At 41.4% G+C, this 57,671-nt stretch carries 54 protein-coding genes (2 of these 54 cut by a window edge); 32 read left to right on the top strand and 22 right to left on the bottom strand.

The features are described 5' to 3' along the window. Both H6G79_RS17280 and H6G79_RS17275 read left to right on the top strand, forming a co-directional pair. Positions 1-145, top strand: partial view of a hypothetical protein gene (locus H6G79_RS17280; RefSeq protein ID WP_190590311.1) — the 3' portion only. 5 nt of this gene lie to the left of the window's left edge; the window shows 145 of its 150 coding nt (coding positions 6-150); the start codon falls outside the window, past its left edge; the stop codon is at positions 143-145. 82 nt (positions 146-227) lie between these two features. Next, positions 228-2,483, top strand: a complete 2,256-nt coding sequence (locus H6G79_RS17275; protein WP_190590312.1) for a DUF1796 family putative cysteine peptidase — start codon at positions 228-230, stop codon at positions 2,481-2,483. Between the two features lie 337 nt (positions 2,484-2,820). On the opposite strand, the gene H6G79_RS17270 is transcribed toward H6G79_RS17275, so the two are convergent. After that, the gene (locus tag H6G79_RS17270; RefSeq protein ID WP_242048414.1) at positions 2,821-4,938 is read right to left on the bottom strand and encodes a lipopolysaccharide assembly protein LapB; all 2,118 of its coding nucleotides are present in this window, start codon (positions 4,936-4,938) and stop codon (positions 2,821-2,823) included. A gap of 275 nt (positions 4,939-5,213) precedes the next feature. Next, the gene (locus H6G79_RS17265; protein WP_190590313.1) at positions 5,214-6,389 is read right to left on the bottom strand and encodes a hypothetical protein; all 1,176 of its coding nucleotides are present in this window, start codon (positions 6,387-6,389) and stop codon (positions 5,214-5,216) included. Positions 6,390-6,821: 432 nt separating this feature from the next. Between H6G79_RS17265 and H6G79_RS17260 the strand changes: the two genes are divergently transcribed. Continuing rightward, positions 6,822-8,111, top strand: coding sequence for an AAA-like domain-containing protein (locus H6G79_RS17260; protein WP_190590314.1), 1,290 nt, complete (start codon positions 6,822-6,824; stop codon positions 8,109-8,111). After that, complete coding sequence (locus tag H6G79_RS17255; protein WP_190590315.1) at positions 8,108-11,680, top strand: AAA-like domain-containing protein; 3,573 nt, start codon at positions 8,108-8,110, stop codon at positions 11,678-11,680. Before H6G79_RS17260 ends, H6G79_RS17255 begins: the two co-directional genes overlap by 4 nt. Before the next feature lie 130 nt (positions 11,681-11,810). Here H6G79_RS17255 and H6G79_RS17250 read toward each other — a convergent pair whose 3' ends face one another. Further along, entirely contained in the window at positions 11,811-13,301 is a 1,491-nt protein-coding gene (locus H6G79_RS17250) for an AMP-binding protein (protein WP_190590316.1), read from the bottom strand. Between the two features lie 415 nt (positions 13,302-13,716). Between H6G79_RS17250 and H6G79_RS17245 the strand changes: the two genes are divergently transcribed. Further along, positions 13,717-14,715 carry an RNA polymerase sigma factor, RpoD/SigA family gene (locus H6G79_RS17245; RefSeq protein WP_190590317.1) on the top strand — a complete coding sequence of 333 codons (999 nt, stop codon included), beginning with the start codon at positions 13,717-13,719 and terminating at the stop codon, positions 14,713-14,715. A gap of 122 nt (positions 14,716-14,837) precedes the next feature. Here H6G79_RS17245 and H6G79_RS17240 read toward each other — a convergent pair whose 3' ends face one another. Next, a complete protein-coding gene (locus H6G79_RS17240; protein WP_190590318.1) occupies positions 14,838-15,188 on the bottom strand; it encodes a hypothetical protein in 351 nt (116 codons plus the stop codon). An 83-nt stretch (positions 15,189-15,271) separates the two neighbouring features. Here H6G79_RS17240 and H6G79_RS17235 point away from each other — a divergent pair, with 83 nt between their 5' ends. Further along, the gene (locus tag H6G79_RS17235) at positions 15,272-16,021 is read left to right on the top strand and encodes an ATP-grasp domain-containing protein (RefSeq protein WP_190590319.1); all 750 of its coding nucleotides are present in this window, start codon (positions 15,272-15,274) and stop codon (positions 16,019-16,021) included. A 239-nt stretch (positions 16,022-16,260) separates the two neighbouring features. Further along, positions 16,261-17,151, top strand: a complete 891-nt coding sequence (locus tag H6G79_RS17230; RefSeq protein ID WP_190590320.1) for a cation diffusion facilitator family transporter — start codon at positions 16,261-16,263, stop codon at positions 17,149-17,151. Positions 17,152-17,260: 109 nt separating this feature from the next. On the opposite strand, the gene H6G79_RS17225 is transcribed toward H6G79_RS17230, so the two are convergent. Further along, on the bottom strand, positions 17,261-17,668 hold the full coding sequence (locus tag H6G79_RS17225) for a response regulator (RefSeq protein WP_190590321.1): 408 nt from the start codon (positions 17,666-17,668) through the stop codon (positions 17,261-17,263). Positions 17,669-18,570: 902 nt separating this feature from the next. Here H6G79_RS17225 and H6G79_RS17220 point away from each other — a divergent pair. Continuing rightward, the gene (locus tag H6G79_RS17220; RefSeq protein WP_190590322.1) at positions 18,571-20,502 is read left to right on the top strand and encodes an ATP-binding protein; all 1,932 of its coding nucleotides are present in this window, start codon (positions 18,571-18,573) and stop codon (positions 20,500-20,502) included. A gap of 216 nt (positions 20,503-20,718) precedes the next feature. Here H6G79_RS17220 and H6G79_RS17215 read toward each other — a convergent pair whose 3' ends face one another. Then, on the bottom strand, positions 20,719-21,408 hold the full coding sequence (locus tag H6G79_RS17215; protein ID WP_190590323.1) for an urease accessory protein UreF: 690 nt from the start codon (positions 21,406-21,408) through the stop codon (positions 20,719-20,721). After that, complete coding sequence (gene ureE / locus H6G79_RS17210; protein ID WP_190590415.1) at positions 21,386-21,826, bottom strand: urease accessory protein UreE; 441 nt, start codon at positions 21,824-21,826, stop codon at positions 21,386-21,388. Before ureE ends, H6G79_RS17215 begins: the two co-directional genes overlap by 23 nt. 82 nt (positions 21,827-21,908) lie before the next feature. Between ureE and H6G79_RS17205 the strand changes: the two genes are divergently transcribed. From H6G79_RS17205 to H6G79_RS17195, 3 genes are all read left to right on the top strand, one after another. Beyond that, positions 21,909-22,487 (top strand): hypothetical protein, encoded by a 579-nt coding sequence (locus tag H6G79_RS17205; protein WP_190590324.1) that lies wholly within the window; start codon positions 21,909-21,911, stop codon positions 22,485-22,487. Between the two features lie 496 nt (positions 22,488-22,983). Continuing rightward, the gene (locus H6G79_RS17200) at positions 22,984-23,214 is read left to right on the top strand and encodes a NifU family protein (RefSeq protein WP_062293460.1); all 231 of its coding nucleotides are present in this window, start codon (positions 22,984-22,986) and stop codon (positions 23,212-23,214) included. Between the two features lie 136 nt (positions 23,215-23,350). Further along, a complete protein-coding gene (locus H6G79_RS17195; RefSeq protein WP_190590325.1) occupies positions 23,351-25,585 on the top strand; it encodes a glycoside hydrolase in 2,235 nt (744 codons plus the stop codon). A gap of 284 nt (positions 25,586-25,869) precedes the next feature. On the opposite strand, the gene H6G79_RS17190 is transcribed toward H6G79_RS17195, so the two are convergent. Further along, positions 25,870-26,256 carry a type II toxin-antitoxin system VapC family toxin gene (locus H6G79_RS17190; protein ID WP_190590326.1) on the bottom strand — a complete coding sequence of 129 codons (387 nt, stop codon included), beginning with the start codon at positions 26,254-26,256 and terminating at the stop codon, positions 25,870-25,872. Further along, the gene (locus H6G79_RS17185; RefSeq protein ID WP_190590327.1) at positions 26,253-26,468 is read right to left on the bottom strand and encodes a DUF2281 domain-containing protein; all 216 of its coding nucleotides are present in this window, start codon (positions 26,466-26,468) and stop codon (positions 26,253-26,255) included. Before H6G79_RS17185 ends, H6G79_RS17190 begins: the two co-directional genes overlap by 4 nt. Before the next feature lie 244 nt (positions 26,469-26,712). Between H6G79_RS17185 and H6G79_RS17180 the strand changes: the two genes are divergently transcribed. The 6 genes from H6G79_RS17180 to coaBC all read left to right on the top strand — a co-directional run bounded on the left by H6G79_RS17180 (position 26,713) and on the right by coaBC (position 32,208). Beyond that, positions 26,713-27,807, top strand: coding sequence for a serine/threonine-protein kinase (locus H6G79_RS17180; RefSeq protein ID WP_190590416.1), 1,095 nt, complete (start codon positions 26,713-26,715; stop codon positions 27,805-27,807). A 47-nt stretch (positions 27,808-27,854) separates the two neighbouring features. After that, positions 27,855-28,031 (top strand): hypothetical protein, encoded by a 177-nt coding sequence (locus H6G79_RS17175; protein WP_190590328.1) that lies wholly within the window; start codon positions 27,855-27,857, stop codon positions 28,029-28,031. A 30-nt stretch (positions 28,032-28,061) separates the two neighbouring features. After that, a complete protein-coding gene (locus H6G79_RS17170) occupies positions 28,062-29,882 on the top strand; it encodes a helicase-related protein (RefSeq protein WP_199333973.1) in 1,821 nt (606 codons plus the stop codon). Positions 29,883-29,905: 23 nt separating this feature from the next. Continuing rightward, positions 29,906-30,547, top strand: a complete 642-nt coding sequence (locus H6G79_RS17165; protein ID WP_190590329.1) for an alpha/beta hydrolase — start codon at positions 29,906-29,908, stop codon at positions 30,545-30,547. Between the two features lie 153 nt (positions 30,548-30,700). Next, entirely contained in the window at positions 30,701-30,913 is a 213-nt protein-coding gene (locus H6G79_RS17160; RefSeq protein WP_062297109.1) for a DUF2555 domain-containing protein, read from the top strand. 62 nt (positions 30,914-30,975) lie between these two features. Continuing rightward, positions 30,976-32,208: a bifunctional phosphopantothenoylcysteine decarboxylase/phosphopantothenate--cysteine ligase CoaBC gene (coaBC, locus tag H6G79_RS17155; RefSeq protein WP_190590330.1), complete on the top strand. Its 1,233-nt coding sequence runs from the start codon at positions 30,976-30,978 to the stop codon at positions 32,206-32,208. A gap of 151 nt (positions 32,209-32,359) precedes the next feature. Here the strand turns inward: coaBC and H6G79_RS17150 are convergent, their stop codons facing one another. Beyond that, a complete protein-coding gene (locus tag H6G79_RS17150; protein ID WP_190590331.1) occupies positions 32,360-32,983 on the bottom strand; it encodes a class I SAM-dependent methyltransferase in 624 nt (207 codons plus the stop codon). A 93-nt stretch (positions 32,984-33,076) separates the two neighbouring features. On the opposite strand from H6G79_RS17150, the gene hemH reads away from it, so the two are divergent. Beyond that, on the top strand, positions 33,077-34,243 hold the full coding sequence (hemH, locus tag H6G79_RS17145) for a ferrochelatase (RefSeq protein ID WP_190590332.1): 1,167 nt from the start codon (positions 33,077-33,079) through the stop codon (positions 34,241-34,243). Between the two features lie 196 nt (positions 34,244-34,439). Next, positions 34,440-35,018 (top strand): NADPH-dependent FMN reductase, encoded by a 579-nt coding sequence (locus tag H6G79_RS17140; RefSeq protein WP_190590333.1) that lies wholly within the window; start codon positions 34,440-34,442, stop codon positions 35,016-35,018. A 22-nt stretch (positions 35,019-35,040) separates the two neighbouring features. Here H6G79_RS17140 and H6G79_RS17135 read toward each other — a convergent pair whose 3' ends face one another. Next, entirely contained in the window at positions 35,041-35,640 is a 600-nt protein-coding gene (locus tag H6G79_RS17135; RefSeq protein ID WP_190590334.1) for an MBL fold metallo-hydrolase, read from the bottom strand. Between the two features lie 429 nt (positions 35,641-36,069). On the opposite strand from H6G79_RS17135, the gene H6G79_RS17130 reads away from it, so the two are divergent. After that, positions 36,070-36,495, top strand: coding sequence for a thioesterase family protein (locus H6G79_RS17130; protein WP_190590335.1), 426 nt, complete (start codon positions 36,070-36,072; stop codon positions 36,493-36,495). A gap of 16 nt (positions 36,496-36,511) precedes the next feature. Here the strand turns inward: H6G79_RS17130 and H6G79_RS17125 are convergent, their stop codons facing one another. Next, positions 36,512-37,150: a glutathione S-transferase family protein gene (locus tag H6G79_RS17125; RefSeq protein ID WP_190590336.1), complete on the bottom strand. Its 639-nt coding sequence runs from the start codon at positions 37,148-37,150 to the stop codon at positions 36,512-36,514. A 212-nt stretch (positions 37,151-37,362) separates the two neighbouring features. Between H6G79_RS17125 and H6G79_RS17120 the strand changes: the two genes are divergently transcribed. The 3 genes from H6G79_RS17120 (at position 37,363) to gatC (ending at position 39,087) form a co-directional block, all read left to right on the top strand. Next, entirely contained in the window at positions 37,363-38,064 is a 702-nt protein-coding gene (locus H6G79_RS17120) for an SOS response-associated peptidase (protein WP_190590337.1), read from the top strand. Positions 38,065-38,196: 132 nt separating this feature from the next. Then, entirely contained in the window at positions 38,197-38,718 is a 522-nt protein-coding gene (locus H6G79_RS17115; RefSeq protein ID WP_190590338.1) for a photosystem I assembly protein Ycf3, read from the top strand. A 75-nt stretch (positions 38,719-38,793) separates the two neighbouring features. Beyond that, a complete protein-coding gene (gene gatC, locus H6G79_RS17110) occupies positions 38,794-39,087 on the top strand; it encodes an Asp-tRNA(Asn)/Glu-tRNA(Gln) amidotransferase subunit GatC (RefSeq protein ID WP_190590339.1) in 294 nt (97 codons plus the stop codon). Positions 39,088-39,433: 346 nt separating this feature from the next. On the opposite strand, the gene H6G79_RS17105 is transcribed toward gatC, so the two are convergent. Beyond that, complete coding sequence (locus tag H6G79_RS17105) at positions 39,434-40,054, bottom strand: CBS domain-containing protein (RefSeq protein WP_190590340.1); 621 nt, start codon at positions 40,052-40,054, stop codon at positions 39,434-39,436. 404 nt (positions 40,055-40,458) lie between these two features. Between H6G79_RS17105 and H6G79_RS17100 the strand changes: the two genes are divergently transcribed. From H6G79_RS17100 to H6G79_RS17090, 3 genes are all read left to right on the top strand, one after another. Further along, entirely contained in the window at positions 40,459-41,616 is a 1,158-nt protein-coding gene (locus tag H6G79_RS17100; RefSeq protein WP_190590341.1) for a hypothetical protein, read from the top strand. 84 nt (positions 41,617-41,700) lie between these two features. Then, positions 41,701-42,408: a M15 family metallopeptidase gene (locus H6G79_RS17095; protein ID WP_190590342.1), complete on the top strand. Its 708-nt coding sequence runs from the start codon at positions 41,701-41,703 to the stop codon at positions 42,406-42,408. A gap of 178 nt (positions 42,409-42,586) precedes the next feature. Continuing rightward, positions 42,587-43,126, top strand: a complete 540-nt coding sequence (locus H6G79_RS17090) for a DUF3172 domain-containing protein (protein WP_190590343.1) — start codon at positions 42,587-42,589, stop codon at positions 43,124-43,126. A gap of 54 nt (positions 43,127-43,180) precedes the next feature. Here the strand turns inward: H6G79_RS17090 and H6G79_RS17085 are convergent, their stop codons facing one another. From H6G79_RS17085 to nfi, 5 genes are all read right to left on the bottom strand, one after another. Further along, positions 43,181-44,014, bottom strand: a complete 834-nt coding sequence (locus tag H6G79_RS17085) for an AMIN domain-containing protein (protein ID WP_190590344.1) — start codon at positions 44,012-44,014, stop codon at positions 43,181-43,183. Positions 44,015-44,160: 146 nt separating this feature from the next. Continuing rightward, complete coding sequence (locus H6G79_RS17080; RefSeq protein ID WP_190590345.1) at positions 44,161-44,667, bottom strand: hypothetical protein; 507 nt, start codon at positions 44,665-44,667, stop codon at positions 44,161-44,163. Between the two features lie 26 nt (positions 44,668-44,693). Next, positions 44,694-46,886: a cation:proton antiporter gene (locus H6G79_RS17075; RefSeq protein WP_190590346.1), complete on the bottom strand. Its 2,193-nt coding sequence runs from the start codon at positions 46,884-46,886 to the stop codon at positions 44,694-44,696. Between the two features lie 500 nt (positions 46,887-47,386). Next, positions 47,387-48,106, bottom strand: coding sequence for a GDSL-type esterase/lipase family protein (locus H6G79_RS17070; protein ID WP_190590347.1), 720 nt, complete (start codon positions 48,104-48,106; stop codon positions 47,387-47,389). A gap of 115 nt (positions 48,107-48,221) precedes the next feature. Continuing rightward, a complete protein-coding gene (nfi, locus tag H6G79_RS17065; RefSeq protein WP_190590348.1) occupies positions 48,222-48,887 on the bottom strand; it encodes a deoxyribonuclease V in 666 nt (221 codons plus the stop codon). A gap of 535 nt (positions 48,888-49,422) precedes the next feature. Here nfi and H6G79_RS17060 point away from each other — a divergent pair. The 3 genes from H6G79_RS17060 (at position 49,423) to H6G79_RS17050 (ending at position 51,643) form a co-directional block, all read left to right on the top strand. After that, complete coding sequence (locus H6G79_RS17060; RefSeq protein ID WP_190590349.1) at positions 49,423-49,782, top strand: hypothetical protein; 360 nt, start codon at positions 49,423-49,425, stop codon at positions 49,780-49,782. 352 nt (positions 49,783-50,134) lie between these two features. After that, on the top strand, positions 50,135-50,674 hold the full coding sequence (locus H6G79_RS17055) for a Dps family protein (RefSeq protein WP_190590350.1): 540 nt from the start codon (positions 50,135-50,137) through the stop codon (positions 50,672-50,674). Between the two features lie 201 nt (positions 50,675-50,875). Further along, complete coding sequence (locus H6G79_RS17050) at positions 50,876-51,643, top strand: ChaB family protein (RefSeq protein WP_190590351.1); 768 nt, start codon at positions 50,876-50,878, stop codon at positions 51,641-51,643. Between the two features lie 190 nt (positions 51,644-51,833). Here the strand turns inward: H6G79_RS17050 and H6G79_RS17045 are convergent, their stop codons facing one another. Together H6G79_RS17045 and H6G79_RS17040 are read right to left on the bottom strand one after the other, a co-directional pair. Then, on the bottom strand, positions 51,834-52,679 hold the full coding sequence (locus H6G79_RS17045; RefSeq protein WP_190590352.1) for a metal ABC transporter permease: 846 nt from the start codon (positions 52,677-52,679) through the stop codon (positions 51,834-51,836). Between the two features lie 76 nt (positions 52,680-52,755). Continuing rightward, positions 52,756-53,580: a metal ABC transporter ATP-binding protein gene (locus H6G79_RS17040; RefSeq protein WP_190590353.1), complete on the bottom strand. Its 825-nt coding sequence runs from the start codon at positions 53,578-53,580 to the stop codon at positions 52,756-52,758. A 194-nt stretch (positions 53,581-53,774) separates the two neighbouring features. On the opposite strand from H6G79_RS17040, the gene H6G79_RS17035 reads away from it, so the two are divergent. Both H6G79_RS17035 and H6G79_RS17030 read left to right on the top strand, forming a co-directional pair. Continuing rightward, positions 53,775-54,719 carry a metal ABC transporter substrate-binding protein gene (locus tag H6G79_RS17035; protein WP_396019808.1) on the top strand — a complete coding sequence of 315 codons (945 nt, stop codon included), beginning with the start codon at positions 53,775-53,777 and terminating at the stop codon, positions 54,717-54,719. Between the two features lie 141 nt (positions 54,720-54,860). After that, entirely contained in the window at positions 54,861-55,220 is a 360-nt protein-coding gene (locus tag H6G79_RS17030; protein ID WP_190590355.1) for a hypothetical protein, read from the top strand. A 232-nt stretch (positions 55,221-55,452) separates the two neighbouring features. Here the strand turns inward: H6G79_RS17030 and H6G79_RS17025 are convergent, their stop codons facing one another. Continuing rightward, a complete protein-coding gene (locus tag H6G79_RS17025; protein WP_190590356.1) occupies positions 55,453-55,674 on the bottom strand; it encodes a hypothetical protein in 222 nt (73 codons plus the stop codon). Positions 55,675-55,959: 285 nt separating this feature from the next. Here H6G79_RS17025 and H6G79_RS17020 point away from each other — a divergent pair, with 285 nt between their 5' ends. Continuing rightward, positions 55,960-56,706 (top strand): DUF561 domain-containing protein, encoded by a 747-nt coding sequence (locus H6G79_RS17020; protein WP_190590357.1) that lies wholly within the window; start codon positions 55,960-55,962, stop codon positions 56,704-56,706. Positions 56,707-56,776: 70 nt separating this feature from the next. On the opposite strand, the gene H6G79_RS17015 is transcribed toward H6G79_RS17020, so the two are convergent. Next, positions 56,777-57,671, bottom strand: partial view of a DegT/DnrJ/EryC1/StrS aminotransferase family protein gene (locus tag H6G79_RS17015; protein WP_190590358.1) — the 3' portion only. Its footprint extends 254 nt past the window's final position; the window shows 895 of its 1,149 coding nt (coding positions 255-1,149); its start codon lies beyond the right edge, outside the window; it ends in the stop codon at positions 56,777-56,779.

Genomic DNA, 57,671 nt, shown 5'->3' with positions numbered 1-57,671 from the left:
AGACACCTTACAAGTCCGATGGAGTGTGATTTGCGATCGCCTCTATAATAACGCTTTCACCAGACACCAAAGAATATTTATTGTCGGGACTTCCTTCCTGATTGCTATGAATTTTTCTGGAAGGTTCTTGGAATACAGACTTTAGATGTAGTATGTGATACTGTCAAAGCATCTGGAGGATTCAACCTTTCCAGTGGCATTTTATTCTTAAATTCACAAAAAATCTTATGTATCGCTTCCAGGTTAGTGCATATACCCAAACTGGTGAATCTATTGGGCTGCTTGGTTCTACTTCCGAGTTGGGTTCGTGGGATATTACTAAATGTGTTCGCCTCCGCACCAGTGGCGATCGCTATCCTTTATGGTGGACAGATGAAATTGACATTCAGCCATCTTTAGATACTGGTGATGATCAGAAAATTGAATACAAGTATGTGCGTTTCAATACTAGTAATTATGGGGAATGGGAAGCTTTTGGGTGGAATCGTTGGCTACCGATTAACCATGACCATTCCAGTACTATTGTTGTGGATGACGGGGCATTCGGTTATTTACAGCCGTATCCCTTCGGCTATCTTGAGCAGTCAACTACTGCTAAACCAGTATTCACAGCAGATTCTGACAGTTTAAAAATAGTAGTGATTGGTAGTTCTGTGGCCTTGGGTCATAAAGCCTGGTTATTTCACGGTTGGGCTGGACTACTAAAGGAAACTTTACAACAAAAATATGGGCATAGAGTCGTTAATGTATCAGAAGCGGGAGCCAATGTCAGCAGAACGATCGCCCGCTTTGCTTCAGTAGTTACACCAGAACAACCTGATGTAGTAATTATTGCTTTATCTTTGGGTAACGAAGGATTAGCTTATTGTGCGCCCCACGAACGGCGAGCCATACAAAGGCGGTTTGAAAGCGGTTTGCAGCAGTTGGTGAAAATGACGCGCAAACTCGGCGCGTTGCCAATTTTAGGGGGTGTTTATCCCAATAACAATTATTCTCCTGAGCATTACTGGCTGTTAAAAGATACCCACAACAGAATTTTAAATTGGGGTGTGCCGATTTTGAATTGGTTGCCAGCCTTAGATAATGGCCAAGGACGCTGGTGGGAGGGGATATCTTTTGACCCGGCGCATCCCAACACCTTCGGTCATCGCTTGATGTTTGAAGCGATCGACCTACAATTATTTGATATCGACAAAGCCAAATTAGCCAAAGAAAACCCCCATTTCTGGCAACCCAACGAAATTCCGATTTATCTTGATCATGCGGGATTTTATGTTTGTGCCTACATCGAAGAAAAAAGTCTGCGAATTAGTAATCCATCACCCCACAATTACACCATTGCGCCTTATTGGCAAGAACTCCAAACGGTTGTGCAGAGCAAAGCCAAGTTGCTTCCTGGTATTTACGTTGCCAAAAATCCCCAGCCGGGAACACTGCCATTTTTTGCTGTGCAGGAAGATGGCGCGATCGCTACAACCGTAGAAATACCATCAGGATATGATTTAGAATATACTGCCGCTTTTAATTTATTCGCCCCCAATGACTCCCAAGTTTTGTTTTATGATGGGCATTTGGGAATCTTGCAAAAAGATGAACATCACCTCTGGGTAATTAATGAGTCAGACCATGAATATAATATCCATCCCATGTGGAAAGAAGTCCGGCAAGCACTAAAAGCTGTACCAGCAGGTGTTTACGAAGACCCATTACACCCGGAGATTCCCTTCCGCACGATGATGATTGGTAAAGATGGGCTGGAAAGTCGAGTGAAAATTCCATCACAGTCGGCGGTGTTATTTCGATATCAATGTAAATTATCAGACATTAGTCGCGTGGCAATTGTGCCATTGGGCGATCGCTGCGCGGTACGGATGATGTTATACAAAATGGAATATGATGGCCCGGCTTTTCCCTTTGACTTAACCCGCACTACCAAGATTGCAGACATCGCAGATATCATCGAAAATCGTTTTTACGATATGTGGAATCCCAGCTTGCTAGATTACAGTCCAGAAGCAGGGAGAATTTATCATAGCAAATGGTCTGGTTTATCCTTTGCCCATGAAGTTGAAGCCACAGACAACCCTGTATATGATATGTCTCCGGTGTATGAACGGATGCGGGTACGCTATACAGCACGTTCTCAAAGATTTTGGTACACAGTTGAAAATTGCGACCAAGCACTGTTTGTCCGCACTGGTATATGCGATCGCGGCGGCGTGTTAGATTTAGTCAGCAAACTAGAAAAACACTGCCAAGGTAAGCCATTTCAACTTTTGCTACTTTCGCCCCAAAACTCTGATGAGTTTTTAGACATTCCCAATGTGCTGCATTACAATGCCGAGTTTAACCCCGACCGGATGTATGATGACTTGGAACATTGGATGTACTGCACAGAAATTATGCGGGGAATTTTAGAATCTTTGGGTATTTCCAGCAAAAATTTGTTTTGGTGTCCTCCCAACGTGCGCGTTAAGGATTGAAAAATACATCCGTCAGAATCAATTGGTGGAGAAAAAATACCCATCACTGATTATACATAAATGTTGGGTTCCGTTCCTCCACCCAACCTACACCAGTCTAATACCAATTTGAAAAATGATTGCGACAAATGGGTTACTGAAAAGCTCACCAGTAAGCAATTGCCCAATCCAAAATCCAAAATCTAAAATCCAAAATGGTATAAGTTGTTGCTTTAACTAAAATGTATTGGATTATACATTTGCCTTGCTGTAAAGTTTTCAATAGCAGCTTTTACAGATGAAATATATGAAGCGATGATTCTCAGCGATCGCACCCCTAAAACTGAAATGCAACGTCTCAGTCCTGATAACAGCGTAAGCGTTGCAGTAATTGTTCGCGTTCTGGCGATGGTGTGACATTCTGAGCAATGGCGATCGCAGTTTTGGTGTCTCCTGTGCGGACAAGATTCAATGCAATCCGCCCCCAAAAACGGGAACGTTCTGCCATCGGTGGTAAGGAAGACTCTGACCCATTCAGGAGGGTTTGTATGGGAATATTGAGGAGCGATCGCGCTTTTGTCAAATTGCCTTGAGTCAGATTCAGTTCCACAACTCGTAAAGCAAAGTCAAACTTTTCCCTAGGATTTCTCCCGGCGTAACCGATGAAACGGGATGCTTCCTCTGGCTGACGATTGGCGATAGCTTGATTACCAGCTAAGGTAGCAAAGTCTACTTGCTGAAGTAACTTTAATCTTTCTGCCAGTGTAAAATAAGCCGATCGCGTTGCATCAAATTCTGGACTGATTGATAGCAATAATTGTGCTTGCTGTGGCAATGCTTTTTCTGTTTGTATAAGTGTGACAATTCGATTCAATACCTGATCGGCTGGACGATTGGTGGAAATCAAAGCATTGGCGATCGCCGCATGAGTTGTGATGGCGGTAGGTAAAGCAGAAATGCTATTAGCTATTACTTGGCTACGAGTGAATAATTGATCGGCAACAGCAACATTACCACGGCGATGGAACGCTTGAGCAAACCGCAGCAATCGCCGCACATCGGTTTTTTCCCCAGCAATTCTAGCTTCTGCATCCTGGGTTTGTCCATCTGCGAGGGCGGCTATGGCAATATTATCTAGCCAGCGATCAGTTTCATCGAAATAGCCTGCATCTATCTGTACGATCATCGGACGTGGTATCATTTGCCGAGCAGTTGTAAACTGCTTATTGGCAATCAAATCTTGCAAAACAATTCCCAAGACATTCACCGCACGCAGTTCAGCAATCAAGGCTTTGAGTTCTGGCTGATAGCCGCGAGTTTGAGATAAATTTGACATCTCGCCATACCATTCATTATCGAAGCGCCCGCCAAACTGATCGGCTATTTTAGCGGCTTTAGCATCAGCAACTAAACGGGCGATCGCTTGCTTGCGGATTTCTGGCTGGTTAAATTTGCGACCTTCTGCGGCGATTGTCAACCAACTTCTAGCCCGGAAAGAATTAGGGCGTTTCATTAGGGAAACAATTTGCAGCGATCGCCCTAAATCTCCACTGGGTGCATAGTGTAGCACCAAATTCATTAATTTAATTTCCCGTTGTTCCACATCTTTAATTGGTAATGCTGCTTTGAGCAATGGATCGAGTAATTGCTTTGCTTTTACCGGGTTTTTAGCTTTAAAGTAGGTAGCAGCAATCTGAGTGACGGTAATATCAGGATCATAATCTTGAGGAGAAAGTTGCTTTAGCACCTCTAAAGCTTTTGTGGGTTGGTTAATTTGGAGATATAAATTAACTATTTGTGACAAATATTCACGTCGTGCATAGATATCTTTCAGATTTTTGATAGTTTGCTCAAACCCATAGTTTAGGGAAGACGCAGCTTCCGCCGGTTCGTTGACAGCAATCCACCCTTCTGCAAGGCGAATGTGCGCCGCAACTAAATCTTTAGGAGTATTGCGAATTCCTGATACCGACTCAGACGCAAGCCGCAGCGTTTGTTTTCCTTTGGTGGACTGGCCAATTTGTCCATAGGCGATCGCAGATTCTGTCAAGATATGAGTTTTGCCTAAACTATACCCACTCGGTAAAAGTTTAGCTAAGACCACGATTTGATCGAGAATGGTAGGAAGTTTTGGATTATCCTTATATGTCAGTGATTGTACTTGAGTAGCAATTGCCTTGAGCGCAAAATCTAATGTCTGGATTGTAAAAGTTGTATCTCCTCGCCGTTCAGCATTTTCTAGCTCTCTGATAATTGCGGGGAGTCTATCAGTCGGGGACATTCCAGAAATTTCGTTCCAGCGTCGGGTACTTTCACCAATTAGTTCTACACGGCAAGCTTTAGAAATCGTTATCCTAGCATCTGCCGCATAAATGGGAACAGAGTAAATTAGTTGAGAAGCAATAATTAAAACGAGCGATAGCTTCGGTCGCCGCAGGTATTGTGTGAGCATCATCAGCTTATGTTGTATATTCATATTCACTTAAATTAGGGACTTAGATGACCTCTCCCCAACCCCTCTCCGTGTCGGAGAGGGACTTAAATATCTTGTAAGGGGAACGAAAAATTAAAGTTTTTAAGCCTCTACGCCACTTGCTTCAAGTCGGGAAACCCGCCCAACGCAGTGGCTCCTCCTTGCAGGGGAGAGGTTTGGAAAGGGGTTTTTAAAATTCGTCGTTGAACTCACGTTAAATTAAAGCGGTATTAATCACTAAAAACCTTGTATCTAATAGATTTATACTCAAAACTCAGCTATTTTTTGCTAAGAATCTTTCCACTGAGATTAACCGTATAATTCAGTGATTTCTGAAAATTTGTCACTGTGACATTCCAACCATCAAGTTTCTGCGTTGGTATGCAAGGTTCATTGGGTGCAGCCGTGGGACTGCGGAAACAATTGAATCTTGGTGCAACTTGGGTAATGCTAAGATTAGCAATGGGTTTTTTCAAGTCTGATTGGGCCGCGTTGAATACTGTGCGAGCGATCTCCGTTGGTAACTCATCAGTGCGGTGGGGAAGTCCGGCGATCGCTTCCGTGCGAATATTAACTTTATCATTGCTAATGCGGTATATTTGCCGTGCTTGGGGCTTTCCCGCCACCGTTACCCGATAACCCCGGATTGTTTTTTGAGCGCAGGATTCAGCTAAATTCCCCAATCCTAAACAGCTATCAGTAAAGGTTTGAGGCTCGATTTTAGTAATCAGCACAACTGAGGGTAAAATTTGCAAGTGTTTGCTGGCGATGCGCTTGATTTCGTTAACCACCGGAATCGGTAAGCCGCGTTCAATCACAGGATTAGTACGTGCAATCAATTGTAAATCGTCGGCTGTTTCACCTCGAAATACCCAACTTTGGCGTTGGTGGGGAATGGTAATTTTCCAGCCTTGGCTGAGAAAGGGATCGCAAGCATTAGGGGCAGAAACATTTTCACAACCACTTGCCCAAGTTGTCTTTGCAGATGAAATATTAGTTAGTGAGGGTTGTCCAGGATAGCCCCACTCTTTCGCCTGTTGAATCGCTGCTGTTATCATTGCCGTTGGCGGAATTTCTTGAGCAGGTTTTCCTAGAGAATGGATGTTTTGTCCGTTCCTTTGCATCAAGATTCTAAAGTTACCATTATCAGTGGTGAAATAGACCAAATTTTTATGCTGATCGGCGATCGCAATTTTCCAGTAAGGTACAGGATTGTATATCCAGGTATCGCCCTTAGCAATTCGCTCAATTTTAACGACTTTTGCAGTATTATCAATTTTCTCTTTGGCGATCGCATCTTGAAGCACTTGTTGAGCGATCGTCTTTGCTTGTGGTGTAGTCAAAATTTGCGGATTAGCAACGGTAGATTGTAAAGGAATTAGGGAACTAGAAAAAAGCAGACATCCGATAATAGTTGATTTTACTAAAGCGTTGTGGGAAAAGTGTTGCAGCATAGAATATGGATTGAAAAATATCAGTAAATCTTGCAGTTTCAAGTTAGCTAATAAATACTCAGACTCAGGATTGAGTTACAGATTTGGAAACAAAATACGGATGATTTATCTCACGCAGAGACGCAGAGACGCAGAGAGAATCAGGAGTCCTCCCTATATTATGCAACGCCCAAAATTCATCCCCTAATTCAGTAAGCCCTACATATTTCAGTAGTTGCAGTCATATTTGTATGATGCTTGACGCTTACTGTCATTGTCAGCCGGAGGAAATCCGGTTATTTCAGGCGATAAATTCCGGTTTTTTCCGGAAAAATTCAGCTAACTATTCCCCATCGTTAAGTAATAACGGTTTGTTCTGGTTGTTTGGGTATTAGGGGGAATTATTGAGAAATCCTATGTTAGAAGATAAACATCGCTTTCTAATGTAGGGTTATGAGCTTAGACGCTGGATTTCAATGGAATGCTGCTCAACAACTCGTTGATCAGTTGATGCTACAGACTACGCAAAAGCATCTGAGTGATGTTGAAATCCAAGTTTTGCAGGGTGCATGGGAAGGTAAAACCTATGAAGCGATCGCGGCTGAGTCTTATCTTACCGTGAAGTATGTGAGTGAAGTCGGCGGGCGGTTATGGCAATTGCTTTCAGAAACACTCCAAGAAGAGGTGAAAAAAACCAATTTTCGCCAAGCCCTTCAGCGACGATGGCAAACCCATCAGCCCCAATCTTACCAGGGAATTCAGCATCAACCATCTCAACGGGAATTTTGTTGTGCAGAGATTGATAAACCAGGGGCATTACTCCGTATTAAAGCACCAATTCAGTTTGGTAAAACCACACTTATGGCGCAAGTTCTCAAGTATGCTCAACAACAAGGATATCGGGCGATCGCTATCAATCTCCGCGATGCGGTTGCTGATGATTTTGACAGTTTAGATAGTTTCTTACAGTGGTTTATTGCTAGTGTTACCTATGCGCTGAATTTAACAGTGGATATAGAAACTCATTGGCGTAAAAGTTTAGGCAATAGCAAAATCAAATGTAGAACTTATTTGCAAAAATATCTCTTAACTGATGATATCCCTTTAGTCATTGCCTTAGATGAAGTGGATCGCCTATTTACTCATCAATTAATTGCCGGTGAATTTCTGGGAATGCTGAGAACTTGGCATGAAGATGCTAAAACCAAATTGCTTTGGACTCAGTTACGTTTGATAGTTCTACACACTGAAGTTTACACCCAGATTGATATTAACCAATCACCATTTAACGCGGGTACAGAAATTCAACTGACAGAACTAAATGCCACAGAAATCCTCACTTTACTAAATCAGTATCAATTGCACTGGAGTCAGCAAGAGATAAAAAAATTAACTGCAATTGTTGGCGGACATCCTTACCTTATCACCTTGACTTTACAATTTCTGGCTCAAAACCCAACTTCCCTTGAGCAATTGCTCAATACCGCAGCAACTCCTAATAGTATCTACCGCAGCCATCTAGAAAGACAATGGCATAAGCTACAAACGCATTCTCATTTACTTGCACCATTGAAAGCGATCGCCTCAGCTGATGCTGCTATTTCCATTCAACCACACTTCCATCTCGATGATGTGGTAAAACTCTATGACTTGGGATTAATCCAGCTACAGCAACACCAAATATCTATACGCTACGAACTTTACCGTCAATATTTTCGTGAACGTTTAGGAATTCAAACATGAACAATTACAACCATTATCAAGTCGGTGGTAGTTTACGAGAAGGTACCGAAATTTACGTTCGTCGTCAAGCTGATAGTGATTTATATACAGGACTAAAAGCGGGAATATTTTGCTATGTTCTCAACTCTAGACAGATGGGAAAATCGAGTTTACGAGTGCGTACAATGTCGCGCTTACAGTCAGAAGGATTTGTTTGTGTTGCTTTTGAAATGCGTGAACTCTGCGTTTATCAAGTGAGTGCAGATGAATTTTATGGGGGATTTGTCAGCCATTTTGCTAGTGAACTTAACATTGAAATTGATTTGGAATCTTGGTGGTCTCAAAATACTTTGCTACATCCATTTTTGCGGTTGAGTAAATTTGTGGAAGAAGTTTTACTAGCAAATATCTCTCAGCAAATTATCGTTTTTGTAGATGAAATTGACAGTATTCTCAATCTAGAATTTAAGGATGATTTTTTTGCTTTTGTGAGATCCTGCTACAACAAACGCGCTGATAAACCTGAATTTCAACGATTAACCTTTGCCTTATTTGGTGTGGCTACACCCACTGATTTAATCGCCGATAATAAATTTACACCACTAAATGTAGATAGTCGCGCCATCGAACTTACAGGTTTTCAATTGTCTGAAGCTAAACCCCTGGAACAAGGTTTAATTGAGGTGGCTGCAAATCCTACCAAGGTGATGGCAGAAATTTTAGCTTGGACTGGTGGACAACCATTTTTAACTCAATGGTTATGTCAACTAATTAATACATCTAATACTTTTATTGCATCGGGATGGGAAACTCAAGCAGTAGAAGCGATTGTACGATCGCAAATGATCGAACATTGGTTAGCAAATGATAGACAGCAGCATTTTCAAACAATTCGCGATCGCATTCTCCACAATAAATCTTTGGCTTGTTGGTCATTAGGACTTTATCAGCAATTGCTCAATCAAGGCGAACTTTCGGCTGAAGATAGCTGGGAGTTAATGCAGTTGTGTCTTTCTGGTTTGGTTGTCAAACGTCAAGGCAAATTGAGTATTTATAACCGCATCTATGCTACTGTTTTTGATTATACCTGGACGGAACAAGCTTTGCGTGCTATCCGTCCCTATGGTGCAGAACTCGCCGCTTGGGAAATTTCTCAAGATCCTCAATATTTGCTGCAAAATGAAGCCTTGCAGTGGGCGTTAGTTTGGGCAAAAGGATTGAGTTTGAGTCATAGTGATTATCAATTTTTGTCTGCTAGCCAAGCCCAAGAACTAGCGATCGCCCAATCCAAAACCCAAACAGCAATACAACAAGAAACTCAAGCAATTCAGCGATTAAAAACCGTGCAACATCAAACCAAAAAACGATTGCAAATTGGAGCGATCGCGCTTTCTGCGGCTGTAATTAGCACCATCGGCACGTTTTTTTACTTCCAGCAATCAGAACAGCAACTCAGAACCAATGCAGATATCTTAAATCTAGAACGAGAAGGAAGCCGAATTTTGCAAGTACGTGCAGATGGTAACCAACTGAAGGATTTGCTAGGGGCGATGAAATCAGCGCAAAGACTTAAAGAATTGACCAAACAGCATTCTTTTAAACATTTACCCACCCACACGCCTTTATTTGCCCTACAAGCTGTTCTGTCCACGATTAATGAGCAAAATCGTTGGCATTTAGAAAGTCCGGCGGTAGCGATCGCCTTTAGCCGTGATGGACAAAAACTAGCAACTGGAGGAGAAGACGGGGCGATAACTCTTTGGACACTACAGGGAAAGAAAATTCAGACAATCAAAACTCACAAAACTAAAACTCTCCAGGGCTTCCCAATTTCCATTTCTTCTCTGAGTTTTAGTCCTGATGGTCAGTATATTGTCTCTGCTGATTCCGATTATGAAATCCAGGTTTGGCATCTCAAAACAGGTACTCTTGTCAATAAACTAAAACTCGATCAAGAAACTCTTAGCGATGTCCAATTCACAAATGACAACAATATTGTGGTAGTCAACGCCTTTGGCAAAGTTGCAGTCTTGAATTTGCAATGGAAATTACTACACACTAGGCAGATTGCTCCACCTCAACAGGGTATTGACCTTACTATTAGTTTAGAAGGCGATGCAATTGTGTTTATCAATGCCCAAGGAAAACCGGAAGTTAGAGACATTAAAACTGGTGCGTTAATCAAAACCTATCCTAACATTAACCATAATTTAGGCGAGCGCCTTTGGCACAGTTTCCGCACAAAAGATGGTGCTTACATTTCCGCCAATCTCAACACCCTCAAATTATGGCATCCAGACGGAACTTTACAAACAGAAATCAAAACTCATCAACTGCTGGTTGCTGGTTTTAGTTCTAGCTTTGATGGTTCTGTCATCGCCACGAGTCACCCAGATGGAATGCTGAAACTCTGGAAAATCCATCCTCAAAAAATCTCCACTCCATTGACACCACCAATACAAACTCCCCGTGTAGTTGTGGGAAATCAGCAACGCATCAACCGCATACAAATACCAGGTGAAAAACTAAAAATTGCTGGGGCAAAATCTGATGCTCAAAATAGAATTATGGATGCCACTCTGAGTCCTGATGGACAGACAATTGCTGCGACAAAATTCAATGGAGAAATGACATTATATCAGGCAGATGGCAGCGAACTCAGAACAATACAAACTAATCTACCGGAAAGTGTGATTAAATTTAGTCCCGATGGTTCGCGCTTAGTTTTGTTATCAATTCGTCAGCAAAAAATACAATTCAGGTTAGCAAATGGGGATCTAATTCAAGAGATAGATGCACCTCATTATAAGCCGGGAATCGAATTTAGTCCTGATGGCAAAGAGTTGGTAATTTCTGGTAATCAACCCGATAAAATTCAACTTTGGAGTAGTGAAGGTAAATTTTTAAAGACTATCAAAGATGCAGATTCCCTCCACTTTAGCCCCAACAATCAAACCTACATAACAGTAACTTCTGGCAATACCCCCACACGCACCTTGCGCCTGTGGAGAAGAGACGGACAATTGCTCAAAACCCTATCAGGACAACCAAATGAAATCACTACAATGGGATTTTCCCCCAGTGGGCAATTTATGGTTGGCGATCGCTTTGGTAAACTGGTAATCTGGTCGGCTGAGGGTAATCTCATACAAACCCTCAATCATGGCGCAGCAGTCATTGATATCGCCCACCGTAACGACGGACAGCAGTTGGCGACGGTGGGAATTGATCAAAATATCAAACTTTGGCGTTCTGATGGTACGCTCATTCGCACACTTGAAACCAACCAAATCGGTCGCTTTGAATTTAGCCCAGACGGGCAATTGTTGATTGCCAAGACTATCGATAGCACAATCCATATCTGGCAAGCCGACGGCACACCCATCACTCGCATCCCTATGGGTGGTGCTTTTAATTCATTCCTGAATTTTACCCCAGATGGCAACCGCTTGATTTCTAGTAGTGGGTCAATGCTATATTCTTGGAACTTGAATCTTGACGCGCTCCTTACCCAAGGTTGTAATTGGCTGGGCGACTATTTCCAGAACCATCCCCAGGAGTTGCAGCAACTTCCATCTTGTCGTAACTGAATTGAGGATATCACTCGCCAGCCCTTTGCCGACTACATAGCAAAGTCCATTTTGAAACCCTTGGGAATGGGGGTGAAGGCTAGGGCGATCGCAAAAATCATAAATGCGATCGCCTTAATGAGCTTCACAATCAATCTGCACGAAATAACTCAACCACTGCTGGCTTCGTTACTTTCCCCATTGCATTGCGGGGTAACTCGGCAACTGTGAGTATTTTAGTTGGCACTTTATAAACTGCCAATTGCTCTTTTGCCCAACTCCGAAAGGATTCTAATGTTAACTGGCGTTGGGGATGCAGTACCAACGCCGCACAAACTCTCTCACCCCACTCAGGATCAGCAACTCCCACCACAGCACATTCTTGGATATCGGGATGAGTTCTTAACACTTCTTCAATTTCTAAGGCTGATACTTTATAGCCGCCCGTTTTGATAATATCTACACTCATTCGGCCGAGAATGCGGTAATTTCCGTTCTCTACTACCGCTAAATCTCCTGTACAAAACCAGCCGTCTTTAAAAGTTTTGGCGGTTGCTTGGGGATTTTGCCAATATTCTAAAAATACGCCAGGGCTTTTAACTTGAATTTCGCCTGGTGTTTCTGCTGGTACTATTTCTCCGCTTTCATCAACTAATCTTACTTCTACTTGCGGTAAAGGCTGACCAACATAACCTGCATGACGTTGACCATGTAAAGAATTTGACAGCGCCATCCCAATTTCGGTCATTCCATAGCGTTCTAGGAGAAAATGACCACTGATATTTTGCCATTTTTCTAAAACCTGCACGGGTAAAGCCGCAGAACCAGAAACCATCAGACGCATTTTTTTACAACCTGCGGTCATAGTTTGTTGGCGTTCAGCTGTGGTGCTTTCCCAAGCGGCGATTAATTTTACATAAATCGTTGGAACTGCCATAAATAAAGTTAAGTCACCCTTGCAAATGCGATTCCACACAGCTTCTGCATCGAATTTGCTTAACATCAGACATTCTGCGCCAGCCCACAAAGCACAGGTGAGGACGTTGATAATGCCATGAATATGATGTAAGGGGAGTACGTGTAAAATGCGATCGCTTGATGTCCATTCCCAAGCTGTAATTAAACTGGTAACTTGCGCTTGAATATTTTGATGGGTTGTCACCACACCCTTGGGTTTGCCTGTTGTACCACTGGTGTAGAGAATTAATGCACGTCGAGTAATATCTATTTCTGGCAGATTAACAATATGATTTGGTGGTGTGTCCGAAGTCAGGATAAATCTGAGATTGTGTTCTGTGGCGAGCGATCGCATGATATCCTCATACTGTGGATGGGCAATAATCATCGATGCGCCTGAATTGATAATTACGTACTCTAATTCTGGTCTTGGGTGCGAAATACACAGAGGTACAGCTATTCCACCAGCACGCCAAATTCCCCACTGTGTCGCTACATACTCAAACCCAGGCGGAATCAAAAAAGCTACTCGCTGTTCTTGTAAATCTACTGTATTTTGTAATAGATTTGCCGCTATTTGACCAGAAGCTTGCAGCAAATCTTGATATGTAAATACTCCTGTATCTGCAATAATCGCTATTTTCTTGTTATGTGCTTCAGCACGAGTAATTAAAGGGAGATTCACTTTTGTTTACCAATTTATACTTAATTCAGTCTAATTACTGAAAGCATATAGCACTTTTAAATACTTTTCTGAACTTTTTAAACTTCATTTATACTGGTTATTTTTTAGTTAAGTAGTAATCCTAAATAATTTATAAACATCTCTCTACCTTGTCCCCCTTGTCTCCCTTGTCTCCCTTGTCTCTTTTATTCATATCTCAAATAAAACTGATATCATTTTTCCATAGACATGATTTTTTCAAATCTTTGACAAGTTCCTGTAACATCAAGCTATTACATTAAGAAAAGTTAATTCTCAAATAGAAAAGTGTATCTAGTTATCGCGGGCTAAATTTTAGCGAATACTTAACCTTTGATATTTAGGATGCTAATCATTTTCTGCTAAATCCAGAAATTCTTATAGGGATGATAGAAAAATGAAATACCTATCTGATAAATCGATTGAAGCAAGCAATACCAACAGAAAATCTGTTTTTCCGGCTGATTTGGTGCGTAGTTATCTGCATGAAATCGGACGTATCCCTTTATTAAGTCATGAACAAGAAATAAAATTTGGTCAGCAAGTCCAACAAATGATGACTTTACTGGCTGCTAAAGAAAAATTAACTGTGCAGTTACAGCGCCAACCAACACAATCAGAATGGGCAGAATCTGTCCATCTGAGTGAAGCAGAACTATTACAACAACTCAAGCAAGGATATCAAGCCAAGGCAGAAATGATTAGGGCTAATCTGCGGCTGGTTGTTTCGATAGCGAAGAAATATCAAAAACGCAATTTAGATTTTTTGGACTTAATTCAAGAAGGAAGCTTAGGTTTAGAAAGAGGTGTTGAAAAGTTTGAACCTCAAAGAGGATACAAATTTTCCACTTATGCTTACTGGTGGATTCGTCAATCCATCACAAGAGCGATCGCAGAACAAGCACGCACTATCCGCCTACCTATTCATATTACAGAAAAACTCAATAAAATCAAACGCACTCAACGGGAACTAGCACAAAAATTAGGTCGTACTCCTTCCGCCGTTGACATTGCTCAAGCATTATCTTTAGAACCACAACAAGTTCGAGATTGTCTACTCTTAGCACGCCAACCTTTGTCTTTAGAATTACGAGTCGGCCCCGAAAGAGATACAGAATTATCTAGTATGCTAGAAGATGATGGCATCTCTCCTGAATCATACGCCGACCAAAGTTTTCTCAAACAAAATATCCAAGATTTATTATTAAAATTAAATCCTCAGCAACGCGAAATATTAACCTTAAGATTTGGCTTGACAGATGGAAATATCCTATCTTTATCTGAGATTGGCAAACAGATGGGTATTAGTCGAGAACGAGTACGACAAATCGAATCGCAAGCTTTAAGCACTCTACGCCGACACAAAGATAAAATTAGCGGCTATTTGGCTAGTTAATACCTCCCGCAAAAATGTTTGATTTGAGTTTATGTACCCACTCTGCTGGTCATTAGTATGTTTACTCAGCACGCTGCTCAACGCCCCGCTACCGCTAACAGCACTTTCAATTCAGTACCCGTTTACCCAACTTGTTCTAAATATTGGTTAATGTCTTCAATGAGGCGAGTGAGTTCAGCTTCTGTAGTTAAGCGAATGGTGACATCTCGCACTGTCAACAAAACTTTAGCAGCAAAGGGAGTCGGCCAGATATTAGGATTACAGAAAATTTCTAAAAATACCTCGCCAGTATAACGATATTCTAAAGGCGGTTGGGGGGTGACTTTACCACCAGCCGCAGGTTTAGCCGCAACAGCTTTCAGACTTGCCATTAATTGATCAATCGCCGCTTTTAATTCTCGTGCGGCTTGGGGTGAAAAACTGAAGGATACAGAACCTTCAACTAAATTTAATGTCAGAGGAGTTGAAGACATGGGCTTGATTAAATTTGTTTGATACTTACTTAATAGTACCGGAAGAGTTCGTCTAGACTGGGGCATCTCTACCAAAGGTCAAGATGATTCAGAAAGCATTTATCCAAGAAAAGGGTAATGGACGAATGGAACCGGAAATGGCTGATTTATTGGCGGAGTTAAATCACCGAGGAATTCCGGTTGAAACTTTTACCGAAAAACGTCTACACAGGCGACAGCTACCATTGGCTACTGACACATTAGTTGCTGGTTATATCCCAGTAGTATTGGGCGCATTACGACAGCTAGGTATAGATTTGCCAAATCTCACTGATTATCCCCAGTGTTTACAAGCATTTCTGCATCGGCAAATTTGGCGAAGCACAGTTGGGCAGATTATTCAGCGAATTTATGATGATCATGCACCCATATTTGCTAAACCTCAAAATCGCAAAAAGCAATTTACAGGTCATGTATTTGCCTCACCCAGCGATTTAATGTATTTGCAAGGAACATCTCACCGTACACCTGTATATTGTTCTGAGGTTGTTGAGTGGTTGTCAGAGTATCGGGTTTTTGTGATTCGCGGTGAGATTGTGGGAATTAAACATTACTGGGGAAATTCATCTGTAGCAGTTGATTTAAGCGCGATTACAGAAGCAGTGCAGTTGTTAAACGTTTCTGGTGAAGGAACTGCTGCTTACGGGATTGACTTTGGTGTTTTGTCAGATGGTGTTACTGCCCTGATTGAGTGGAACGATGGTTTTGCTTTAGGTAGCTATGGTTTGGATAAGTCTTTGTATACAGATTTAATTGTGACCCGATGGTGTGAACTGACTGGAGTATTCATTTAAAAAGAAAATTAATGAATTTTTTGCAGAAATTAATGATAATAAGTCGCTGATGATAAAAGTTGAGGCATTAATAATACTAAGCTTATGGCAGAAATTAAGTGTAATTAATCGCAACAACTACGACAAAATATTATAGGGTATATAGACAATAATTCTAAACAAGCAAAAAGTTATTTTACCTAATTAACATTTTGAGTTTTACACTTATAAGTCATAGAACTTACTGTTAAAAAATATCTATGACTTACGATAATCGCTGGACTGTTAGAAAGGTTTTAATAATTACCCTGCTGCTAAATTTATTCGTGATGGGGTTAAAGGCTGTTGTGGGTTATTGGACTGGTTCTTTAAGCTTATTAGCTGATGCTTTGCATAGTGTGACAGACAGTGCCAATAATGTTTTAGGATTATTTGCTAGTAAATTTTCTTCGCCACATCCTGACCGTGAACATCCTTACGGACACCAAAAATTTGAAGCGGTGGGAGCTTTAGGAATTGCAGCGTTTTTAGGGATAGCTTGCTTTGAAATTCTCCAAGGAGCAATTGAGCGGATTATAAAAGGTGGTGAACCTGTGAGAATTTCACCGCCTGAGTTGTGGTTATTACTAATAGTTTTGGGCGTAAATATTTTTGTGGCGTTTTACGAACGAAGAGTTGGTCAGCGTGTAGGTAGCCCAATTTTAATTGCTGATGCGATGCACACGATGAGCGATATTTGGGTAACGATTTCGGTAATTTTTGGTTTAATCGGGGTTTGGCTGGGTTTTCAATGGTTAGATATAGTGTTGGCGTTTCCTGTGGCTTTGCTGGTGTTTTGGAGTGGCTGGTCAGTGTTACAAGCTAATTTACCTTGGTTGGTAGATCAAATGGCGATCGCACCAGAAGCAATCCATGAAATCGCCACTTCTGTACCAGGAGTAATAAACTGCCATGATATTGCTTCTAGAGGCGTTTTAGGTAGGCAAGTTTTCATCGAAATGCACTTGATTGTAGATGCACCAGATGTAGAAACTGCACACCAGATCACAGAAAATGTAGAAAGACTCTTGCAAGAACGCTTTCATCCTGTGAGGATATTAATTCACGTCGAACCGCCAGAGTATAAATCTGAACAGATTAGTTTTAGTTAGGGAGATGTGGGGGACAAGGGGGACAAGGGAGACAAGGGAGACAAGGGAGAGATATATTACCTATAACCTCTAACCTCTAACCTGTAACCTCTAACCTCTAACCTCTAACCTAATAATTTTCACACTTAGTTACCGACTTAACTACGATCGCCACTAGTTCATTTGGGTCAACTGGCTTTGCAACATGAGTTTGAAAACCTGCTTCTAAGGCGCGGATACGGTCTTCTGTATCACCGTAGGCGGTTAAAGCGATCGCTGGGATTCTTCCTCCTTGGTCTGGTTTGAGCGATCGTACTTTGCGGATCAGTGTATAACCATCTTCCTCCGGCATAGCAATATCACATACTAAAACTTCTGGCTGTAGTGTCATTAATACTTCTAGTGCAGCTGCGGCTGATGCTACTGCAACAACATTGGCTCCATCTGTTTCTAACACGGTAGTGACGTAAAAACGGCTATCATCATCATCATCAACTACCAAAACATTTAAGCCCGCAAGCGGTAGAGGAGCTTCCATACAATCTCCGTTTACATTGAAAAATGCTGATTTTTCCAAGCGAAATTTTTGTTTTTCCTCAGCGAGCATACTATTAATAATTTTACTGCTTTCACAGCAGATTTTACCTAAAAAAACTCATTTTATCTACGATAATTAGTATTGGATACTTTTTATTTGCTGGTTTTTTGTTTAGTATGTTAATTAATTTTTGTGAATAATTATTTACAGATAAAATAAATAATACTCTCATCAATATCCTGTTTAATATAACAGATGATTAAGCTGAATCATACTCTAACTAAAGTCTTATTTCTTAAGATATACAGCAGATTCAATGTTTATGAGATACAGCAACTGATGGGAAAAAAGTAATGAATAATGAGTAAAAAATTTACTTATTACTCACTACTTATTACTCATTACTTAATATTCATGGCGTACCTCACTGACTTCAAAAGTGCTGTATAAGACCAAGATTTTAAATTTTGATGTCAGAACTTATTGCTGATACCAAAATCAGTCTGATGTAAAAAATAATACTTTTTATGATATAATTTGCTGGGATTAATTAAAATTCTCCAACTAATACCGATGCAACAATTATAGGAATTACGCATCAAAACTAAAAATCAAGGCTTTCAGCAAGGCTGTAAAGGTGTAGAGGTGTATTTATCCAAAACCCTTATACCTCACACCCTTACACCCCTAAATCCAATCTCCACAGACAACCTTTGTGCGTCATATCTAAATTATCTTGACTGCTGTTTCTCATTCAAAAGAGATACAATATGCTATCGACATTGTGTGAACGTCTATATTTTTCCGCCAATTGATATCCACCAATAGGTATAAAGATTTAAAATTTTTATCACTCGTTGGTTATATATTTTGATTTTCCCTGATGCTGCAAGCAACTAGTCATGGTGCAACTGCTGACAATTTTAATTATTGATGACTCCTCAGAAGACCGTGAGGCTTATCGTCGCTATCTGCTGCAAGACCAGGAATATAATTACAATATTCTCGAATCAGCATCAGGAGAGAAAGCCTTAGAAATATATCGCCAATTTCCGACAGACTGCATTTTATTAGATTTTTTATTGCCAGATATGGATGGGCTAGAATTTTTGGCAGAATTGCTGAAACTAGCCAAACCCGTTCCAGCCGTGGTGATGTTGACTGGGTATGGTAATGAAGCCATTGCTGTCCAAGCGATGAAAAGTGGGGTTCATGATTATTTAGTCAAAGGACAAACAACAGCCGGACGTTTGCATTCAACTATTCACTCAGCAGTCGCACAAGTTAAGTTGCGTCAAGAATTACAGCAAAGTGAAGCACGGTTGCGCGAAAGTCAGCAATTCATCGAACGCATTGCGGAAACAACCCCAGGAATTTTGTATGTTTATGATTTGCTAGAACAACGCAATCTATATCTGAATGGACAAGTTAATAGATTGCTAGGTTATACTTCCCAGCAAATTAAAGATTTGGGGCAGGAATTTTTGGTACAGACAATGTATCCTGATGATTTGCCTTTATTCTTTTTACATCTGCAAAAAATTGCCACAATTCAAAATAACGAAATTTTGGAATTTGAATACCGGATGCGTCATGCAAATGGCCAATGGTGTTGGTTTTACAGTCGAGATACGGTATTCACCAGAAACGCAGATGGTTCGCCACGTCAAATTGTCGGCACAGCTTATGATATTACTACTCGCAAACATCATGAAGTTGCACTGCAAAAAAGTGAAACCAAGTTTCGCAGAATTGTCGAGTCGAATGTGATTGGGATTTATTTTGCTGATTTTAGCGGTCTGATTTATGAAGCTAATGATGCTTTTTTAGAATTGTTAGACTACAGTCGGGCAGAATTAATCGCTGGAAATCTGCGTTGGGATGCTTTAACTCCATTAGAATATCACTCTCTTGATCAGCAAAAAGTAGAAGAATTAAAGATTTCTGGGGTTTGTACTCCTTTTGAGAAGGAATATTTTCGTAAAGATGGTCAGCGTGTGTCGGTGCTGGTCGGAATTGCGCGAATTGATGATACAGATCACAGAGGTTATAGTGTTTGCTTTGTGCTGGATCTCACCGAACGCAAACTTGTAGAAGCAGAACGTCAGCGATTGTTGCAATTAGAACAAGCCGCCCGTGCGGAAGCGGAAGCTGCTAACCGCGCAAAAGATGAGTTTGTGGCGATGGTATCCCATGATTTACGATCGCCTTTGAATGCGATTTTAGGCTGGACACAGTTACTGCGGACGAGAAATATGAGTCCCGAAAATATCAACCACGCCCTTGAAACAATTGAACGCAACGCCCAATCCCAGGCGAAACTTTTAGAAGACTTGCTGAATATGTCTCGGATTCTGCGAGGCAAGTTACAACTAGAATTGAGACAAGTTTATTTAGTGGCGATTGTCAGTCAATCTATTCAGGCGGCTTACCCCAGCGCCCAGGCGAAAAACATTCACATTGAATCTGTGATTGATCAGTCCATATCAACAATAACTGGAGATGGCGATCGCTTGCTGCAAGTTTTCGGTAATTTACTCTCCAACGCCATTAAATTCACCCCAAACGGCGGACGGATAGATGTAAAACTATTGCGTCAAGAATCTCATATAGAAATAGCTGTTTCTGATACAGGTATTGGAATTAGCTCAGAATTTTTACCTTATATATTTGAACGCTACCGCCAAGATGAACAGACTCCCAAACAAGGCGGTTTAGGTTTAGGTTTGGCGATCGCTCGTTATTTAATAGAACTACATGGTGGTACGATCCAAGCTATCAGTCTGGGTGCAGGACAAGGTTCTACTTTCAGTATTAAACTTCCTTTGCCGTAAATTACCCCAGTAAACATCAGGACAGGGCTACGGGGTACACACAAGCCAAAAATTCTCGTGTTCAACCACATCCCGCCTAGAAATTTAGTTCCAGGCTGATAGCTAAAGTCCAAAAAAAATGGACTGGAATACATTTTGGGTTGAGTAATCTTGAGATGACTTGCACTATGAGACTCGGAATTGATGCCGAGGCGGGATTCTAAAATTCAGTGATGTTTAACTTCTAAATAATCTCGTATACTGCGTTTCATGCTGCATACTGGCTAAAGATAAGCCCCAACTACAACAACTTAATTCATCATCCTCTAACACAAGAATTTCTTGAACAGTTGCACTCATTAAGGGCTGTAAACCGAGTAATAATTCTTGTCCGGCGGTTTGTCCGAGGGGAATGAGTTTGATTCCGGCGGTGATGAGATTAGTAGCCCAACTATGGAGATATGCGAGTAAAGCAGCATTGGGTTGAATTTGCCAATGAGCAACAGCAATGCCAAAAGCAACTGCATAATTGCAACGATTACCCAGACTATGAATAGTTGAGAGTAACTCTGGCTGTAGTTTACCAAGTAATTGCACAAGCGATCGCCCCATCTGCCAACTAGAGTTGCGTAATTCTTGGGTTTCTCTCGCCGCCGATAACCAGCGATTCCAATAACAGAGAGTTTCAACATTCCCCATCTTTGTAGATTCAGCCGCTCGTAACATCACCGCCCCCTCTAACCGAATTGCACCGTAACGTAACTCTGAGGTTAGCCAATGTTTTAAATTATCTTGATTGGTAATAATGCCATGTTCTACCAAAGTTTCCAAACCCTCAGAATAACTGTAAGCGCCCACAGGTAAAGCGGGGCTGGCTAACTGCAAAATCGCCAAAAAATGACTATCAGTGAGGGTGATGGTGTCCATAAGCCCCTAATTCTGGCTGAAACGGTGCAATTTCTTCTTTAATTTCCAGTCCTAACTGTACCAACATCGTTTGTAAAACATTATCTGGTGACAAACGCAAATAACTCGGCGTAATTTCCACAGGTACATGACGATTACCCAGATGGTATGCTGCTCGCATTAACAACAGTGGTGATGCAGCCGAGACAGTCAGCACAGATTCTGGCTTCGCAACAATTCTCATTACACCGCCATCATTTTCATCTTGTAGAATATCGCCATCCCGTAACACAGTCCCCCTGGGTAAACGCAAAAACACAACCTGACCATTTTCCATTTCAAACCGATGACGGCTGCGAGTCCGTTCTTGTGCCGTCAGTGCTAAAGTTAAACTCACCACAGCATTAGCATCTGGTGGTTTACGTTGAGTCAAAATCATCTTTGCACCTTTGCGCCTTTGCGCGAAACATTCAACATTCATTAATTTGATATTATTAACGAAGTGAGCGATCGCTAAAACTATGGCAAAGCGTAAAAAAAGCAATCTCCAGTGGATTAAAGAAACGCTTGATCTCCAACCCGACCACCACTGGGAATCTCCATCAGGCTATAAAATATTTGTCGCTAACCGGGGGGCTGTGCGCTTCAACGTTCCCCAAAATTGGGTGTTTGAACCCCAAGAAAAATCTTTCAAGTTCATGGATAGAAAACCACCCAAAGATGACTGCTGTTTAGAAGTATCTTTTAATCACCTACCGCCCCACGACTGGAGTTTGTTTCCCCTGAAAGCTACCTTAAAGAAAATCGTAGAAGAAGACAGCCGCGATGTCATTGAGAAAGGCGAAGTTATCACCCTCAAACGCCAAACCGCCAGAGTTGTGTGGACAGAACTTAAATTTATTGACACCCAAGCCGAACCAAGAGAAGCTTTTTCTCGAATTTGCATTGGTTTAGGCTCAAATATACAATGCTTAATTACCTTTGAATTTTGGGCAGACCAAGCCGAACAGTTAACACCCGTTTGGGATGAAGTGATGCGGAGTCTCACCCTAGGACTATATATCCGCGATCCCAGAACAGGTTTAGCTTTTCCAGATTAGTGCTGAGTGCTGAGTATTGAGTGCTGAGTGCTGAGTGCTGAGTGCTGAGTGCTGAGTAGTAATATACGCTTTTTAATTCAGCACTTTTTTGGTTACAGAAAAGTAGAGTGGAGAACTGACAGCAAGATTTTCTTTCCCCCACACCCACACTTCCCACACTCCCCACACTCCCTACACCCAATTTTTGTGACTGTATATGAAAACACTATATATATGCCTGGGGAGTAAGGTAAAGTTATGATGTATTTCACTTCGATTAACTAGTAAGTTCACGAATCCCGTCACAGGGCTGGATGTTAGCTGTTGAGTCGCTAGTGATTGTTTTGTGTCAAACAACAAAGGTAAAACTACGCCAAGCAATCTAGCGACAATTGGATCTAGGATTGATTTAACAAAGCTAAAAAACAAAGCTGTGGGTGTTGAGTTGCTAGTAGTGCCAAAAATCTACGAAAAACTCATACCTCATCACCATCACTAACTTCACAGGTCTAAAACAATGGAATTGACAATTGACAACGTAGAAACCGTTTTAGATGAAATGCGCCCTTATTTGATGTCTGATGGCGGTAACGTGGAACTTGTAGAACTTGATGGCCCTGTGGTCAGATTACGGTTACAAGGTGCTTGTGGTTCTTGTCCTAGCTCCACAATGACCCTGAGAATGGGTCTGGAACGCCGCCTCAAGGAAATGATTCCCGAAATTGCTGAAGTTGAACAAGTAATTTAGGGACTGAGGGATCAGAAGTAAAAAGTCAAAGGTCAAAAGTAAAAAGTCAAAATTTAACGCTTTTTACTTTTGCCTTTAAACTTTTCACTTTATAAATCCCTAAGTCCTCATCCCTAATCTTTAATCATTACCGATTATGTCCCATCCACTTTATGTTGCCTTTATTTGGCATCAACATCAGCCGCTGTACAAATCTCCTGACAGCGGCGTTTCACTTTCATCTACCCAACAATACAAGCTACCTTGGGTACGCTTACACGGTACTAAAGATTATTTAGATTTAATATTAATCCTGGAACAATATCCCAAGTTACACCAAACGGTGAATTTGGTACCTTCTTTGATATTGCAATTAGAAGATTACATTGCTGGTACAGCTTTTGACCCTTATTTAACAGCCAGCTTAACTGCTGCTGAACAACTAACCAGAGAACAGCACGAATTTATTGTCCAACATTTCTTTGATGCCAATCACCACACCTTGATTGATCCGCATCCCCGTTATGCTGAGTTATATCAACAAAGGCAAGACAAAGGACAAGCTTGGTGTTTAGCAAATTGGGGTGTGCAGGATTACAGCGATTTGCTGGCTTGGCACAATTTAGCTTGGATAGATCCTTTGTTTTGGGATGACCCAGAAATTTCTGCTTGGTTAAAACAAGGGCGGAATTTTAGTTTAAGCGATCGCCAGCAAATTTACGCCAAACAACGCCAAATATTAAGCCGCATTATTCCCCAACACCGGAAAATGCAGCAAACAGGGCAATTAGAAGTCACAACCACGCCCTACACTCACCCGATTATGCCTTTACTGGCTGATACTAACTCTGGTCGGGTAGCAGTGCCGAATATGACCTTACCAGAGCATCGTTTTCAATGGGCAGAAGACATTCCCCGCCACCTACGCAAAGCCTGGGATATGTATACAGAGCGTTTTGGTCAAGAACCCAGAGGTTTATGGCCTTCGGAACAATCTGTGAGTCCAGAAGTATTGCCGTATATTATTAAACAAGGGTTTAAGTGGATTTGCTCAGACGAGGCGGTCTTGGGTTGGACATTGCGACACTTCTTCCATCGGGATGGTGCAGGGAACGTCCAGCAACCAGAAGTGCTGTATCGCCCTTATCGCTTAACAACTCCAGCAGGTGATTTAGCGATTGTTTTCCGCGACCATAGATTGTCTGATTTAATTGGCTTTACCTACGGGTCAATGCAGCCAAAACAAGCCGCCGCCAACTTAGTGGGACATCTGCAAGCGATCGCCAAAAAGCAACGCGAAAACCCCAGCGACCAACCTTGGTTAGTCACCATTGCTTTAGATGGCGAAAATTGTTGGGAATTTTATCCCCAAGACGGCAAACTGTTCCTGGAAGCTTTGTATCACAATCTCAGCAATGACCCCCAATTGCAACTTGTCACCGTCTCAGAATTTATTGAAAAATTCCCACCCACAGCCACCATTCCCCAAGAGCAATTACACAGTGGTTCTTGGGTAGATGGTAGCTTCACCACCTGGATTGGCGACCCAGCAAAAAATAAAGCTTGGGACTACCTCACCCAAGCCAGAGCCGTGTTAGCCAGCCATCCAGAAGCCACCGAAGAAACTAACCCAGCCGCCTGGGAAGCTTTGTACGCGGCTGAAGGTTCAGACTGGTTTTGGTGGTTTGGCGAAGGACATTCTTCCAATCAAGATGCCATTTTTGATGAATTATTTCGAGAGCATCTGGCTGGCATTTACAAAGCCTTAAACGAACCCGTACCAGCCTATCTCTCTCAAGCTGTAGAAGTACATGAAATTCGTGCCAACCATCTTCCAGAAAGCTTTATTCACCCCGTCATTGACGGCCGTGGTGACGAACAAGATTGGGACAAAGCCGGCAGAATCGAAGTTGGTGGTGCGAGAGGCACAATGCACAACAGCAGCCTCATCCAACGACTTTGGTATGGAGTAGATCACCTCAACTTTTATATCCGGTTAGACTTCAAAAGTGGTGTCAAACCAGGACAGGAATTACCGCCAGAGTTAAATTTGCTGTGGTTCTATCCTGATAAAACCATGCACAATAGCCCAATTCCCTTAAAAGATGTGCCGCAGCAAGCACCAGTCAATTATTTGTATCATCACCATTTGGAAATTAATTTACTCACACAATCAGTACAATTCCGCGAAGCCGCAGAAGATTATCAATGGCAACCCCGCTTTAGCCGCGCCCAAGTAGCTTTAGATACTTGTTTAGAATTATCAGTACCTTGGGCAGATTTGCAAGTTCCACCTGATTATCCCCTGCGCTTGATTTTAGTGCTGGCTGATAATGGGCGTTTCTCCGACTATTTGCCAGAAAATGCTTTGATTCCGATTGAAGTACCGTAGGAAAATATCAGGTATGAAGGCTGAAGTATGAAACAACTGCTTCAGTCTTTATGCTTTGTTGGGTGTATCTGTTATTAAAACGTTCGAGTCCAGAGCTTGACGCTTTGAGCAAAAAATTTTGGCGTTGCTGATTACGGGGATGATTTTTGTCTCACGCAAAGGCAAGGCAGCGCGTTGGGCGGCTCTGCCGACTTGAAGCGACTGCCGCGCAAAGGCGCAAAGAGCAAGAGTTTTAAAAGTGGAATTTTATGATTTCATCCCGCATTTATGCAACGCCAAAATTTTTATGTCCACAACAGTTGTACTGGATAAGCCGCAAATGCACGATCACGACTGACGATCACCAAATTATGGCGTATTGCTTGGGCAATTAGAATGCGATCAAACGGATCACGGTGATGGAGTGGGAGTTTGAGGATTTGTATCGTGTCAGCAAAAGCGATCGGCAGGAGGTTGATTCCAGCAGGCTCTAAACTAGCTTCAATTAATTCGTAATTTGCCTGAAGTGAGAGTTTACCGAGGTTAAGCTTGATCGCAATTTCCCATAATGTGGCGATGCTGAGATAAACGCGCTCTGTATGATCAATCTCTGCTTTGAGTGAGTCAGGCAAGTTAGGATCATCTTCTGAATACCAGATAAAAGCGTGAGTGTCCAACAGTAATGCCGTCATTCCATGTATTCCTTCAGATCATCCAAAGGCTCATCGAAGTCTTCTGGTAGGGGTAAGCTAAAAGTGCCTTTGAGGAAGCCAGCTTGACGTTTTGGGGAGACAGATTTGGTTTTGACGTGGTTTGCCAGGAGAAATTGAGTGTAGTGTAAGACTTCTTGCTGGAGAGATTCAGGTAGTTGTTTGAGGTGTTCAAGGATGGTGGTTTCAAGCATCAGACCGCCTTTATAGACACCTCTAATTTTAGCAAAGGGAACCGTGACTTACTGACTAGCACAGGTCTAAAAGTTGAGTTATTCTACTGCATCCCTCAACTGTTTTTGTTGTTCCACTTGAGAGCATCAAGTGTTGGGCGATAGAAGACTTTGAAAAAGTTTTACAAACATGCAGTAATGATACTGGCAAAAAAATATTTTTAAAGTTACATTGAAAACAATGCAGAGTAGCTGTTTGAAAACCATGAATCGCTTTTCTGAAAACATTACCCATTTTCCAGACGAGTACAGTTTACAAAGAAATCAACTGGCTCAATTGTGTGGTTCTACGCAGCTATTCCGCGATCGCTATATGATATTGCGAATTTTAGGTAGAGGTGGCTTTGGCATTACCTTTTTAGCCAGAAACGCCCGCTTACCAGGAAGTCCTTTATGTGTAATTAAACAACTCTGCCCAAAAACCACCAGTACCAAAAGTTGGGAAAAAGCTTGTCAGAGATTTGAACAAGAAGCCAAAACCCTAGCGCAACTTGGTAGTCATTCGCAAGTCCCTATGCTGTTAGACTACTTTGAAAAAAATGGTGAGTTTTATTTAGTGCAGGAATATGTGCGGGGTTGTACTTTAGCGCGAGAAGTCAGACGTAATGGCGTGAAAACTGAAGCCGAAGTGAAGCAGTTTTTACAAGAAATTCTGCCGATATTGCAATATATCCATCAAAATCGGGTAATTCATCGAGATATTAAGCCCCAAAACTTGTTGCGTTGTGAAGATGACCAAAGATTGGTGATGATTGATTTTGGTGCAGTTAAAGAAAAGTTAGTTGATATTTCTGAAGATTCTGGTTACAAAACAGCAACAACTAATTTTGTCGGGACTATGGGATTTGCACCACCAGAACAGTTTGCATTGCGGCCAGTTTACGCCAGTGATATCTATGCAGTGGGAGTCACTTGTCTGTATTTATTAACTGGTAAAGGGCCTTTAGACTTTGAACATGATACATCCACAGGGGAAATTAGCTGGCAAAAAGAAGTGAATATTAGTGATCACTTTGCCCGGATTTTAGGAAAAATGGTGAGGTTTTCCTTAGACGATCGCTTCAAGACTGTAGATGATGTGATTAAAGCATTAAATCTAGAGAAGAATTTACCTAATTTAAGTAACTGTTTAACTACAAAACCCCTGCGAACATTCCAGCCTCAACCCGAACCAAAACCAACCCAACAAACATACATTTCACCGACGGCCAAAACTGCGATCGCAATTCGAGAATGGAAAGCTAAACTTAACCATAAACAATTGCACCGTCAGTTAAATTCTTACTTAACTTCAGTCTAAATATTAAGCATCTCCCTTATCCCTAAATCTCATCTCGCCAAAAACGATTGCCTTCAGCATTTGCAGCGCGGATTCCCACTATAGTTGTCATGGTGGATGAACTCGCTGGTGATGGTGCAGGCGCACCCTTTGTGCGTAATACCAAATTAAAAAATGATTGCGACAGATGGATGACTCAAAAGCTTACCGATCAACCCTTACCCAATCCAAAATCTAAAATCTAAAATCCAAAATGGTATAAGTTAGCAGAATGGTTGGAACAGCAATTTATTAAACCGTTTGAGACAAATCAATCTCCATTTAAAATTGTGCTGATTCTGGCTGATGCTTCACTCAGCAATGAAGTTGTGTTGGATAGCTTTTTGAACTCAGGCGATCGCGCTCCTGATAAAGTTTTAATTAGTCAAAGTCGAAGGGAAGAATCTTTTCGGGTGACAGGGAGTGATAGAAGAACTGGCTTGAAATACCCAACACTACACATCATGACAAATAGCTACCCCGCCAGTAAACTCACGATTGACTACAGTATTAGGTTGTCTCCTATTAAACCAGGTCAAAATAGTGATGGTACAGAGCAAACAATTAGACAAGCAATTCGAGAAAAATCAGAAGAAGAAACCCTAACAAATGCCTATTTAGAAATCAAGGAAGGGTTACACAAGGGAGCAGAGCAATTGATTTTCTTTGCTCAGGATAAAGCTTTTCTGCGTCAATTACAGGAAAAATTGACTACTGGTAAAGAAGCTCTCCTAAACAAAAAAGACGTAGAGGTTTTGGATCAAAGTGTATCACCCGATCAGCGATTGACATTAGTCAAGCCGCCACGACGGGATGAAGTTCGAGTTTTCCTGATGACTTCTTCAGGCGCAAGAGGTGTTTCCTTCCCAAAAACAGATTGCATCATCGCTGCAATTCCCCGATTTAATATTGAAGCCGCTTTAATGGAAGTCGCCCAATTAATTTACCGTGGTCGAGGAATGTATACACATCCAGAAACTGGAGAAGAAGTTTCTGGAGATAACAAAGCAAGACGGTTAGTTATGCTCATCAATGATTTCATCATTGAACGAGAGGATATTGACCCTAAAAGACTATGGTTGCGTCAGTCCAGTGATTTATTAACTTTGCTGGTAATGTTACGCTCTACAATTCTTACCCACATTAAAGGTGATGCAGGACTGAATAAAAATAGAATTGCATTTGTACCCGTTGGTTCTGTTGGGGATGAAGAATTATTGCGTTTGATGTCTGATGATTTATTAGATTTCTTGCGTGAAGCCAAAGTTTTTATTAGCGATAGTCATCCTCAAGAAGCAAAAGCAATTGTTAAAAGGGCGGAACAGTTATCTACAAGCATCTTTAAACATTTCGATTTAAGAGGTCAATCATCCGAAAAAAATGCCAAGTCTTATGCAAATTATCAAACCTTACAAGCTTTAGTGAAAGCTGTGTCTAGGCTTCAGAGTTCTTTACTGCCATCTTTAGATAATGATGCCCTAGAGATACCTGATAGTCTAACTTGTATAGGCCCTTTCTGGATAGAAGATTGGAGCGATCGCAAAACTGAAGAAATATTTAGTTTTGAAGCATGGAAATCTGATATTAAACAAAATAGCAGTCGTCTTTTAGGCTGTCTCAAAGAAATTGCTGAAAGTAAGAAATTCAAATTTCCATCAAAACTCAAACGTCCAGCTAACGAATTATATAAGCTCTTAAGTCGGGAAAAAGAAGGATTTGTGATTGAATCTTCCACAATTCAAGCGTTGAAAACCAAAAACATAGTGATTGGCTTACCTCTAGACTATCCCCATTTCTGGAACGAACAATCAGAAGATGACACCCGTCAACAAGTATTACAAGATCCGCAAGCTTGGAGAAGTGCGCTAGGACGTTCTCTAACTCCTCAAGGCTTAATCATTCCCGTAGTCCCTCACTATCGCACATTTCCTTGGGTAGCTGTGGCAGGTAGACGGATTTTTACACAATTAGAAACAGTTTTTAGCGATCGCTACTTTATGGCATCCAATGAACTCAATCTTCTCAATACCATTCTGCTAGAAGATGAAGCAGAGTAAAATTCTTAGACAATTGAGAAGAGTTGAATTTCAGGAGCAAGCATCTGTCTTTACAATTTATCAATGTCCCCCCGGCTAGTTCTCAACCCCCGGTTGGCTTAATTGTGGCTTTGCACGGTTGGGGTGCTAATGCTGAGGATGTCGCATCTTTATTACCTTATTTCCAGTTACCGAATTACCAGTTTGTGTTTCCCAATGCACCTTATCCCCATCCTTATTCTGCTGTGGGTAAGGCGTGGTATGACTTGCGAATGGAAAATATGTATGAGGGTTTAGCTGAAAGTCGGCAATTACTCACTGACTTTTTGCAATCTTTAGAAAGCAGCACAGACGTACCTTTATCACGGACGATTTTGTGTGGCTTTTCTCAAGGTGGGGCGATGACTTTAGAAGTGGGTTTAAAGTTACCCCTGGCTGGTTTAGTGGTGATGAGTGGATATTTACATCCTGATGCAGTACCAACAGAACAGAAGGATATTCCGCCGACTTTAGTGATGCACGGTACTCAAGATGAAGTTGTGCCATTGCAAGCAGCCTTAAAAACGCGGGAAATCTTACAGTCTCTAGGCTTTAGCGTAGATTACCGGGAATTTGAGGCGGGGCATGAAATTAATCTGCAAATGTTAGAAGCGTTACGAAATTTTGTTTTCAAGACAATTGGGTAGCGTTAAATACAAATTTTTTACAATTATGGTAAAAATCATGCAAATTTTTACGAAAGAAATGCCGTCTAATGAGTAATATAGATTGGGTGGTTGCGTCAAGCGCAACTTTACCCAAGCTGGATGCAAATGCTGCATAAGGGAGGGGCAAGCATTATGAAGACTCTAGGCATTTCCAGAAATGAAATTGCTGCCATGACCGCAGCAGATGTGGAAGACTTAGCTACGCGTCTGGAACTTGATAATTATAGCAATGCTTTTGAAGGTTTGAACGATTGGCATCTACTCCGAGCGATCGCCTTTCAGCGTCCAGAATTAGTGGAACCCTATATCTACCTCTTAGATTTAGAACCTTACGATGAAGCTTAGATGAAGTATGAAGTATGAAGTATGAAGTGTGAAAATAACTTCAGCCTTCATATTTTTTTCTGATGTCTAATCTTCAATCTCCCAGCGAAAAACGCAACAACAGGGTTCTTATTTGTGTAGGCGGCGGTATCGCCGCCTATAAAGTTTGTGAGGTGGTTTCCACTCTATTTAAAAGTGGGGTGGAAGTTCGCGTAATTCTCACCCGTTCAGCGCAAGAATTTATTACACCTTTAACTTTAGCGACTCTCTCCCGTCACCCTGCCTATACAGATGATGATTTTTGGCAACCCACTCACTCCCGCCCGTTGCATATTGAGTTGGGAGAATGGGCAGATTTAATTGTAATTGCACCTTTAACAGCGAATACCTTAGCTAAGTTAACCTACGGGATGGCGGATAATTTGCTGACAAATACGGTGTTAGCTTCGACTTGTCCTGTATTATTAGCGCCTGCGATGAATACGGATATGTGGGAACAGTTAACGGTGCAGCGCAATTGGCAGCAATTGTTAACAGACAGCCGCTATCATGGGATGAGTACAGCATCGGGGTTACTGGCGTGCGATCGCATTGGTGCTGGTAGAATGGCGGAACCAGCAGAAATTGTCACCCGTGTTCATTCTTTATTACATACTGGCGGTAAGCGAGATTTAGTTGGTAAACGTATATTAATTAGTGCTGGGGGAACGCGAGAGTATCTCGACCCTGTAAGATTTATTGGTAATCCTTCTACGGGTAAGATGGGTTTGGCGTTGGCACAAGCCGCATTACATCGTGGTGCAAATGTGACTTTAGTACATGGTGTAGCTAGTTGGGATGTACCTTTGGGTGTGCAAGCTATACCTGTGATTTCAGCCGAGGAAATGCAGCAGGTAATGTTGGAATATTTACCGAATGCTGATGTGATTGTGATGTCAGCAGCTGTGGCTGATGTCAAGCCTAAAGATTATAGTACAGAGAAATTGCCCAAGCGATCGCTCCCCCAAGCTTTACCTCTAGAACCTGTACCTGATATTGTTGCCCAATTAGCCCAACTCAAGCAACCACATCAGTTATTAATTGGTTTTGCTGCACAGTCGGGAGATATCATCACACCTGCAAAGGAAAAGTTGCAGACTAAGAAATTAGATGTGATTGTTGCTAATCCTATAGATCAACCGGATAGTGGTTTTGGGAGTAACAACAATCAAGCCATATTTTTAGATGGGCAGAATCATCAGTTAGAAATTGCCCATTGTTCTAAGTTGGAAATGGCGCATCATCTATTTGATTTTGTGATGAGTCGAGTTGCTTGATTTTTATCTGCGTCCATCTGCGTTCATCTGCGGTTAATTATTAAAATCTTTTACCTCACGCAAAGGCGCATACTTCGACTTACCTCGACTTCGCTCGGTACAAGTCGCTCAGTAAGCAAAGGCGCAAACAGTTAGAGAAAGTTTTAGGCGGTTATTTTTTTGCTTGAATCACTTGTAAGCTACCACCTGCATATAATTGTGTCTTCTCTACTTTGAAGCCGATTTCCTTTAATAACTCTGGTAAATCGGTTTTGATTAACTCCCAAGCTGTTTCTGTTTCAAATAATAGTAAAAACACTGAGACACCAGGCCAAAATATGGGATTGTTTGGTGCATGAAAATCTACTAATGTAAAAACTCCGTCTGGTTTTAGGATTCGATAAACTTCTTGCAGAATTTGTCGTAATTGTGCAGTGTGCATTTCATGTAATGCGGCGCTGGTATGTACCACATCAAAAGAATTCTCCGCAAAGGGCATATTTTCAGCAAAGGCTTCTATATATGAGGCTTCGGGGACATTTTGTCTAGCCCTTTGCAAAGATTTTGGTGAGGCATCTAATCCTGTTACATTTTGTGACATTTTTACTAAAAACTGTGTAGATTGCCCACTACCACAACATAAATCTAATACCTGAGTATCTGAATGAATTGTTAAGCCTTGTAAGGCAAGTTGGCGAAAACGGCTTTCTCCACCGACGCTGATAGCTGCTACGCGGGAAATAGCATCATATAACCATTGATAGCGGTAACTTAAATCTCGTAAAATTGTGGCCATTGCACCGTTCCTGACTGTTAAGCTTTATATTTAATAAAGATATATTGTTAACATTAGTAAAAAATCTGAAAAGGTTGGGGGAAAATAACTGCTATGGGTCGTGTAGGCGTTTTATTACTCAATCTCGGTGGCCCCGATAAATTAGAGGACGTTGGGCCATTTTTGTTCAATTTATTTTCTGATCCCGAAATCATTCGCCTACCATTTCGCTGGTTGCAAAGACCCTTAGCTTGGTTTATTGCCTCCCGGCGCGTGAAAACATCCCAAGAAAATTATAAACAAATTGGTGGTGGTTCTCCTTTGCGGCGAATTACAGAAGCCCAAGGAGAAGCTTTAAGAGAACAGTTGAGTGATTTGGGTAAAGAGGCTAACATCTATGTGGGTATGCGGTACTGGCATCCTTATACAGAAGAAGCGATCGCCCAGCTTACCCAAGATGAAATTGACAAACTGGTAATTCTGCCTCTTTATCCGCAATTTTCTATCAGTACCAGTGGTTCTAGCTTCCGGTTATTAGAAAAACTTTGGCAAGAAGACCCCAAACTGCAAAATCTTGAATACACCGTCATTCCTTCTTGGTATAAACAGCGCAACTACCTCAAAGCAATGGCGGAACTCATCGCCCAGGAAATAGACCAATGTCCTAACCCTGATGATGTACATATCTTCTTTAGCGCCCACGGTGTACCAAAAAGCTATGTAGAAGAAGCAGGCGACCCCTATCAGCAAGAAATTGAGGAATGCACATACTTAATTATGCAAACCCTCAATCGTCCGAATGCTCACACTTTGGCTTATCAAAGCCGTGTCGGCCCTGTAGAATGGCTACAACCTTATACAGAAGATGCGTTGAAGGAATTGGGCGCACAAGGGATACAAGATATCGTGGTTGTACCCATCAGTTTTGTCTCCGAACACATCGAGACACTGCAAGAAATTGACATTGAATATCGAGAAATCGCTGAAGAAGCCGGAATTCACAACTTCCGTCGCGCACCTGCACCTAATACTCACCCAGTGTTTATTCGCGCCTTGGCTGATTTAGTCATTGAAGCACTGGAACAACCCAACTTCAAGCTGTCACAAGCAGCCCAAATGAAAAAAAGGGTGAAGATGTATCCCCCAGAAAGTTGGGAATGGGGTATGACTACCAGTGCAGAAGTTTGGAATGGTCGAATTGCGATGTTAGGTTTTATTGCTTTAATTATTGAGTTAGTGACTGGTCATGGTTTATTACACATGATTGGACTTTTGCAATAAAACAGGGGCTAGGGGCTAGTACCGCTACGCGGAAGTCAAAAGTTAAAAGTTAAAAGTCAAAAAGCTTAGATCACAAGCTTTTAACTAACTTGAAATAGTATCTTTATTTCCGTCGTGTTGTACTAGAAAGGAATATTTTTTGGAAAGTCCTTTAATTCCTACTCCCTACTCCCTATTCACCACTCCCTAATTGACCATGTTTAAAACATTAGTTTTCTACGGTTCCTACAGGAGCGATCGCCAGGGCATCAAAGCTGCTAAATTCATCATTGATCAACTCCAGCAAAGAAACCATGAGGTGATTTTTGTTGATGCGAAGGAATATGACTTTGGCATCTTAGATCGGATGTATAAGGAGTATAATCCTGGTCAGGCTCCGGCAAAGATGACAGAACTGGCAGAACATATCCGCACCGCCGATGGTTTTGTGGTGATTACCGGAGAATACAATCATTCCATTCAGCCAGGGTTGAGTAATCTGATGGATCATTATCTGGAAGAATACTACTTCCGTCCGGCGGGAATTGTTTCTTACTCGGCTGGTGGCTTTGGCGGAGTCCGCGCCGCTATACAGTTACGCTCGTTTCTAGGGGAGATGGGAATGGTAACTATTTCAACTATGTTTGCCATTTCTAAAATTGGCAACTCTTTAGATGAATCAGGTACTCCCCAAGAAGCAAGTTTAACCAAGAAATTTGGTCAATTTTTAGATGAATTGGAATGGTACGAAGAAGCGTTACAACGCCAACGCCGAGAAAAAGGCACTCCGTACTAATTGAGTGATTCCAAGTAAAATATCATAATGTTGCTGCTAATTCTTTTAAGCGCAGATGTCCGTCTCGAAATACTGACCAACCGTCTCCGACTAATACTGTTTCCACCTTGCTTAATTGTGCCAGTCTGCGGATAGAAGCGATCGCTGCTACTGGATCAAGTAACTTTTCTTTTGCCAAAGTAGTTAAACTCCCGGCTGTATGCGCCCGGATTAAATCACCCGTAATTAAGGTAGTCTCTTCTAATAGTAGTGCTAATTCGCCCGGAGTCTTGGAACCTTGGAGTTCAATAATCTTTAATCCAGGGACAAACTCATCACCATCAGACAACCAGCGATCGCAAGCTATCGGGAAAACCTCTTTTTCGGCTGAGGGGGCCGCAATTTTAGCATAAGTTTGCACAGCAATTTCCTTGGCTGATCTCACATGCTCCGAGTTTGTGAGTATAATCCAATCCACACCACCCAGAGATTCCAGATGATTCCAATCGTGGTTAGATAAAGCTACAGGGTCAATTAAGATATTGCCATCTGGACGAATCCAGGCAATCCCATTGAAATCAATATTTCTTGCAGGATTGAAAGTAGACCAGCCATATAAATCGGGACGATGTAGTGATTTCATAATGATTCTGGTACTTTACCTTCAATAAATAGTCAATTAAGTGGGTTGCATCAATAATGTATCAGTAATTTTGTCTGGAGTCCAAACTGAAATTGTATTTTAATCTGACTCACAAGCTGATTTGCTTTTAAGTTGCACACTCTAGTACAAGTCGGCGTAAATAATAAAGACCACACTTTGACCATACAGTGGTTGAATCTCGACACTTCTCCTACCGGAGATGCTACGCGAACGACAAGCTCAGTGCATCGCTTCGCTCGACTACCGCGAAGCCGAAACTCAGTTACCATAAGGAATTGCTAAAAGGCTTGTAGTATCACTTTCTTTCTTTTTCTTTTTGACTCTTGACTTTTGCCTTGTTGTACTAGGAATCGAGACTGTCATTGGTCATTTTTTCCACTTTGATCAAACTACACCTGAATTATTTGTATGCAACAATTTAAGACTTTACTCCGCGTCCGTCACTATGAAATGGATGCTTTAGGGCATGTTAATAATGCCGTTTACCAAAACTATTTAGAACAAGCAGCCATCGAACACTCAGAATATCTCGGTGTAACTTTAGATGTTTATCGAGAGTTAGGTGGTGTTTTTGTGATGCGCCGGGTGGAAATTGACTATCTCCGGCCAGCAGTGGCAGGTGATACTCTAGAAGTGACCACCTGGTTAAAAGAAATGCGTGGTACCCGTGCTTTTCGATGCTATGAAATCCGCAAACAAAGCGAAGCTGATTTATTAGTCACTGCGGCAGCACTATGGGTATGGGTAGATGCTAAAACCATGCGTCCAAAACCAATCCCTCACAAAATTTCTGATAAGTTTTTGCAACTTCAAAACTTAAGTGTGGCTGAATAATCAACCAAGAATGTATTTAGCAAAATTCAGCTTCTTGGGGAATTGGCTGGTATGTAATACTGATGTATCCAGGTTGAGCTTTGATACGTTCTATCCATTTTTGGATTGCGGGAAATCGGGATAAATCAAAACCACCTTCATCAGCTACATGGGTATAAGCAAACAAAGCAATATCAGCAATGGTATAGCGATCGCCAACAAAATACCAACGAGATTGCAGATGATTTTCCATCACTCTTAATGCGGCGTAACCTGGTTCTTGCTTTTGTGCTAACGCCGCTTGATATTCTTGAGCTTTCCCTAAAATTGAAATCCAAAATCGTGATGTGGCAATATAAGGTTCATGACTATATTGTTCAAAAAATAACCATTGCAAAACCTGTGCTTTTAAGAAGCGATCGTAAGGTAAAAATTCTGTGTATTCGCTAAGATAAGCCAAAATGGCATTTGATTCTGTTAAGTATTTCCCTGGTTCAATTTCCAAAACAGGTATTTTGCCATTCGGATTTTTATTTAAGAAATCAGGTGTCCGACTTTCTCCCTTTAAGATATTCACCTCGATTCTGTCATAGGGAATACCCATTTGTGATAATAAAAGACGTACCTTATAGCCATTACCGGAGGGTAAAAAATCGTACAGACGTAGCGTTTCCATGCCAAAAAGATGATGAAGAGTATTAAGAGAAATGAGACTCTAAAATACAATATCTTACAAAATGTTTCGAGTTAAACAGGATAATTATTTTCCTTTTAAGCATCTTCATGAAAACTAGATTTATCTGAGAAAATAAAAAAACAATTATTGATTATTTCTAGTATTTATCAACTTTAAATGTGCAATTTAATTCCAGGGGAGAACTTAAAAATATGTGTGGAAGATTTACCTTAAATCAGTCAGCAGAGTCTCTCAGTAAGGCTTTCAATCTCCTACAAGTTCCCGATTTAGCTGCTCAATATAACATTGCACCTACACAAATGGTGCCAACAGTGCTACATCAACCCAGCAAAGAACAGTATGAATTTCAACAATTACGTTGGGGGTTGATTCCGAGTTGGGCAAAAGATGCAAAAATGGGAGTCAAGCTGATTAACGCCAGAGCCGAAACTGTATCAGAAAAACCAGCTTTTCGAGCAGCTTTCAAGCGCCGACGCTGCTTAGTCATAGCTGATGGCTTTTATGAGTGGCAAAAGCTACAAAGTAAAAAACAGCCATTTTATTTTCGCCTGCAAGATGAGAAACCCTTTGGTTTTGCAGGATTATGGGATGTATGGCACTCACCCGAAGGAGAAGAGATCGCTTCTTGTACAATTATCACTACAACAGCTAACGAATTGTTAGCACCAATCCATGAGCGAATGCCAGTCATTTTGGCACCAGAAGATTACGATTTGTGGCTAGATACACAAGTACAAGCACCCGAAAAACTTCAGCCACTGTTAGATCCTTATCCTGCGGAAGCAATGACAGCTTACCCCGTGGCCAATTTGGTCAACAAGCCCCAGCACAACAGTCCAGAATGTATTATGCCTCTTAGTGAGGAGAATGGCCTGCCAAATCAGTTAAATTAACTATTGAGTGCTGAGTGCTGAGTAAAAATACAAGCCTCTCTACCCTAATAAGGTGTATGCACCCAACCGTGAAACCCTGCAATTCCTAAAAGCATCTTTTGAGCTAGTAGCTGTACAACTATAGAGGCAGTTATGCCAAGAACACAGAAAAACGATAACTTTATTGACAAATCTTTTACAGTTATGGCGGATATCATTCTGAAGATTCTGCCAGCTAACAGAAAAGCTAAAGAAGCATTTGTTTATTACCGAGATGGGATGTCCGCCCAAGCAGAAGGCGAATATGCCGAAGCTTTGGAATATTATGAAGAAGCCCTCACCCTCGAAGAAGATCCCTACGATCGCAGTTATATTTTCTATAACATGGGGCTAATTTACGCTAGTAATGGTGATCATGAGAAAGCCTTAGAACTGTATCACCAAGCAATTGAAACTAACCCACGTCTGCCCCAAGCCTTAAATAACATCGCCGTAATTTATCATTACAAAGGCGAAAAAGCCAAAGAAGCTGGAGATAATGACGGTGGTGAAGCTTTGTTTGACCAAGCAGCCGATTATTGGATCAGAGCCATACGCATGGCTCCCAATAACTACATTGAAGCGCAAAACTGGCTAAAAACCACTGGCCGGATACAAATTGACGTATTCTTTTAGTTATTTGTCATTAGTCCTTTGTTATCTGTAAGGACTAACGACAAATCACCAATCACCCATGACAGATGACAATTTATGATTGATCGTGACCAAGTTCATAAAGTAGCTCTGCTGGCTCGGTTAGAATTAACACCAGCAGAAGAAGAGCAATTTACCACTCAGTTAGGAAACATTTTGGAATATGTAGAACAACTGAGTGAACTAGATGTAAGTGATGTGCTACCAACTACACGCGCAATTGATGTCAGCAACGTGACACGCGAGGATGAGTTACAACCGTATCCAGACAGAGATGCGATCCTCGATAGTGCGCCTGAGCAAGAAGGCGAATATTTCAAAGTCCCAAAAATCCTCAACAGCGAAGAGTAGTAATTACGAAGGCAAAAGGTAAAAGTAAAAAGAAAATTTTTGCCTTTTTACAACGCTCAGTCCTGAGTGCTGAGTGCTGAGTGCTGAGTGCTGAGTAAGAAGAAAGAGGAAGGAAGTACTTCTGCACTATGGTAAAAGCCCCGCCCGATGTTAAGCGGAATCCTATTACCGAGAGAAGGTTGATACCCCACCCCTGGCGATGCACTGAGCTTGTCGAAGTGTGGGTGGTCTTTTTAACTCAGCACTCAGCACTTTTAACTCAGCACTCTTCATTTTTGACCCTCCGAATTTTAGATTTTGGATTTAATCTAAAATCGCAAATCTAAAATCCAAAATTGGTTGACTTCTAAGGATTATAGTTACGGCATTCTGGCGCATTGGGATTTTCTCGACAGTACTCTTCAAAAGAAACTTTTGCCGAAACCATCGCTTCAGCTTTTTGATGGGCGGCTTCTGCTTGCAGTTCTTCCACCTCATCCCAAGCAGCAGCGCAGGCTTTAGAATAAGCACCATGTTGGGTACAAATAGCGCGAGCAGTTTCAACCGCTTTTTGAATTTTTTCGTCTAACCTGAGTGCTGTTGGGGCTTCGATAAAATTACTCTTGGTCAAAATATCTGTAATTGAGATAATACCTAACAGCTTGCCTTGAATAACTGGCGCTCTGCGAATACCAGTATTGGCAAACAACCGCGCTACATATTCCACACTTAACTCAGGATTAACGACAATACAGGGTTTGCTCATAATTTCATAAACCCGTACTAGCTTTGGGTCTTTACCGTAGGCTATTACCTTATAGACAATATCTGTTTCGCTAACCATACCATAGGCATCATTATCATAGCGACGATCTACAACCAAGGCACGCAAGTTATGGTCTTTCATCAGCCGGACGGCTTCAGCAACAGTGGCAGAACCGCGAATGGTAATTACATCCTTGGTCATGATATCTTCAGCTTTCATCATTGCTGTAGTCTCCTGGTAAATAGCATAGGAGGAGGGGAGATAGGGAAAGCAGAGGGAGCAGAGGAGTAGCGGAGCAGAAGGATAATTAGCTAATTTTTTCTTCCCTATTCCCCACTCCCTACTCCCTACTCCCTATTCTCTATTCCCCATTCGCTACCACAAAGTTAGTGCAGGTTGGAATTTATGATGTTATCGAAAGTGACCGAAGCTCACTATGTCGGCATAATGATTTTGTGAAAGTATGAAGTGGGAGAACTCTAGTATGAAATTTTATACTTAAACCTGCATTTTTTATCCGTAATCAGGCTAGGATGATCACAGCATCATCCAACTACGGCTGCAACTGTTTTGCTGTAAGTTTGCACCCAGGTATACCGTCTGCCAGTAAATTCTGAGACTCTGCTATGTCAAATCGTCATTATCCACCCGCTTACTTACGTTATCTCAAAGCTAGGTTATGGAATTTTAGCAAGCCTGCTTTTTGGGGAACAGCGATTTTTTTATCAGTGCTAGGGCTAGTAATTCGAGAATACTGGACTAACCCAGATGCGTTTACTGGCAAACAAGACGGCGAAGCCACAGCACAACAAGCTGATAATTCTTCTCTGTCGGATGAAGATAAAGCGATCGCTGCTGATATTGATAACTTACCAGTTCTGTATAATGATACTGACCAAGCAAGCACTCAAGTAATTACCAGTTCCTCTACAGATAACTCTAAACCGAAAAAAGGTAAAGATTTTTTACAGGATGTAATTAACAAGCAAAAATCTTCTAAGAATACTAAATCAATTCCCAACTTAGAAACCAGTGGTGGTACATCTGGATTTGATAGTAAAAATCCTTTTGTTGCTCAAACTGAAAGTTTATTAAAGTTTGGCATCCAAAATAGTAGCGGTAATCAGTTGTTAAATTCTTCCTCTCAACCACAAGGATCAACCGATAACCCTTATGCAGTGGGAACCAGTACCACCCAGCCACCAAACAATCCCTACAACTCTATTACCTCTTCAACAACCACTCTTCCACCCTCAACTAACCAAACAACACCGTCTAATATTAATAGTGCAACCACCAATCCCGGCAATAGCTTTGGTCAAACTCCATACACCGGGCTTTCGCAGAATTTATCGAACGTTAACGGCACAACTACAAATTTCAGCAATAATTCCGGTATAACTTCCTATACTTCCCTTCCCCAAAGTGTACCGACAAATACGCAGAATTTCCTCCCTAACACCAGTTTAAATAGTGGGACAAGTTACATCCAGCCAACTGTAACCAGTCAGCCAACAAATTATTATAACGGTGTCAACACTGCCCAGCCTTTGACTAATTCAGTACCATCAATAAACACAACACAACCTATTAATTCAGTTGCACCAACTACCACTACACCCACTACTGTACAGAATTCCTCTGCATATATTGTGACACCATCGGCTCCTGCCAGTTATCAAGACAACCGCTATTTTAGGGGTTTACCAGTTCAAATACCTTCTAATACTTCCATTCCCGGACAGTATACAGGTGGTGTGCAAGGAAATCCTTATGGTTATTAAGTTTTTGACCAAATTGGGATAGATAGTATGATTTAAGATTCTGGAAAGTAAACCAAAATCTTAAATCTAAACACCAAAATTGGTATGAGACCTTATCACCATATCCCCATTATTGAATGCGGTGAACCACTGGTAGAAATTCCTTTGCATCTGTTTGCGGTGGAGTCTCCCCATCCTTATGAAAAGTTAGGCGCTATTTATGGAGAATATTCGCCTTATTATCTCCGCCAAAGTGTTGTAGACAATTTAATCAAAGCTCAAAATTATTTAGAATTGCTGCATCCTCATTGGCATATTCAAATTTTTGATGGTTATCGTCCGGTGACTGTACAGCAGTTTATGGTCGATTATAGCTTCGGGACGGCGTTACAAGACAGGGGACTGATAGAAGCTGAGTTATCGCCAACCCAACGCCAAGAAATTTGGGAGGCGGTGTATCAAATTTGGGCGGTTCCGAGTCTGGATGAAAAAACGCCGCCGCCTCATAGTACCGGGGCTGCGATAGATGTGACATTAGTTGATGATGCAGGGCTAATAGTAGATATGGGTTCGCCGATTGATGAGTTGTCAGAGCGATCGCATCCCGATTACTATGCTCATCATCCCCACCCCCAAGCACAAAAATATCATACCCACCGTCAGCTTTTAAATGATGTCATGTTAAAAGCTGGCTTTCAACGTAATCCTAGAGAATGGTGGCACTTTTGTTTTGGGGATCAAATGTGGGCATGGCTGAATAATCAAGCAAATCCCGCTAAGAACTTTACAGCGCGTTATGGTCGAATTCTGTAACCAAGTTCTGAGTGCTGAGTAGTCATTGATATATTCTCCCTTGTCTTCCCTATCCTCTCAAAAGTCATGATGCTACTAAAATTTTACAGACAATCATTGCCCAAAATCGGCATACTGAAATAAGGAGAGCAGTGCAAACAGCTCCCTGCTTTCCAAAATGTGAAGGTGTAAAGTAAAAATGAGACGTAAATCTACTGGTAGATCAGCCACAACATCTAAACCACCGGCTTTTCAGCCTTCTCTGTTCAACCTCACCACGATCGCTGTTTTGGGAGGTGTGCTAGTTTTAGGTATTGGCATTGGCATTGCTTTTAGCTCCACAACTACATTAACGCCCTCCAACGTAGCTTCGCGGGAGTTTATTGATACAAAAGCCCCCAACCCAGAGATTTGCGTACAATACGGCGCTAGTGCAATGGTGATGGATGCGAGATTATTTGTCACACTCAACCCATTTAACGTTTATGTTGCTCAACCAAGTATGCGTCCTGGATGTGTGTTACGGCAAAATAACTGGGCAATTTTAGAACAACGCAAACTTGTTACTTCTGATCAAGTCAGAGAATGTAAAAATCGTCTGAATACCTTTGGTTTTACAGGTAGTTTAGATAGCGAAAAACCTGATATTAGATGTATTTATCAAAACGAAGCAGCACAAAACTTCTTCACATCTCAACCAGGTGCAGTTGCATCGCCTCAAGAAACAGATAGATTTTAAAAGAGGCTAGGGGCTGGTATTTTTACTCAGCACTCAGCACTCAGCACTTTTAACTTATGGCTTGGGAAGAGGTTGTCCAAACTCAATCACTGGGATTTGGACTTCATTAGATTGATAATTTGGTGTGCTTGGTGTTGTAGGGACGGGAAAATTAGGGTTGGCTAGGGGTGGAATATTATTCGCATTACTAGGTTGATTAGGAAAGTTTGCTGGAGGTAGAACTGAGCCTTGGATTTGATAGGGGTTACTGGGTGTGAGGGGAGGTACTGTGATGTAAGGTTGCTGTTGGTTATTAGAAATGGGCGGTAATGTACTTGGTAACTGTAGATAATTAGAGTTGGAATTTAAATTAGTAGGTGTTGGCGGATAGTAGTTATGAGAAGCTGGCGGTAGACTGTTAATACTAGGCTGTCTGTTAGTCGGTTGAATTGAGAGATTTGTACTAGAAGTAAAAGGACGCAATACCCAGTGTGTGGGGTTGTATCTAGATACAGGTTGTAGTTTTACCTGATTGATGTCTAGATAAATTCCATCTGCTAAATCTAAAACAATCCGAGTTATGTTGGCGTTCAATTGGGAAACTCGGACTCGTTGAATTGCGCCAGAATAACTTTGCTTGGTTGCAACATAACCCAATTTAGTATCTGGCAAGTCAATAACCAGACGTGGAGGTTGGGAAAGATAGAAATATTGCGGCTTTGTTGCTGCTGATAATATAAATTCCAGTTGTGCTGCTTCTGGATAAAATCGCCAATCGTTCAATTTAGCGATTTGTGCCGCATGAGTACTAGGAGTTTCTAAAGAAATTGCTGTGTAAAATCCCAGCAAACTGATGCTAACTCCCTGACTCCATAATAAAAACCATTTAGGTTTTCGGTTTGTATACATTATTTGATTCCTTTGCAACCAGGATATTGATGTTGGGAGGGTGTAAGGGTTGGAAAAATATCTACCCTTTCACCAGCTAAACCCTTAGTTTTTAGTTTTCGTGCCTAACTTCACCCAATTTCTGACTTTCATAATTTACCCATATTTCAATGTGAATTTACTTTTTGTGACTTTTCTGGGGTTGATTGTTTAGCCGCAGTGAATCTCAAAGTTTGAGGAATGCCATTGACTGTGAATTGACCTGTAATTTTATCTTGATCTATCAGCTGTATTTGCATAGCGATCGCCTGACTTGAGTTAGTCTGAGAGTTGGAATCAAGACACAGAATTTTTGGATCAACTTTGCCAGAAAAACTGATCTGTTGATTTTTCAAGATACCTGTCAGTGAAGCTTGTTCAGCCTCTGCATTGGGATTAACTGGTACTAAAGAGGCATTCAAGTAAATACCTGATTGTTGCACATTTAATACCAGAGAATTTGCGGTTTCACAACTGGGTAATTTTGTCGCCAGAGTTAGAAGGTAGCGGCCATCAACTACAGGAGGGGCTTTGAGATTGCTTTCTCCATAGGCGGTGACGGTTTTAAACAACAGTAACACTGAACCTATGGCTACTCCGTAGAAGGTTAAAGATTTAACATTCAAATGATTCATCTGTTTAACTTGTGGAAATCCAAAATCTAAAATTGCGTGACTGTTGATTCTTGGTTGCTAATTTCTGGGAGAACAGAAGCCAAATGGGATGTAACTTGGCTGTGACGGCGGGTAATGAGTAGGGAAGAACGACATTGAATAGCTAAAGCATCTGTATATCTGCCTAGGGTTTGACGTTCAATTCCCCAAACGCGGCTAGTACCAGCAATTGTCAGGTCAACTGCTTCGGAAGCTTCTACTACAGCTTGAATTGGCTCTGGAGATTCGACTGTTTTAATTTCGATGCGATCGCGTACACTAGCTGGTAATTGCTCTATCATTTTGTGCAGTTCATAACTCAACTCTTCTTGATGTTGGTTATCTCCTAGTACTTGTAAAATTCGCAACATACAGGTGTCACGGTTCAGCAAGAGCCTCAAAGCTAAAATCAAGGCTAAATCATCATGGATATTGGCTGAGTAAGGCACTAATAAATTTTCTAACCGCTCTGCACCCCGGTCTACAAACACAGCCACATCCACTGGTGCAGTACTCAGAATTTGACCAACTCGACCACCTAAGCGATTATTACTAAAAGCTGGACGGTGCCATCCCACCAGAATTAAATCAGGTTGCTCAATTTTGGCTATTTGGGCAGTTTCTCGCGCTACATTGCTCGATATGCGAATGATGGGATGTATATGAGAACGAGCTATTGGCGGTTCTAAGGTATTAATCAATTCTTCGAGTTCCAGGCGACGCTGAAGAATTAATCGTTCTGCTTCCACTGGGGTACTCTCAAAAGCATAATCTTCTTGCAATTCAATTAAGCTGAGAGGATTGACAACAGCAGGTTGTTTGTAATTCAGCGCCAGTGCTACTGCCAACTGTACCAAACCTTTTTGGGTGCTGGGATTTGCCACCGGGACTAAAATTCGATAATTAGGAGCAGATTCAACAACAGTAGCAGTTTCAGCAGATGTTTCTGCTTCTAAGTCTGTTTCAACAACATCTAACTTAATTAGGCGTTTTGGATATGTCCACTCCAGTAGCGGCGAAGTCATAAATGTTGTTACCAATGCCATAATCACCAGCATGGTAAAGACTAGGGGCGAAATTACTTTTAACTCTAAACCGATATTCAGAACAATGAGTTCTGTTAAACCGCGAGTATTCATTAACCAACCAAGGGCTGAGGCTTCGCGTTTATTAATTCCACTTACACGAGCAGCGACATAAGTGCCAATATACTTGCCTGCGATCGCCACTAGCAACACCAAGCCACACAATAACCACAAATCAGGACGGTTTAATAAACCAATCTGTGTCCGCAAACCACTGTAGGCAAAAAATATTGGTAGCAGAAATATCAAAACAAAATCTTCAGTTTTGACGGCTAATTCTCGCACTAAATCTGCATTCTTGGGCATGGCGGCTCCCAATAAAAACGCACCAAAAATCAAATGAATCCCAATTAGTTCGGTGATGAGTGCAGAACCAACTACCGCCATATAAATTACAGCTAAAAGTAACTGGCTTAAGCGTCCAGTCCGGCGGTAGTAAGTTGCTAATCGTTTCAGAAACCAGCGCCCCACCGTCAGCATAAAGCCAATGTAGACTATGCTTTCAATAATGGTGGGTATAGCACCAAAAAAGTTACCAGTACGTGCTACTGCGATCGCTACTGCTAAAATACACCAGGCTGTCACATCATCGACGGCTGCACAAGTTAATGCTAGGGTTCCTAAGCGTGTTCCCTGCAAGTTATTTTCTGTAATAATTCGCGCCAATACAGGAAAAGCAGTAATTGACATTGCTGCACCTAAAAATAAGGCAAAAGCAGTAAACGAAACACCAGCATTAGAAACCAGAGGATACAGCAGTAAAGATAAAACAGTCGCCAGAGAAAACGGCACAATGATGCTGACGTTTGAGGTAAGAATTGCTGCTTGTAAGTTTCCACTAAGATATTTAGGATTAAGTTCTAACCCAATCAAAAACATGAAAAATATTAATCCCACCTGAGATAAAACATTAAGAAACGGAATTGTTTCTGGCGGGAACAAACTAGCTGCTACATGGGGGGCAACCAATCCAAATAAAGATGGGCCAAGCATAATCCCGGCAACAATCTCACCAATGACCAAAGGTTGCTTAATTGATTTGAATGCCAGACCTATGAGCCGGGACAGTCCAATAACAATCAGCACCTCGATGAGAACGAGAATAACTGTGTGCATGGTTTCCTCTGAATAACTATCTGGTTTCCCTAAGATGATTCTTGAAACAATGGGAAATTGTCAACCTAATTCATCATATTCCATGTAACTTTATGCTCTATTTTGATTTTAATTCTTGTTACATTACGGTCATATAAATCAAGAGCAAATTGGCTAAATTTAAGAGATATTCAGAGAAGAATTAGCAAAAATGCAGGATAAATATTAATGAATAATTAATAATACCCAGTTATATCTTTTGTGTTAACGCCTAAGCGTTGATTAACGCAGTTAACAATTTTAAATTAAATTTCCCCTGGAGAATTACTTAATATCAATGTGTTTGAGATAGTGTAAATTACTGGCAATTACTGATTTATAGCATTCCTAAATCATTCGTGAACCAAAAGATCCCCGACTTCTTCAAGAAGTCAGGGATCTGGTTGTTTTTGACGAATTCATTGATAAAAATTGGCGTGAGTCAAAGAATTATGGCTTTTAAATTGACTCCGCCGATACATTTATCTCAATTGGTATTCTGGTTGAGCATGATAGGGTGCTAAAGCATCCCATTTCAACACATCATCTAACAAAGCTTGGTAGCCTAATGTATTGGGATGTAAACCATCAGCATTCATTCTTTGGCGTAACCAAGTTTCACCGCGTCCTATCCATTGGTCAAAAATATCCAAGTAAGGAATTTGACGTTGTTGACAAGCTAGGCGCGTGGCTTCTTTATAACGGTGTTGGTCAGTATGATTGAAATAAAAACAATCCAAAAATGGCATTTTAGTTTCATCTACGGGTGTCATACCCACAAATAAAACTGGACAAAGTTGCTGCGCCAAGTCTAGTAAATGGGCAATATCGGCTTCAAAAGTGGCGAAATCTGTGTAATTTTTGCCATTGGGACGACCTAACCGCGCTGAATCATTCACCCCAACTGAAAGAATAATTAAGTCAGGAACACGATTACGGAGTTCGCCACGATGACGAAATTCTACTTCTAGTCTTTGGGCTACTTGTTGTGTGCGATCGCCTCTGACACCTAAATTATATAAAACATGACCAGCACTACTAGGCAACATCCACCATCGCCGCAGTTGTTCTACCCAACCACCACGTTCAGGATCACCAAAACCGTAAACTATGCTGTCTCCAAGAGCGACAATCTTCAAAGACTGACATTGATTAGGGGCTAAAGACAGTTGCATTGAAGAAAGAGCTTGTAATGTTTGCATCTTAAAAAAGACTATATTTTATATCTTTACAAGATTCTATACATTTCTACACTATTCCAGCGTATCTTTTTTGTCATGCGTGCTGCAATGTTGACTTTTCTGAATGTTTTACCGACTATCTGTTAGACGCTAACTTATCAGCGACACGGGTTGTTTCTGGTAATCTGTACTTTGGTGTACAGCGCAATACATAATCAATTGCTGTGGTTAAGCTAATTTTGTGACCACTAGAAATATACAAAGGTTTAACCCCAAAGCTCGTCCGTAACACTGCACCAATGGTTTCACCTTGATGTATGAGCGGTTGCCAACTACCTCTGGTTTCTGGCAATTCTTGATGCTTGCCAATGAACAGTGATTTAGCTACACCAATTGTCGGCATATCTAAAATTACCCCCAGATGGCTGGCTATACCAAATCTGCGGGGATGGGCAATACCTTGTCCATCACAGAGAATAATATCCGGTACTGTTTGAATTTTTGCTAAAGCATCCAGTACAGCCGGAATTTCTCGAAAAGAAAGAAACCCAGGAATGTAAGGAAATGAAGTCGGACGATGCGCCAAGGCTGTTTCTACAACTTTTAAATCAGGGAAACTCAGCACGGCTACAGCAGCACGGCTAATTGTACCCTCCTCTGTAAAACCCATATCGACACCAGCAACATAACTGATGGTTTCGGGAAGTTGATCTTCTGTAATTACTTGTTCGCGCAAACTTTCTTGAATGGTGATAGCTTCCTCTAGGGTTTGAGGCCAAGTATGGAGTTGATAAATCTTCATAATCTCTGAAGAGAAAAATTTAGTTAAATAGGTGCTATCGCTAATTTACTCTTTTCTGCTAATTCTCTATCTCCCCTCGACATCATCATCAAATCAGATTCCTTGATAAATACCACCAGCTAATCTGGCAATTACGCCACATCACCGCCAAATAAACCTAATAAACCGTTAAATTTAGTGATATTTTACCACTCTACCTACAGGTTGATATTCTCTCTCACTCAGAAGCGATCAACTTCACTCTCCAGGTCGATCCCAAAGTAGGATGATTCAACGTAAATATAAGATAGGTGAAATTCGCTAGAGAAATGATTGTGAAATAACTAAAAACTGCATGGCTATAAGAGCTTTAGTTCAGCCAACAGTGCCAGTAATTCATAATTAAATTATTCTGCAAATATTTACCTAAACATAAATTTTCAGCCCAGCATATCTTAATAAATTTACGCCAACATTTACCCTAATGATGGCTGGAATTTGCTGCGCTAGAAAAATATAACTTATTTGTTGTTAACTTTGTTTTTGAGGAATTCACATGAAGAATATGACTTCTGTTTTATCTCTATTACGTCCAGTACGTTTCCTAATTGTAGCTTTTACCTGTGCATTAGTTTTATTTTCTAATGCTTTTCCAGCTTTGGCAATTGAAAGCTATAAAAGTGACCCTACCGAAGCTACCACACAACTGCTAGAAACTCAAAAGAAAACTGATGAAGTTGCTAGATCCGCACCTCCTGGATTGCAACAAGTTCAAGAAGAATCTAATAAAGGACTCAACGAAGTTCAAGGTGATGCCGACATTGATAAAATGAAGCGTCCTGAAAATTCCCAAGATGCAACCTCAGTGAGAGATGAAGTAGAAAACCTGTTGGGAAAAGTCACAGGTAAACAGTAAAAGATAAAAATACTAATTAGCAGTTACAAAGGTAATCTGACTAGTGATATTGGGTAATATTGCATAATCTTTGAATGATAATTATGTACCAAGTAAAGACTTTGACTGCTGATTAGTATTAACATTTTTCATCTTTAACTCAGAAAATTCAAGATGCTTAAATACCCGAATTCTTTAAGGATTTGGGTATCTTGCTACTTATAATTGATTAAGATTTTTTCTATTATAAGTCATAGATTAATTCTCCTGAAGTTGTAAATAATTATTCTCTGGTAATCTTTCCTATGGTTGATGTAAATTATCTTTGATTTTTGTGAACTTAATAAATAAGTCTATTTAGGAATTAGAATCAATGCGTGCAATCAACATTGGTTTGACAGAAGAACAGCGTCAAGGTGTGGCTAATCTGTTAAATCAAGATTTAGCAGATGCCTATTTACTGTTAGTAAAAACTAAAAAGTATCATTGGGATGTAGTCGGCCCTCAGTTTCGGAGCTTGCATGAGCTTTGGGAAGAACATTACGAAAAACTAACTGAAAATATTGATGCTTTAGCCGAACGAGTTCGTGCTTTGGGTTCTTACCCAGTTGGCACAATGGAAGGATTTCTGCAACTCGCTACTCTCAAAGAACATTCAGGCGATGTTCCCACAGCCACAGGAATGGTTGCGAACCTTGTGGAAGATCATGAGCAGATTATTCGCAATCTCAGAGACCATGTTGATCAGTCCAGCGATCAGTTCCATGATGAAGGAACTGCTGACTTTTTAACTGGACTGATGGAAGAGCATGAAGAAATGGCTTGGATGCTGCGTTCTTTTATTGAAGGTCAAGAATTACAACCAGATGGTAGCAAGCCAGAAACCGGTACAAGAACGCCTGTAGGTGTGTAGTTCAACGCAGATTGATCTCTAAACCCAGGTAGGGCTAATACCATTTCACTTTAAACATGATACAGATATGCAACCAGCGCCTCGACTGCGCTCGGCGATCGCAACGCAAGCAGAGGCGCAGAGAAAGTGATTTGTATCAGTAATTGCGTGAATTGGTATGAGTCCTGAACTATACAAAAGCAAATTTTAAGGAGTATTCAAGTGCCAGAAGTCTATCAAGCAGAGCGTACTATTTCGGCTGTATTTAAAGAACAAAAGCAAGTTGATGATGTCATTCGACGTTTACTTGACCGAGGCGTGCCCAGAGATCATATTTCGGTAATGGGGCGGAATTTCCAGTCAGAAACGCGAATTGCGGGCTTTATTACGAAAAAAGATGTAATTTTAGGTGGATTGCGAACAGGAGCGATTTTTGGTTCGCTGTTTGGCTCTTTTCTTAGTTTGCTCACAGGTGTAGGTGTACTGTTCATTCCCTTTGTTGGGCCGATTGTGGCGGCTGGCCCAATCAGTGCATTATTATTAGGGGCTGCTAGTGGTGCGATCGCTGGTAGTGCTGGTGCTGGTTTAGTGTCGGTGTTCACCGCTTGGGGAATGCCAGAAGATAAAGCCACAGTTTACCAAACTCGCTTACAAGCTGGCGAATTTTTATTAATGACAGAAGTCCCAGCTAATCGCGCCGGGGAATTTCAACTACTTTTAGAAAGTGCTGGTGCAGAAGAACTGAGTACAATGGACAAAACTTTAGCGCATCCTTGTTCTGGGCCATGTAATAGCCCAGAGGATTTATCACCTGAAGTCCGCGCTCATTTGTCACAAGAAGCTCAACGAGTCTTCATCGAGCGTTACAATGCGGTGTTGAATGAAACCACTGATGAGTTTAATGCCGAACAAGCCGCTTGGGAAGCCATACACCAGCGTTTTGATGAAGATGAAAATGGTGTTTGGTCAAAACAAAAAATCGGTGTTTAAGGCAATACGGCTCGTTTAAGATCCCTCTGCCTATAGCGACCACCTTTTTAAGGGGTAAAAGAGAGTTGTTAGCCCCTTAAATAAGGGTGGTTGGAGGGATCGCAAAATATTTAATACATCACTAAAGACTTTTCAAACCTACTCTAAAAAACATTCTACATTTCTTCACTTACCCTCTGCATAAAAAAACTTATTTCTGATTCACACCTGGCATTAAAACTCCATGCTTGGGACTAAATAATAATGCCAAAATAAATAAACCTGATACTACCAAAACGATCGCCGGGCCGGAAGGTAAATTATAAAAGTAGCTGAGATACATTCCGCTAATACTGGAAAATACACCGATTACCGCGCCTAAAATCATGACTTCGTGTAAGCGTTTGACTAATAAATAAGCTGTCGCCCCAGGAGTAATTAACAGCGATAAAACTAAAATTACACCGACGGCTTTCATACTGGCGACAATTGTTAAAGCAATGAGTAACATTAATCCAAAGTTGAGGCGATTGACTGGTAAGCCGGCGGCATGAGCGCCTAAAGGGTCAAAGGTGTAAAATAAAAGTTCTTTGTAGATTAAAATTACTACTACTAAAACAATGGTAGCGATGATGGCTGTGTCTCGCACTTCATCAACGGTAACGCCGAGAATGTTGCCAAATAAAAAGTGATTCAGGTCGATTTTATTATCTTTTTGAACAACTGTAATTAAAGTGATTCCCAGGGCGAAGAATGCAGAAAAAACTATGCCCATTGCAGCATCTTCTTTAATTGGCGATCGCGTCCTAATCCAGGCGATCGCCATTGTACTCAAAACTCCGGCAATAAACGCGCCAACAAAGATATTTGCGCCTATCATGAAGGCGATCGCTAATCCTGGTAAAACAGAATGACTGATAGCATCACCTAAGAGTGCGAGTCGTTGCACCATTAAGTAACTACCCACAACTGCACACAATAAACCAACTAAAATTGCAATCACTAGCGATCGCTGCATAAAGCCGTATTGTAACGGCTCGATTAGTGCTTCTAGCATAAAGATTTAAACGAACCGCAAAGGGCGCATAGACACGAAGTGGCTTCCCGAAGGGTAGGACGCTAAGAAAAAGAGTTTAAGCTGCGTCGGAGAAGTACATAACTTTACCGCCGTAAGCCAGATGTAGGTTTTGTTCGGTGAGGACTTGTTGTCTAGAACCTGTGGCGACTAATTCGCGGTTGAGTAGAATCAAGTCATCAAAATGGGTGATGGATTCGCCTAAGTCGTGGTTCACGACTAGGACGATTTTATTTTCGGCGGCGAGTTCTTGAAAGACTTCAAAAATTACCGCTTGGGTTTTTTGATCAATCCCTACCAATGGTTCGTCAAAACAGAAGATGTCTGCTTGTTGTGTCAAGGCGCGGGCTAAAAAGACTCGCTGTTGTTGTCCTCCTGATAATTGTCCTATAGGGCGATCGCGGAATTCACTCATCCCGACTCTTTCTAAGGCGCTATTTGCTATTTGGCGACTCACTCCCGAAAAGCTACGCAACCAGCCTGTTTTCTTGACTCTTCCCATCATCACCACATCCCAAACTGTGGCGGGATAAGTCCAATCAATTTGACTGCGTTGGGGGACATAAGCCACTTTTGACTTTTGTTGCATCAATGGTTGGTTTTGGTACTTCACCACGCCACTACTAACAGGAACCAAGCCCAACATTGCTTTCATCAGCGTACTTTTACCCGCACCATTCGGGCCAAAAATCCCTGTTAATCTTCCTGGTTGAATCACACAGTTAATATCTCTCAAGGCTTCTTGAGTCCGGTAATGTACTCCCAAGTGGGCGATAGAAATTGCATCTGTGGAATTCATATCAATAGCTTTGATATACGATGCAGAACGTTCACCAATCTTTTGGGTATGTCCCAAGTTGGCGTAAAAAGAAACGTTTTCCATAAGGGTATTTTCATATTTATTACTTGAGCTTACTACAAAAATGAGAAAAATATGAAAAAATCTATAATAAGCAGTAATGTCACAGATAAATGAGTGTAATACCTGAGATAGAGGGCGTTCTTGTCCCGCAAAAGTCAACCATCCCTAGTCAGAAAACAGAAATTTTTAGCTTGGTTTCTCGGCTGTGTCTGGGAATGCTTTTACCGTTGGCTTTGTTTAGTTGTAGTCAAAACAATACCAACTCCACAATTACCAAAGGTAGTGATAAACCGAGGGTTGTGGCTACTAGCACCATCATTGCAGACTTAACCCAAGAAGTTGGCGGCGACGAAATTCAACTCAAAGGAATCCTCAAACCCGGTGCTGATCCCCATGTTTATGAACCAGTCCCCGCCGATAGTCGATTTTTAGAAGAAGCCAACTTAATTTTGTATAACGGCTATAACTTAGAACCAGGATTAATTAAGTTAATGAATGCGGCTGGAAAAGGAAAGAAGGTAGCCGTAGGGGAAATAGTCAAACCCTTGGAGTTAGATAAAGGTAAAGGTGAAATTGTACCAGACCCCCATGTTTGGGGAAGTGCGGAAAATGCGGCCGCGATGGTAAATGTGATTCGAGATGCGTTGATTGAGTTATCGCCAGCAGATAAAGAGGAATTTACTCAAAACGCAGCCGAATTAACGGATGAATTAAAACAACTGCATACCTGGATAAATCAACAAATTCAAACTATTCCGCCCGATAAACGCAAACTAATTACAACCCATGATGCTTTTCAATATTATGGACGTGCATATAGTATTGCGATCGCCGGAACTTTAATTGGCATCAGCACCGAAGAACAACCAAGCGCCCAAACTGTCCAAAGATTAGTAGAATCAGTCAAAAAAACAGGCGTACCCGCCATTTTTGCCGAAACTACAATTAATCCCACCTTAATCAAAACCGTAGCTCAAGAAGCAGGCGTAAATCTAGCGCCTCAACAACTTTATTCTGATTCCATTGGTGCTAAAGGTAGCAATGGAGAAACGTACATCAAAATGATGGAGGCAAATACCCGCGCTATTGTTGAAGCTTTGGGTGGTAAATATACACCATTTCAACTAACTAAAAAGATAGAAGCAAAACCGCAAAAATAAATATTGCCTACTCCCTACTCCCTACTCCCTAATCCCTAACTTTTAATTTCATCAGAAACTCTCTCTGAAGAAAGACAGCATCATGGCTTGAATTTTATAAATTGAGTTAGTGAATACATAGTTTTAATTTGTGAACTAGCCATGACTGAAGAATTAGAAAATCAAAATAATCAACCCGAAAATAATCAAGCCGAAATTGAACAGCCCGTCAGCAAAGATTGGCATTCGCGCGAAGAACCCACAGCCAAAGAAAGACACTTAACAGCAAATCCTGGAGATAGAATCTCAGATCAACCTCAATCTATCGAGGAAAAAGCAAAACAAGTTGCTGTCGATTCACCAGATATTACAGGCGATCATATTAAAGTTCCCACCTATTTTATTGTGGAAGAACCCAACGGTGAGAAAAAAGCACTGCACCATGTCAAAGATGCGGAAGAAATTTCCGACGTGATTCGTCAAGCCAGAGTTGACGAAAATGGTAATCGAATCTGGTGGTAATAATTGAAGCTGTTAACTTGATAGAGACTAAAAATTGAGAGGCTTAGATCCCCGACTTCTTCAAGAAGTCGGGGATCTTGTTATTCACAAATGATTTAGGACTACGATAGTTTTACACTGCGTGAGAGTCTGGCTGTTTACGCCATTGGCGTTTTTTCATAAAGTACGATCGCCTCTTTTGTAGGTTGGGTGGAACGAAGCGGAACCTAACAAATGCTATAGCAATCCTAAATCATTTGTGAAATTCTCTTTCTTTTCCTTCTTCTCCTTCTTTGTGTCCTACCCTGCGGGAAGCCGCTATCGCGTCTATGCGTCCTTTGCGGTTCGTTAAAAAGAATACTTTTTCACAACCCAGTACTATCGTCCCGTTTGTAGCCTCTTCTGTAGGTTGGGTGGAGCGACAGCGTAACCCAACAAATGCCATGAAGAAAACCACAAAACTTTCAACTATCAAAATATCTCAATTCCAAGATAAAATTCACTCCACAATGATTTTACCTGTCACAATATTTTCTCAAAATCTCATAATTTGGTGTTGAGTTACGGCGCAATATAGATTTGCTGTGTTATTACTAATATCTCTTGTGCGCCTCCACCCAAACTACTTACTTACACCCCTAGACCCTTACACCCAATACTCAACATCTAAGATTCTGTCTTGAACTACTGACTACCCCCTAGCCGCCAACGCGCAGTAGTGTAAGAATATTCCTACCTTCGTAGCTACGAAAAACGAACTATGACGATACATCCTGTATTACAACGTGCATTTACCAACCGCCGTGTTTTGAAAGTAATTAGCGGTTTGCATAACTTTGATGGCGATCGCGTGGCTGCTATTATTAAAGCTGCTGAAATTGGTGGTGCGACTTTTGTTGATATTGCTGCTGATCCAGCAATCGTGGCAATGGCCAAAAGCTTGATTAATTTACCAGTTTGTGTATCAGCAGTTGAACCAGAAAAATTTGTGCAAGCTGTGGCGGCTGGTGCAGACTTAATTGAAATTGGTAATTTTGATTCTTTCTACGCTCAAGGGCGCAGATTTGAAGCTGAAGAAGTTTTAGCCTTGACTCAACAAACCCGCGCACTTTTACCAGAAATCACCTTATCTGTGACAGTTCCTCACATCCTGGAACTAGATCAGCAAGTACAACTGGCAGAAGAACTAGTCAAAGCTGGCGCTGACATCATCCAAACCGAAGGCGGAACCAGCAGCCAACCTGCTCACTCTGGCACTTTGGGATTAATTGAAAAAGCTGCGCCTACCTTAGCCGCAGCTTACGAAATTTCTCGCGCTGTATCTGTACCAGTATTGTGCGCTTCCGGTATTTCTAACGTTACAGCACCTTTAGCGATCGCGGCTGGTGCGGCTGGTGTTGGTGTTGGTTCTGCCATCAACCAACTCAACAGCGAAGTGGCGATGATTGCTGCTGTACGTGGTTTGGTAGAAGCATTAGAGACTGCCAATAACCGTGCAGTTGTCTAAGGAGTAGGGAGTAGTGAGTGGGGAGTAGGGAGTAGGAAATTTTTACCCGATTCCCGATTCCCCACTCCCCTTAAACCAAACAATCCTTCAGCGCATAAATCACCTGATCTTGCTGCTGGGTTGTCAGTTCTGGGAACATTGGCAAAGATAAAACCTCATGACAGGTTTGTTCAACTACTGGTAATTGTCCTGGTTGATAGCCTAAATGTTGATACACTGGCTGCAAATGCAGTGGGTAAGGGTAGTAAATCATTGAATTTACACCCCGTTCTTGCAATTGATTTTTTACCCAGTCTCGACGAGAAGCACTAGCACCATTACGTGATTCACTGATTACGCGAATGGTAAACTGATTCCAGACACTCTCGCCGCCAGGAAGTTCTTCAGGTACGACAATCCCAGAAATTTGACTGAGGAATTGTTGATAGTAAGATGCGATCGCCTGTCTTTTTTGATTCCAATTATCCAGATAACGCAGTTTAATTTGCAAAATTGCAGCTTGGATGGCATCTAAACGACTATTTACCCCAACTTCCTCGTAGTAATAGCGATTTCTTTGCCCATGCTCTTTAATTACCCGCATTTTCGCAGCTAATTCGGGATCATTGGTTGTAATTGCTCCACCATCACCACAACCGCCGAGATTCTTCGTAGGGTAAAAACTAAAGCAGCCAATATGCCCAATGCTACCAACTTTTTGATTTTCCCAAACTGCACCTGTAGATTGAGCGCAATCTTCAATCACTGCTAAATTATGATTGTTGGCGATCGCCATTAACTCTGTCATATCCACAGGCTGTCCGAATAAATGCACCGGGATAATTGCCTTGGTTTTGGGTGTAATCGCCGCAGCGATTTGCTGCAAATCTAAGTTATATGTATTAATGTCTATATCTACAAAAACAGGCTTGGCTCCCACCGCACTGATGACTTCAGCTGTCGCAATAAAGGTAAACGGTGTAGTA

This window comes from Anabaena sp. FACHB-83, assembly GCF_014697485.1.
Lineage (GTDB): Bacteria > Cyanobacteriota > Cyanobacteriia > Cyanobacteriales > Nostocaceae > Nostoc_B.
Note: the sequence above shows the minus strand (reverse complement) of the source record. Positions and strands in the feature narration are given on the sequence as shown.

Bases quoted from the DNA above. Each gene is read 5' to 3' on its own strand.
- H6G79_RS17020 (WP_190590357.1), top strand. From the start codon at position 55,960: ATGACGATACATCCTGTATTACAACGTGCATTTACCAACCGCCGTGTT.
- H6G79_RS17130 (WP_190590335.1), top strand. From the start codon at position 36,070: ATGCAACAATTTAAGACTTTACTCCGCGTCCGTCACTATGAAATGGAT.
- H6G79_RS17225 (WP_190590321.1), bottom strand. From the start codon at position 17,668: ATGGAAGCTCCTCTACCGCTTGCGGGCTTAAATGTTTTGGTAGTTGAT.
- H6G79_RS17245 (WP_190590317.1), top strand. From the start codon at position 13,717: ATGAAATACCTATCTGATAAATCGATTGAAGCAAGCAATACCAACAGA.
- H6G79_RS17045 (WP_190590352.1), bottom strand. From the start codon at position 52,679: ATGCTAGAAGCACTAATCGAGCCGTTACAATACGGCTTTATGCAGCGA.
- H6G79_RS17085 (WP_190590344.1), bottom strand. From the start codon at position 44,014: ATGTATACAAACCGAAAACCTAAATGGTTTTTATTATGGAGTCAGGGA.
- hemH (WP_190590332.1), top strand. From the start codon at position 33,077: ATGGGTCGTGTAGGCGTTTTATTACTCAATCTCGGTGGCCCCGATAAA.
- H6G79_RS17220 (WP_190590322.1), top strand. From the start codon at position 18,571: ATGGTGCAACTGCTGACAATTTTAATTATTGATGACTCCTCAGAAGAC.
- H6G79_RS17230 (WP_190590320.1), top strand. From the start codon at position 16,261: ATGACTTACGATAATCGCTGGACTGTTAGAAAGGTTTTAATAATTACC.
- gatC (WP_190590339.1), top strand. From the start codon at position 38,794: ATGATTGATCGTGACCAAGTTCATAAAGTAGCTCTGCTGGCTCGGTTA.
- ureE (WP_190590415.1), bottom strand. From the start codon at position 21,826: ATGATTTTGACTCAACGTAAACCACCAGATGCTAATGCTGTGGTGAGT.
- H6G79_RS17120 (WP_190590337.1), top strand. From the start codon at position 37,363: ATGTGTGGAAGATTTACCTTAAATCAGTCAGCAGAGTCTCTCAGTAAG.
- H6G79_RS17135 (WP_190590334.1), bottom strand. From the start codon at position 35,640: ATGAAATCACTACATCGTCCCGATTTATATGGCTGGTCTACTTTCAAT.
- H6G79_RS17080 (WP_190590345.1), bottom strand. From the start codon at position 44,667: ATGAATCATTTGAATGTTAAATCTTTAACCTTCTACGGAGTAGCCATA.
- H6G79_RS17090 (WP_190590343.1), top strand. From the start codon at position 42,587: ATGAGACGTAAATCTACTGGTAGATCAGCCACAACATCTAAACCACCG.
- H6G79_RS17055 (WP_190590350.1), top strand. From the start codon at position 50,135: ATGCGTGCAATCAACATTGGTTTGACAGAAGAACAGCGTCAAGGTGTG.
- H6G79_RS17205 (WP_190590324.1), top strand. From the start codon at position 21,909: ATGGCAAAGCGTAAAAAAAGCAATCTCCAGTGGATTAAAGAAACGCTT.
- H6G79_RS17195 (WP_190590325.1), top strand. From the start codon at position 23,351: ATGTCCCATCCACTTTATGTTGCCTTTATTTGGCATCAACATCAGCCG.
- H6G79_RS17070 (WP_190590347.1), bottom strand. From the start codon at position 48,106: ATGCAAACATTACAAGCTCTTTCTTCAATGCAACTGTCTTTAGCCCCT.
- H6G79_RS17160 (WP_062297109.1), top strand. From the start codon at position 30,701: ATGAAGACTCTAGGCATTTCCAGAAATGAAATTGCTGCCATGACCGCA.
- H6G79_RS17115 (WP_190590338.1), top strand. From the start codon at position 38,197: ATGCCAAGAACACAGAAAAACGATAACTTTATTGACAAATCTTTTACA.
- H6G79_RS17190 (WP_190590326.1), bottom strand. From the start codon at position 26,256: ATGACGGCATTACTGTTGGACACTCACGCTTTTATCTGGTATTCAGAA.
- H6G79_RS17185 (WP_190590327.1), bottom strand. From the start codon at position 26,468: ATGCTTGAAACCACCATCCTTGAACACCTCAAACAACTACCTGAATCT.
- H6G79_RS17100 (WP_190590341.1), top strand. From the start codon at position 40,459: ATGTCAAATCGTCATTATCCACCCGCTTACTTACGTTATCTCAAAGCT.
- H6G79_RS17075 (WP_190590346.1), bottom strand. From the start codon at position 46,886: ATGCACACAGTTATTCTCGTTCTCATCGAGGTGCTGATTGTTATTGGA.
- H6G79_RS17260 (WP_190590314.1), top strand. From the start codon at position 6,822: ATGAGCTTAGACGCTGGATTTCAATGGAATGCTGCTCAACAACTCGTT.
- H6G79_RS17215 (WP_190590323.1), bottom strand. From the start codon at position 21,408: ATGGACACCATCACCCTCACTGATAGTCATTTTTTGGCGATTTTGCAG.
- H6G79_RS17270 (WP_242048414.1), bottom strand. From the start codon at position 4,938: ATGAATATACAACATAAGCTGATGATGCTCACACAATACCTGCGGCGA.
- H6G79_RS17265 (WP_190590313.1), bottom strand. From the start codon at position 6,389: ATGCTGCAACACTTTTCCCACAACGCTTTAGTAAAATCAACTATTATC.
- H6G79_RS17150 (WP_190590331.1), bottom strand. From the start codon at position 32,983: ATGGCCACAATTTTACGAGATTTAAGTTACCGCTATCAATGGTTATAT.
- H6G79_RS17105 (WP_190590340.1), bottom strand. From the start codon at position 40,054: ATGATGAAAGCTGAAGATATCATGACCAAGGATGTAATTACCATTCGC.
- H6G79_RS17140 (WP_190590333.1), top strand. From the start codon at position 34,440: ATGTTTAAAACATTAGTTTTCTACGGTTCCTACAGGAGCGATCGCCAG.
- coaBC (WP_190590330.1), top strand. From the start codon at position 30,976: ATGTCTAATCTTCAATCTCCCAGCGAAAAACGCAACAACAGGGTTCTT.
- H6G79_RS17255 (WP_190590315.1), top strand. From the start codon at position 8,108: ATGAACAATTACAACCATTATCAAGTCGGTGGTAGTTTACGAGAAGGT.
- H6G79_RS17095 (WP_190590342.1), top strand. From the start codon at position 41,701: ATGAGACCTTATCACCATATCCCCATTATTGAATGCGGTGAACCACTG.
- H6G79_RS17200 (WP_062293460.1), top strand. From the start codon at position 22,984: ATGGAATTGACAATTGACAACGTAGAAACCGTTTTAGATGAAATGCGC.
- H6G79_RS17060 (WP_190590349.1), top strand. From the start codon at position 49,423: ATGAAGAATATGACTTCTGTTTTATCTCTATTACGTCCAGTACGTTTC.
- H6G79_RS17030 (WP_190590355.1), top strand. From the start codon at position 54,861: ATGACTGAAGAATTAGAAAATCAAAATAATCAACCCGAAAATAATCAA.
- H6G79_RS17240 (WP_190590318.1), bottom strand. From the start codon at position 15,188: ATGTCTTCAACTCCTCTGACATTAAATTTAGTTGAAGGTTCTGTATCC.
- H6G79_RS17040 (WP_190590353.1), bottom strand. From the start codon at position 53,580: ATGGAAAACGTTTCTTTTTACGCCAACTTGGGACATACCCAAAAGATT.
- H6G79_RS17125 (WP_190590336.1), bottom strand. From the start codon at position 37,150: ATGGAAACGCTACGTCTGTACGATTTTTTACCCTCCGGTAATGGCTAT.
- H6G79_RS17180 (WP_190590416.1), top strand. From the start codon at position 26,713: ATGAATCGCTTTTCTGAAAACATTACCCATTTTCCAGACGAGTACAGT.
- H6G79_RS17275 (WP_190590312.1), top strand. From the start codon at position 228: ATGTATCGCTTCCAGGTTAGTGCATATACCCAAACTGGTGAATCTATT.
- H6G79_RS17235 (WP_190590319.1), top strand. From the start codon at position 15,272: ATGATTCAGAAAGCATTTATCCAAGAAAAGGGTAATGGACGAATGGAA.
- H6G79_RS17035 (WP_396019808.1), top strand. From the start codon at position 53,775: ATGCTTTTACCGTTGGCTTTGTTTAGTTGTAGTCAAAACAATACCAAC.
- nfi (WP_190590348.1), bottom strand. From the start codon at position 48,887: ATGAAGATTTATCAACTCCATACTTGGCCTCAAACCCTAGAGGAAGCT.